This window comes from Pelatocladus sp. (genome assembly GCF_059505505.1).
Genome location: NZ_JCACKS010000226.1, coordinates 1 through 41,946 on the forward strand (window position 1 = coordinate 1; position 41,946 = coordinate 41,946).

General features: G+C 41.5%; 33 protein-coding genes. 15 read left to right on the plus strand and 18 right to left on the minus strand.

Annotated elements, in window-relative coordinates; genetic code table 11:
- Positions 1-619, minus strand: a 619-nt coding sequence (locus AC5JMK_RS21260) for an RNA-guided endonuclease InsQ/TnpB family protein (protein ID WP_495910976.1), incomplete at its 3' end; no start/stop codon positions are given.
- A gap of 315 nt (positions 620-934) precedes the next feature.
- Here AC5JMK_RS21260 and AC5JMK_RS21265 point away from each other — a divergent pair.
- Positions 935-1,060: a hypothetical protein gene (locus AC5JMK_RS21265; RefSeq protein WP_495910977.1), complete on the plus strand. Its 126-nt coding sequence runs from the start codon at positions 935-937 to the stop codon at positions 1,058-1,060.
- Here the strand turns inward: AC5JMK_RS21265 and AC5JMK_RS21270 are convergent.
- On the minus strand, positions 1,057-4,335 hold the full coding sequence (locus tag AC5JMK_RS21270; protein WP_096674104.1) for an efflux RND transporter permease subunit: 3,279 nt from the start codon (positions 4,333-4,335) through the stop codon (positions 1,057-1,059). The two genes, AC5JMK_RS21265 and AC5JMK_RS21270, sit on opposite strands and share 4 nt — an antisense overlap.
- Before the next feature lie 71 nt (positions 4,336-4,406).
- Positions 4,407-5,777: an efflux RND transporter periplasmic adaptor subunit gene (locus tag AC5JMK_RS21275; protein ID WP_096674106.1), complete on the minus strand. Its 1,371-nt coding sequence runs from the start codon at positions 5,775-5,777 to the stop codon at positions 4,407-4,409.
- 773 nt (positions 5,778-6,550) lie between these two features.
- Here AC5JMK_RS21275 and AC5JMK_RS21280 point away from each other — a divergent pair.
- Both AC5JMK_RS21280 and AC5JMK_RS21285 read left to right on the plus strand, forming a co-directional pair.
- Positions 6,551-7,087, plus strand: a complete 537-nt coding sequence (locus AC5JMK_RS21280; protein WP_096674108.1) for a phycobiliprotein lyase — start codon at positions 6,551-6,553, stop codon at positions 7,085-7,087.
- A 210-nt stretch (positions 7,088-7,297) separates the two neighbouring features.
- On the plus strand, positions 7,298-8,350 hold the full coding sequence (locus tag AC5JMK_RS21285) for an RRXRR domain-containing protein (RefSeq protein WP_096674110.1): 1,053 nt from the start codon (positions 7,298-7,300) through the stop codon (positions 8,348-8,350).
- A gap of 269 nt (positions 8,351-8,619) precedes the next feature.
- On the opposite strand, the gene AC5JMK_RS21290 is transcribed toward AC5JMK_RS21285, so the two are convergent.
- From AC5JMK_RS21290 to iscB, 3 genes are all read right to left on the minus strand, one after another.
- Positions 8,620-10,329, minus strand: a complete 1,710-nt coding sequence (locus tag AC5JMK_RS21290; protein WP_096674111.1) for a diflavin flavoprotein — start codon at positions 10,327-10,329, stop codon at positions 8,620-8,622.
- 338 nt (positions 10,330-10,667) lie between these two features.
- Complete coding sequence (locus AC5JMK_RS21295; RefSeq protein WP_096678732.1) at positions 10,668-12,386, minus strand: diflavin flavoprotein; 1,719 nt, start codon at positions 12,384-12,386, stop codon at positions 10,668-10,670.
- Between the two features lie 234 nt (positions 12,387-12,620).
- Positions 12,621-13,892 (minus strand): RNA-guided endonuclease IscB, encoded by a 1,272-nt coding sequence (gene iscB / locus AC5JMK_RS21300; protein WP_495910978.1) that lies wholly within the window; start codon positions 13,890-13,892, stop codon positions 12,621-12,623.
- A gap of 466 nt (positions 13,893-14,358) precedes the next feature.
- Between iscB and AC5JMK_RS21305 the strand changes: the two genes are divergently transcribed.
- The gene (locus AC5JMK_RS21305; protein ID WP_495910979.1) at positions 14,359-15,156 is read left to right on the plus strand and encodes a pantothenate kinase; all 798 of its coding nucleotides are present in this window, start codon (positions 14,359-14,361) and stop codon (positions 15,154-15,156) included.
- A gap of 36 nt (positions 15,157-15,192) precedes the next feature.
- Here AC5JMK_RS21305 and AC5JMK_RS21310 read toward each other — a convergent pair whose 3' ends face one another.
- Positions 15,193-16,011, minus strand: a complete 819-nt coding sequence (locus AC5JMK_RS21310) for an alpha/beta fold hydrolase (RefSeq protein WP_096674115.1) — start codon at positions 16,009-16,011, stop codon at positions 15,193-15,195.
- A gap of 100 nt (positions 16,012-16,111) precedes the next feature.
- Positions 16,112-16,606: an NUDIX hydrolase gene (locus AC5JMK_RS21315; RefSeq protein WP_096674117.1), complete on the minus strand. Its 495-nt coding sequence runs from the start codon at positions 16,604-16,606 to the stop codon at positions 16,112-16,114.
- Positions 16,607-18,161: 1,555 nt separating this feature from the next.
- Between AC5JMK_RS21315 and AC5JMK_RS21320 the strand changes: the two genes are divergently transcribed.
- Positions 18,162-18,326 (plus strand): hypothetical protein, encoded by a 165-nt coding sequence (locus AC5JMK_RS21320; protein WP_495910980.1) that lies wholly within the window; start codon positions 18,162-18,164, stop codon positions 18,324-18,326.
- Between the two features lie 99 nt (positions 18,327-18,425).
- Here AC5JMK_RS21320 and argH read toward each other — a convergent pair whose 3' ends face one another.
- From argH to trmD, 6 genes are all read right to left on the minus strand, one after another.
- Positions 18,426-19,814 (minus strand): argininosuccinate lyase, encoded by a 1,389-nt coding sequence (gene argH / locus AC5JMK_RS21325; RefSeq protein ID WP_096674119.1) that lies wholly within the window; start codon positions 19,812-19,814, stop codon positions 18,426-18,428.
- 136 nt (positions 19,815-19,950) lie between these two features.
- A complete protein-coding gene (locus tag AC5JMK_RS21330; protein ID WP_017309086.1) occupies positions 19,951-20,136 on the minus strand; it encodes a hypothetical protein in 186 nt (61 codons plus the stop codon).
- Positions 20,137-20,325: 189 nt separating this feature from the next.
- Positions 20,326-21,114, minus strand: coding sequence for a nickel pincer cofactor biosynthesis protein LarB (gene larB / locus AC5JMK_RS21335; protein ID WP_495910981.1), 789 nt, complete (start codon positions 21,112-21,114; stop codon positions 20,326-20,328).
- Between the two features lie 101 nt (positions 21,115-21,215).
- Entirely contained in the window at positions 21,216-23,012 is a 1,797-nt protein-coding gene (locus AC5JMK_RS21340) for an ABC transporter substrate-binding protein (RefSeq protein ID WP_495910990.1), read from the minus strand.
- A gap of 160 nt (positions 23,013-23,172) precedes the next feature.
- Complete coding sequence (gene ispF, locus AC5JMK_RS21345) at positions 23,173-23,652, minus strand: 2-C-methyl-D-erythritol 2,4-cyclodiphosphate synthase (RefSeq protein ID WP_495910982.1); 480 nt, start codon at positions 23,650-23,652, stop codon at positions 23,173-23,175.
- A gap of 73 nt (positions 23,653-23,725) precedes the next feature.
- Complete coding sequence (gene trmD / locus AC5JMK_RS21350; RefSeq protein ID WP_096674131.1) at positions 23,726-24,451, minus strand: tRNA (guanosine(37)-N1)-methyltransferase TrmD; 726 nt, start codon at positions 24,449-24,451, stop codon at positions 23,726-23,728.
- A 416-nt stretch (positions 24,452-24,867) separates the two neighbouring features.
- Between trmD and AC5JMK_RS21355 the strand changes: the two genes are divergently transcribed.
- The 3 genes from AC5JMK_RS21355 (at position 24,868) to cphA (ending at position 29,100) form a co-directional block, all read left to right on the plus strand.
- Entirely contained in the window at positions 24,868-25,311 is a 444-nt protein-coding gene (locus tag AC5JMK_RS21355; RefSeq protein WP_495910983.1) for a hypothetical protein, read from the plus strand.
- 49 nt (positions 25,312-25,360) lie between these two features.
- On the plus strand, positions 25,361-26,224 hold the full coding sequence (locus AC5JMK_RS21360; protein WP_096674133.1) for a cyanophycinase: 864 nt from the start codon (positions 25,361-25,363) through the stop codon (positions 26,222-26,224).
- A gap of 173 nt (positions 26,225-26,397) precedes the next feature.
- Positions 26,398-29,100, plus strand: a complete 2,703-nt coding sequence (cphA, locus tag AC5JMK_RS21365) for a cyanophycin synthetase (protein ID WP_495910991.1) — start codon at positions 26,398-26,400, stop codon at positions 29,098-29,100.
- 55 nt (positions 29,101-29,155) lie between these two features.
- Here cphA and AC5JMK_RS21370 read toward each other — a convergent pair whose 3' ends face one another.
- Positions 29,156-29,335, minus strand: coding sequence for a Sec-independent protein translocase subunit TatA/TatB (locus AC5JMK_RS21370; protein ID WP_096674137.1), 180 nt, complete (start codon positions 29,333-29,335; stop codon positions 29,156-29,158).
- Between the two features lie 502 nt (positions 29,336-29,837).
- Between AC5JMK_RS21370 and AC5JMK_RS21375 the strand changes: the two genes are divergently transcribed.
- Positions 29,838-31,874 carry an alkaline phosphatase family protein gene (locus AC5JMK_RS21375; RefSeq protein ID WP_495910984.1) on the plus strand — a complete coding sequence of 679 codons (2,037 nt, stop codon included), beginning with the start codon at positions 29,838-29,840 and terminating at the stop codon, positions 31,872-31,874.
- A gap of 177 nt (positions 31,875-32,051) precedes the next feature.
- On the opposite strand, the gene AC5JMK_RS21380 is transcribed toward AC5JMK_RS21375, so the two are convergent.
- Complete coding sequence (locus tag AC5JMK_RS21380; protein WP_495910985.1) at positions 32,052-32,192, minus strand: hypothetical protein; 141 nt, start codon at positions 32,190-32,192, stop codon at positions 32,052-32,054.
- A 55-nt stretch (positions 32,193-32,247) separates the two neighbouring features.
- On the opposite strand from AC5JMK_RS21380, the gene AC5JMK_RS21385 reads away from it, so the two are divergent.
- The 5 genes from AC5JMK_RS21385 (at position 32,248) to AC5JMK_RS21405 (ending at position 39,314) form a co-directional block, all read left to right on the plus strand.
- Entirely contained in the window at positions 32,248-33,825 is a 1,578-nt protein-coding gene (locus tag AC5JMK_RS21385; protein ID WP_495910986.1) for a CPBP family intramembrane glutamic endopeptidase, read from the plus strand.
- Between the two features lie 1,170 nt (positions 33,826-34,995).
- A complete protein-coding gene (locus AC5JMK_RS21390) occupies positions 34,996-35,271 on the plus strand; it encodes a TM2 domain-containing protein (RefSeq protein ID WP_016860060.1) in 276 nt (91 codons plus the stop codon).
- Between the two features lie 86 nt (positions 35,272-35,357).
- A complete protein-coding gene (locus AC5JMK_RS21395; RefSeq protein WP_096674143.1) occupies positions 35,358-35,552 on the plus strand; it encodes a hypothetical protein in 195 nt (64 codons plus the stop codon).
- Positions 35,553-35,809: 257 nt separating this feature from the next.
- Positions 35,810-38,491: a heavy metal translocating P-type ATPase gene (locus tag AC5JMK_RS21400; RefSeq protein WP_495910987.1), complete on the plus strand. Its 2,682-nt coding sequence runs from the start codon at positions 35,810-35,812 to the stop codon at positions 38,489-38,491.
- A 319-nt stretch (positions 38,492-38,810) separates the two neighbouring features.
- Positions 38,811-39,314 carry an FHA domain-containing protein gene (locus tag AC5JMK_RS21405; RefSeq protein WP_096674147.1) on the plus strand — a complete coding sequence of 168 codons (504 nt, stop codon included), beginning with the start codon at positions 38,811-38,813 and terminating at the stop codon, positions 39,312-39,314.
- A 113-nt stretch (positions 39,315-39,427) separates the two neighbouring features.
- On the opposite strand, the gene AC5JMK_RS21410 is transcribed toward AC5JMK_RS21405, so the two are convergent.
- Positions 39,428-39,775 carry a hypothetical protein gene (locus AC5JMK_RS21410; protein WP_026719665.1) on the minus strand — a complete coding sequence of 116 codons (348 nt, stop codon included), beginning with the start codon at positions 39,773-39,775 and terminating at the stop codon, positions 39,428-39,430.
- Between the two features lie 398 nt (positions 39,776-40,173).
- On the opposite strand from AC5JMK_RS21410, the gene thyD reads away from it, so the two are divergent.
- Entirely contained in the window at positions 40,174-41,094 is a 921-nt protein-coding gene (gene thyD, locus AC5JMK_RS21415) for a thylakoid membrane protein ThyD (RefSeq protein WP_495910988.1), read from the plus strand.
- Positions 41,095-41,286: 192 nt separating this feature from the next.
- Here the strand turns inward: thyD and AC5JMK_RS21420 are convergent, their stop codons facing one another.
- On the minus strand, positions 41,287-41,889 hold the full coding sequence (locus AC5JMK_RS21420) for a pyridoxamine 5'-phosphate oxidase family protein (RefSeq protein WP_495910989.1): 603 nt from the start codon (positions 41,887-41,889) through the stop codon (positions 41,287-41,289).
- Positions 41,890-41,946 lie beyond the last annotated feature (57 nt).

Genomic DNA, 41,946 nt, shown 5'->3' on the forward strand with positions numbered 1-41,946 from the left:
TACATGATACAAAACCCTTAACTATACCATAAAATAATTTTGCAAGAGGTCTAATATCCCCAATTTTTGACAACGTGATTTTATTATTAACGCATTTGGCTAGGGAAAAAGAGGGAAGGCTTAAAGCCCCCTCATTTATTTGTGGGCCAGTCGAGATATTCAATAAAAGCCTTCCCTCTTTTTCTTTCCTTCGCCCCGTAACAAAATGATGTCTTTTAAATTGGGTATAGGTAAAAGTTTTGTATTGACCCCTTCCTTTGAATCTCGGTCTACCTGACTTTTTGCCGTTAATATCACCGTTTAACCATCTATCAAAAGCTAACTCAACTTTCTTGGGGACTTCCTGTAGTACTTGAGAATGAATCTCTTTGTACCAGGGTCTATCCACTTTAAGTTGAACCAAAGACGCTTTTTGGTTGTAGTATAATGGTTGCTCTTTTAGTTCTGGTATATGGCAAATTAACGGACACCTATCAATAGAACAACGATTCATTTCATACCAATCAAACCTTTGAGCAAGCAAATAGTTGTATTGACAACGCAACATCTCAAGTGTGTTATCAATTTTTTCTGCTTGCTCTTTAGTAGGTTTAATTTTGTACTGGTATGAAGTTTTCATTATTTTGTTTTTGCTATCGACCTATAAATAGAATAGCATAAACGTGTACCCACTGTGTAGCCAATATGAAAAACAAACAATTAAGATTGAGGATGTCTGAACGACGTTTTTATAAGCTACAATTATGTGCCGTCCAATCTGACAAAACAATGACTCAGATAATTGAAGAACTTATTGACTCGTTACCATCCCCGGAGATTGGCAATTCCTGTGAGGGTCTTCCACGTACCAAAATTGGGCAGGCTTCTGAGGAAGATAACTCATTGGGCCAATTGGATAGTAGTAATACAAGCCTGCCCAATTTTGGAGGGGACAATGCAACATCGACCAACATTGCTGATTGAACTGCGTTCAATTACGCCCGTCGGTCAATTCGTCATTGCCCAAAAATTCATCCCGACGCTCAACGAAGCGATATTAGCGGGGCTTCTTTTTGATTAAGCTAAACGCATGATCACAGACTTCATCCATTTCCAATTCAAAATTTCATGCAGCAAAGTATAAAAACAAGGAATGATAAACAGAGTTAACAATGTTGCTAAGGACAATCCTGCAAACACCACAATACCTAAAGGCTGTAAAAATTCTGAACCTTCGCCAATTCCCAATGCTAAAGGAAACATACCTAAAACTGTGGTAATTGTAGTCATTAACACTGGGCGTAGACGTTGGGGAGCAGCTTGTAAAATCGCTGTTTGACGGTTAACACCTTGCTGCTCGCGAATTTGATTGGCTAACTCCACCATGATAATGGCATTGTTAACAACAATACCCACTAACAAAACTGCACCAACAATCACTGTTGCGCCAATGGCAGTTTTGGTAATATAAAGACCGAAAATACCCCCAGCTAATGCCAATGGGATTGTAAACATAATTACCAAAGGATCGATCAGGGAATTGTATTGCACAGCCATAACTACGAAAACTAGAAAGGCGGCTAATCCTCCCAACAACCATAAAGAGTCTTGTAATTGTTGATTAGCTTCTGCTGTCGAACTAGGCAGGATACTCACACCTTGAGGTAATTTTAAGTTATTCAAGACCTCATTCACTTGTGCTTGGGCTTCACTGAGATTTGCGCCTTCGCTCAAATTACCAGCGATAATGAAAACCTGACGCTGGTTAATGCGTTGAATTTCTGAAGGGGCTTGAGCATCGACAATTTCTGCAACATCACTGAGACGGATTTGACGATTATTTTCTACAAATAAAGGTAATCTCTCTAATTGGGAAGGCGATCGCACAGATTCTTCATTTAATTGCACTCGCACATCTACAAGCCGATTACCACGTTGTAGCTGTGTTGGTACGCTACCTTCAATGGCGGTTGCAATTGTGTCACCGATCTCTCTAGCAGTTAATCCCACAGCTGCAACCCTTTCCCAATCTGGACGGATTTGCAGTTCGGGTTGACGTGCATCGCTATCAGGACGAAATCTGGCTAAGTTAACTTTTTCTTCTAGAGTTGCTAGTAATTGCTGTCCGGCTTGCTGTAAGGTGTCTGTGTCATTTCCTTGCATAACTATGTCAACCTCTGCACCCCTGACTGGAGAGTTAGTCAAAATTAAACCCCGTACTTGTCCAGGAGCAACACGCAAACGCACACCTGCTAAATTTAGTTTATTAAATTCTTGGGTAACTCGTTCCACATAAGCTTCCACATCAGAGCCAGGTTTAAGGGTTATGGTGCTAGAACTCCGTAGAGGATTTTCGCTCGTATTAGTGCCAAATAAACCACCGCCAACTGTGGAAAATACGTATTCAGTTTCCGGCTGCTTCTGGAGAATTTCATCAACCGCAGCCATAACTTTTTGGTTATTTTCTAAAGGTGTACCGGGAGGAAACTGAGCAAATAAACTTGCTTGTCCAGTGTTGATCCGGGGTAGAATTTCTTGGGGAATTTGCGGTGCTACCCAGAAACTACCACCACCTAATAAAGCGATCGCGATCGCCACTGTAATTAAGCGAAAACGCAAAACTTTACTCAAGAAAGCACCATAACTTCTGGTTGCAGCATCAAAGCGGCGATTAAACTCCCGAAGAAACCAAAAATTACTCAAACCACTGGAAATCCGCCATGATAGCATCCGAGAAGTCAACATCGGTACGACAGTGACAGCAATTAAAATAGAAGCAGCAACAGCAAAACTAATTGTCAGAATCAATTCATTGAATAGCAGCGAAATAAAACCGCCAATCAGCAAAAACGGCAAAACCGATACTAAGTTGGTGCTAGTAGAAGCTAGCAAAGCTGATTCTACTTCTTTACTACTTTGTTCTGCTTGTTGAATAAGTTGCCATGAACTGAGGCGAGTTCTGGTATCTTTACCAGGAGTCATACCCGCACCTTCAGCAATATTCTCCAGCATGACGATGGAGTTGTCCACCACGATACCAACCCCCAACGCCAAACCACCCAAACTGAAAATATTTAAAGATAGTCCAAACAATCCCATCAAAATAATGGCAGCTAAGGTTGCCAAGGGAATAGCAACTACAATAATTAAAGTTTGCCGCACCGAACCAAGAAATAATAGAACTGCGATCGCGGCTAGTGCTGCTCCAATTAGACCGGAAGTGGCAACATTAGAAATAGAATTACGGATAAACCGTGATTCATCCGAGGTAGGTGTGAGAATAGTTCCTTCTGGAATGACACCAGATTTTCTCAGTTCTTCGATTCGCTTTTTGACTCCATCCACAACGTCTATGGTATTAGCATCCGGTTGCTTTTGAATGCTGACTTTTACTGCTGGTTGTCTGTTGAGTAAAACCAAAAGGCGTTGGTTTTCTGTACCATCAATCACTTGAGCAAAGTCACGTAGGTAGACGCGACGGTTAGGAATAGAAGTGGAAGAATTAGAGGAACTAGAGGAATTAGAAGAATTAGAGGAACTAGAGGAATTAGAGGAATTAGAGGAACTAGAGGAATTAGAGGAAGAAGAAACTTCAAAAGAAAGATTGCTAATTTCATCCGCACTCTGAAAGCGTCCGACGGTGCGGGTGAGAGGTTCGGAATTTTGTCCAAAAATTCGACCACCAGAAATATCTTGGTTGCGGTTAGTGAGTTCGTCGAGTACATCGGTTAAACCAACACCAATGGCCTGCAAGCGATCCAAATCAATATTTACTCTAACTTCTTCTTGCACTCCTCCTGAGACATCGACTCCCGCAACTCCTGACACAACACTAAGTTCGCGGGCTAATTCTTCTTCAGCAAATACACGTAAATCAACACCTTCTAATGAGGGTGAAGTTAAAGCCAATTCGTAAATCGGTGATTGAGAGGGGTCAAATTTGAAGAGTCGGGGTTCTTCAATAGTATCTGGTAAGCCACTTCTGGCTCTGTTAAATGAGGCTGTAGCATCGTTAAGGGCTTGGTCAATATTACCCCCTGGTTGAAAAAACAAATCTAAATTTATCTGTCCTTCACGGGTTTGAGAAAAAATTTGTACCATACCCTCGGTAGCTGCAAAAGCTTCTTCCAGTGGTCTGGTGATTTCATCAATTGCTACTTCCGGCGAAATTCCAGGGGCTTGTACCCGAACACCAATACGGGGATAGGTAATTGATGGCAGCAAATCTACTGATAGGGTAGTGACAAAAAAAATACCCATTACCATGACTGCCAGAGTAAGCATCAGTGTACCGATGTGTTGGCGAATCGAGAGGGCGCTGATACTCAGTCCCCCACTTTTTTTTGTTGCCTGCATTTTTGTATATTCAGAGTAGATAAAAGTATTTTTTGTTGTGGTTGTTAAAGACGCACAGCAATGCGCCCCTACTAACGATCCTTTGAATCCAATTTTTCAGAAAGTATTGAAAGACGTACAGCATCGCCTTCTTTGAGAGGCTTACCACTGCGTACTACGTACTCCTCATTCGGTTGTAAACCAGAAATAATTTCTACTTTACCGTCATTAGTTTCACCCAATTTTACGGATCTACTTGCAACCGTTGTTTTGCCTTGTTCTCGCTTCACCACAAACACCTTACCCTGATCAGTTTTTGGTTTCGAGTTTGAATTTCGGTTTTGCTTATTTCCTCCTCCCGTTTGGATTGCAGTTAAAGGTACTACTACTCGTTCTTGTCCCTTTTCAATAAAACTCACTCTTGCTAAAAGTCCACTACCGATTTTTGTCCCGTTATTGGGAATCACTACTTCTACTGGTACTAAACGAGCTGTATTGTCAGCAGCTGGGGAGATACGTGTCACAGTACCAATGTATGTATGATCACCAAAAGCGTCTAAGCGTACTTTTGCTGACTGTCCCACCTGAATATTTGCCAGTTCTAATTCGGAAACTTGGACTTTAACTTTGACACGGCTGAAATCCCCGATTTTTAAAACTTCATTACCTGGTTGCAAAAGATTTCCGGGTTCTGTAACTTGTTCTAAGACTGCACCAGCAATCGGAGATACTAGCTTGGCATAGGAGCGGCGTTCTTTGGCTTCTGCGACTAAGGCTTGTTGAGCTGTTAATCTTCCCTTTGCAGCAGCAACAGCTTCTTGTTCTGTACGTACTTGTTCCTGTGCAGCGCGGAAGGCTTGTGTGGCTGTTCGGGCGTTGGTGCGTGCTTGTTCGGCTGCTTGTTGAGCGATCGCTCCTTCTTTGAGGAGTTTATCTTGTCTTTCGGCATCGGCAACAGCTTGTGCTACTTCTAATCGCGTCCGTTCTACCTCAACACGCGCATTACTCACTTGAGCATTCGCCCTTGCTACTTCCGACTTGAGGGCTGCGAGTTCGGCTTCGGCTTGATTTAAGGCTGTTCGTAGTAAAGCATCATCTATCTGTCCGACTATTTGATTTTTTGTTAGAACATCGCCTACATCTACGTTTAAAGCCAAAAGTTGTCCTTGAATTTGCGATCGCAAAGATACGGTGCGGAATGGTTCAGTACTGGCTGTCAGTTCTAATGGTTGTTGTAGATCATCTTTACGAGCGATCGCCACATCTACAGGTGTTGCACTATCTGTTTGTCCAGATACAGCACGACGATCTTGTTGAGCCTCCGCAGATTCTTTGGGAAGTGATCCACAACCCCCCATCAACAATCCTATACTCAGCCAGGAAACCACTAAGAATACAGATGAATCCGGCAATAAAGGTGGATTTTTAACCAATATACACAGCTTATTTCCGTCGCAAAACATTATTTCTGGCTCCTACTGAGGCGGTTTTCGCTCAATCACAACCGCCGATAACTAGTCCTAATATATAGATGTTGTGAATTTTACTCAGAGTACATGAATAAAGGAAAATCCTTTGAATTAAAGATAAAACTGTAACTTTTCTTCTATCATTTTTACTAGGCTTTATGTATTTTAAATTACTTAATCTCGAAGAATATCTTCCTATTACAAACTCAGTAAAATTTCATCTATCTGATATAATTATTAATACAGTATAAATATTTATGGTTTAACTTGTCTCTACTTAAAGGCATAAGACTAAAAACTAACGAATTTAAGTCTTTGTATAGTTCTTTTTTAGCCCATAGATTACGTGTTAAGTAAAATATCCTTTCTTAGGCTATTACACACATTTCTCTAGCAATTAGAGATTCTTTAGGAGAGTAAAAATAATATTACTCTAAGTATTTTTTGTAGTTTATTTTCTCTATCATAGAAACCATACTTAGTAAGTACATGAGAAGAAAGTCATGTATACACCCATGACCTAAGTCATGTTTATACTCTGAAAAATTTATATATATATAAATCCTATATTCTTTTTACTTTTACCTTGTTTGGTAATTATCTTTTGGAAAATAGATATTTTTTCTAGAGTTGTAGCAACTTTATCAACAACTCTTCGTACTTTTAGTTTATATTAAAAAAAGTAAATTTTTTGGAAAACAGGATACACAATATGTATGTCCTTGTATAACCAATTCTGAATTAACTGGGCGCGAGGAAGGCTAACCGTGACATCACCACTACAAATTTTACAAAGAACCGACGAATCTTTGCTTGCGGAATTTTTTCAAGCATCTGTAGGTAAATGGAACTCAGAACGCCGCTATTACACTCTTCCAGAGGGAGAAACCAAAGAAATGGTAAGTGTAATTACAATAAAATTTCTGGAGCAAGGATGCGAGGAATTACGTAAGCTAGCTGAAATGCACAGCTTGTCTGATACAGTAAGCTTAACCTGTGGTGCTGAAGTCATATGGGAAAGCACTAATTCGATTTCAGGAAGAAAAGAATCAAAGGGAACAACTTTATTTGGGGCTTTAGGCAACACACTGTATCGCGATCGCGGTTTCGCTACAAGCAAGCCAGTTACAGCCGAGTATTACTTCCCCAACCCCACAACCCTATGTTTGCGAACTGAGTACAATAATTCTGTATTTGAGGAAGAATTAAAGCTAGTCGGTAGCAAGTACCGCACACGCCAATCTATAATTTCCCGTGCAGGTGAGCAGTTAATGATTGGTCAATATTTAGAAAAACGGATTTAACTCTTTGTCACTAACCCAGGGCTAAAGCCACTGGGCTTGCAAGAGGGGAAATAACCACTTCCCTGAATCAGGTTAAAACTTGTGTCTAGCTAATTAAACTGAACTGTCTGAGTGTGGTAGCTCAAAATACGTTAAGAATGCTTCCCTAGTTTTTAACCTCTGTGACAGTCAGTAGCGAAGGGATATATACACCTAGAAATAGGATTTATCGTGAAATTTGTACCAGTAGTTGACCAAAGCAACCGTCCTCTAATGCCAACAACGCCAAGTAGGGCAAAGCGTTGGATTAAATCAGGCAAAGCTACACCGTTTTTTAAAAAGGGAGTGTTTTGTGTTCGATTAAATCAAGAACCATCTAATAGAAATACTCAGCCAATAGCTGTTGGGGTTGACCCAGGGAGTAAACGAGAAAGCTACACCGTGAAATCTCAATCTCACACCTATTTGAATATCCAAACTCATGCTGTTGATTGGGTTAAAGACCATGTAGAAGTTCGTCGAAATATGCGACGCGCTAGACGATTTCGCAATACCCCGTGTCGCCAAAATCGTAAAAACAGACTTGTAAATAAACAAAAGTTGCCGCCGTCAACTAAAGCTAGATGGCAATGGAAATTACGTATTTGCAAGTGGTTAACGTTAATGTTCCCCATTTCAACTTTCGTGATTGAAGACATCAAAGCCAAAACGCTTATTGGTGCAAAAAAATGGAACGTAATGTTTAGTCCGCTAGAAGTTGGTAAAAAATGGTTCTACTCAGAACTAGAAAGACTTGCCAATTTGGAAACCCGAACAGGCAATGACACTTACGAAATGCGTCAAGCTTTAGGGTTGAAAAAATCTAAAAACAAGTTATCCAACAAATTTGATGCTCACTGTGTTGATTCTTGGGTATTAGCTAATTGGTTTGTAGGTGGACACCAAAAGCCAGAAAACACTCAATTAATTGAGATTGTTCCATTAGAATTTCACCGTCGTCAACTTCACCGATTACAGCACTCTGTTGGACATATTAGGTCTAGATATGGTGGAACAATTAGCGCAGGATTTAAGCGCGGTTCAGTAGTAAGACATCTCAAGTTTGGATTTTGTTATGTGGGTGGTTGGCAAGAATCACCAACTAAAAAAGAACCAAACAGAAAAACAATTAGCTTGCATAGTTTTGAAACTGGTAAGCGATTAACGCAAAATGCGACCCCCAAAGATTGCATTTTCAAAACTTACGGATCATGGAGAATATCCACTGCAACTAAAGTTGCTTGAGTCGTGTTTCCTCTCAGGTCGCGCATACTCTGAGTTTCCACACATCCCACGAGGTTTTATGAAGACGCATATCAAAGAACCCCACCCTCTCCTTACCAAGGGGATGAAAGGAGGTTAGGAGGGGTCAAAATAATGTGCAGCTTCACAGAAAATTGGTATTAAAAAAAAGGCTTATTCATTCAGTCTACTAAAAGTAGACTTGTACTATTAGCCCGCAGTTTATTTGCGGGCTTGCGGGCGGTCTGCGAGTCTATTAACACTAAATTTATTTAATAGTGATTCCCCGACTTGCGATAATGCACAGCAGTAACACCATCGTCTAGAACCTGACCATTATCTACAGTCGCATACACTAGCCAGTGGTCGCCTGCTTCCATCCGAGTTTCTACGGTACATTCGAGGTAAGCTAACGCATCTGTAAGGATGGGATTACCATTCTCGGCTTCTGTAGTAGCAACACCCTCAAAACGATCTTGCGCTGGACCAAAGGGTTTGAGAAAGTGTTTCATTAACCCTATGTGTTTCCCTTCTTTAAGGATATTAAGGATAAATTTATTACCAGAATGTGTCAATGGTTCAACTGCTCGATCTTTGGCAACAGCAACCGTGAAACCAGGAGGATTAAAGCTAGCTTGAGATACCCAAGAGGCTAACATAGCGCTAGATATATCCTCTCGTTTAGCTGTAATTACGCACAAAGAACCAATGACTCGCCCAACAGCTTGTTCTACATTGGTAGCAGGTTGGCTGGGAGTACGTACTTTTTTGGCTTTTTTCAATGCTTGGGCAAAGTCTGTTCCAGCTTCTTCACAAGTTTGCAAAGTAACATCGTTGGGTTTGAATTTAACTCGAATAGGTTCAAAGCCAAACTGATAACCAGCGTCTTTAAGTTTACCTTCAATCAGATCAATAGCTTCGCCACTCCAACCGTAGGAACCAAACACGCCTGCGAGTTTGCTTTTAGCAGCAGTGGAAAGCACAATACCTAAAGCAGTCTGCACTGGTGTAGGTGCGTGTCCGCCAAGTGTAGGAGAACCAATGATAAAGCCTGCTGCTTTCTCAACAGCAGCTTGAATCTCACTAGGTTCAGCAACTTCACAGTTAATAGATTCAACCCTGACACTTGCTTTCGTGATTCCGTGGGCGATCGCTTGGGCTAATGTTGCGGTATTTCCGTAAGCAGAAGCATAAATTAATACCACTTTAGTATCTAAAGAAGTCTGTTGCTGGCTCCATTCTCGATAGGCTTTAGTTAAATCAATTAAGCCATAACGCACCAAAGGCCCGTGATTTGGCGCGTACATTCTCACCTGCAAATCGGTAAGTTTGTCCAATGTAGTTTCGATTTGACGGGCATGGGGAGCCATGAGACATTCAAAATAATAGCGTCTGTCTTCGAGAAAAACTTGCCAACCTTCATCAAATACCTGATCGCCGCAGATATGCGCTCCAAATAGCTTATCTGTGTATAAAATTTCTGTCTGTGGATCATAAGTACAAAGTTGATCCGGGTAGCGGGGGTTAGGTGTAGGAATAAATTGCAAATGATGACCTTTGCCTAAATCTAGGGTTTCTTCCCCACGTTTAACTAAAATCGGCAAATCAGGGTTTTCCAACGCGCCACGCAAATTAATCGCCCCTGGATTAGAACAAACGAAAGTTATCTGCGGTGCATGTTCTAGCAAAACTTTGAGAGTAGCTGCGCGATTCGGGTTGACATGACCGAGAATCACATAATCAATCTGTTTTAAATCAAACCGTTTTTGGAGTGCATCTAAATAAATTTCTGTAAAAGTTTCACCTGGTGGGTCAATCAGGGCAATTTTATCCCCTTGAATCAAATAAGAATTCGCAGTTGTACCCTTAGCGAGAGCGTATTCAATTTCAAATCTCAGACGAGTCCAACTGCGCGATCGCAATATTGTTGTACCTGTTGCAATGGGGAGAATTTGAACGTCACGAGGTTTTGTGGATGTCATAGTTTTTTGGGATAAGGGATAAGGGATCGGGTATAAGGGATTGGGGATTGGATAACAGAGAACAGGGATCGGAGATTGGGGATTCTCCAGAGGAGACGCACTCGCGTTCGGGGATCGGGGATGAGGAATAAAGTATTAGGAAATAACTTAACCTCAGTTCGGGTTAAGGACTCAATTTTGATCGCTTGAACGAGAAAATAAGGGTTTCAGGCTCTCAAAACCAACGACATAATCAAGGTTTCAGCTTATTCCGAACTCAGGTTAACTTAGTCTCCACTCCCAGTTTCCAGTTCCCTGTTCTCTGCTCCCGATCCCCGATCCCAGTTCCCCGATCCCTCCTAATAGTGATTTCCAACTTTGCGATGATGTATAGCCGTTAAAGCTTCTGGCTTACTCACTCGTCCCGCATCAACTGTACTGTAGACTATCCAGTGATCGCCGCAGTCCATCCGACTAGTAACTTCACACTCCATGTATGCTAAAGCGTCGGTGAGGATAGGTGTACCATTTTGGGCTGGCTGAGTTCTAACTCCTTCAAAACGATCTGCACCGGGAGCGAAGCGTTTGAGGAAGTGTTTCATTAAACTTTGGTAATTACCTTCTTCCAGCACATTCAATACAAATTGATCACCCACTTGCATCAGTGATTCGATCGCCCGATCTTTCGCCACTGCAATTGATATTCCCAAGGGTTTGAAGCTAGCTTGACTAACCCAAGATGCTAGCATCGCACTTTTAACATCGCCTTTTTGGGCAGTAATTATATACAATCCACCGCTAATTCTACCCAAGGCTTTATCTAAGTCTGCGCCCAGGGATTTCATGGCTTTAATGCTTTTATCGCGTGTTACCCATTGACCTAAATCTGTCCCTGATTCTTCCAACAACTTGTAGGTGTTTTCTGTGGGTGTTTCTTTCATGCGAATCGCTGGGAAAGCAGATTTTAAACCCAAATCCCGGAATTTAATCAACAGTGGATCTATTGGTTCGTCATCACCACCACCTGTTTCAAAAATCCCCACAACTTGTTTTTCTTTTACAGCACCTAAAACAGCACTAAGGGCTGTTTGTGCTGCTGGGTTAGATACTGGTGGTGTCCCCACTACAATTCCTGCACATCGACTGATGAGTTCTTGGAGTTCTTGCAAATCTGCGGTTTTCAGGTCTACCAATTCCACTGCTACACCTGTTTTGCTGATACCGTTAGCAACAGCTTGTGCTAGGCGATCGCCCCAACCATAACCAGAAACGTAAAATACACCAACTGTAGTTTCTGCTTTGGTTTGAGATTGACTCCAACTGCGATAGCGTCCGGTTAGTTCTTCAACGTTGTGGGAAAGTAGCGGCCCGTGACCTGTGGCAATCATACCAATTTTTTCCAGTTCACCCATGCGCTTGAGAGCGGACAGCACCGACCGGGCATTCGGAGCCATTAAGCATTCATAGTAAAATTCAAAATCTGGAGATATGGCTTCTAAATCTTCGTCAAATGTCGCATCTGAACAATAATGCAACCCAAAAGCATCGCATGTGAAAAGAGTTTCGGTTTTGTGGTCGTAGCTAAAGATAGTGTCAGGCCAGTGTAAGTTTGGTGCAATCACAAATTCTAATTCGTGACCCTTACCTAAATCTAAGCGATCGCCATTTTTCACAATCCGCCGTTTGAAAGGTTGGTGTACCAAGTCTTCCAAAAACTGAATTGCTACCTTGGAACCAACAACAGTGATATCTGGGGCTAGTTGCAGAACATCTTTAACTAAACCACTGTGATCTGGCTCGGTATGACTGATAATCAAATAGTTAATGTCTGCTGGGTTTATTTGATTTTTGAGGGTATCTAAATATAGCTGGCGAAACTTTTCGTGAGAGGTATCGACTAAAGCTATCTGCTCACCGCGTATGATAAACGAATTATAGGTAGTACCATTTTGCAGACCGAATTCAATATCGAAGCGATCGCGATCCCAGTCCAGAGAACGAATAGCTGTTGTGTCCAACGCAATATCTGTTACCTGGATAGTCAGTCTTTTTTTCGGGTTTTCGGCGAGTGCTACCATAACTGCCTCCATAGCAAATGAGTATTTTTTCCTCTATGTTATATTCTGACACGAGGTTATTGTAAATATTTATTAAATAATTTATAGATTAGTTAAAAAAGCTATAAGTATAAATTTGTACTAAAAACAGGAGTGATCAGGAATTTACAACTGGTTAAAAATTTAAATTTTGGGCGAGAAACTGTAACTTGATTTCTATGCATATCTATACAAATCTGGTCATTTTGCATAGGTCTAGGCATAGTCGTATCCATCTTTCCGGTGAACAGGTGTTAAGTACTCCAATTTGATTGATCTCCGTTTTTTGTCAATAACAAACTCGCCGTATCCGTGAGACATTGGGCAAACACGTGCGGTAAATGTTCCGGCATACTTACCTTTTGGAACATCAGCACGAACAATGTCACCTGTGCAAAATCCAAATATTGGACGTAGTGGACGATGTTTTTGTGGGTAGCCAAACTTATCTGTCTGGTATCGTTGCCTACTACCAAAACCAGTTGCTTTCACGAGAAGAATCTTGGTCGTGACAAGTTTTATGGTTTCGACTGCTCCGACACACGCAGCATCAATCCAGTGAGCTTTTGGCAGTTCAAGCCGAATCCGATTGAATTTGGTTTGACCACCTGTACCTGTGCTGACGCTCACGCCGAAAGACTTCAAAATATTGAACAAAGCCCATCTAGTGGAATTAACCGATGCTGCATCTTTGAGCGGTGTTTTAGCTTGTTTCAGAACACGATTCAATATGTCAGACTTACCTTTGAGGAAGTCCTTAATATCTTTGTTTCCTTTGCGTTGATTGCACTTGTGGCAAGCTAAGCAGAGATTAGATATCCGGTCAGACCCACCTTTTGATTTAGGTTGGATGTGTTCAATTTCTAGAGGAACATCCTTCACTCCACAATAAGCACATTGACGATTCCACTTCTCCAGCAAGTACTCACGGCACTCATAACCATGTAGTGTTCCTTGTTGGTACTCAGTGCTGGATATCTCAGGATTCTGAATAGCTTGAGTATCGAACTTCACTAACTCTTGAGTAATCAAACCGATTGGTGCAAATTTATGAAGTCGCTTGACCCAAGTCTCAGTTGTGAGAACGCGGTGTCGCAATGATGGAGCTAACCAACCTTCTGGACGTTTACGATTAAGAAACCGCGCTTTTCTGTAGCGGGTGTTTCGGTTCCGTCGTCCTCTACGCACCGCTAAACGATGCTCTAGAGCGTCTTTGATTTGTTGACCACGGTGTTTTAACTCCATTCCCCAGATGACATTACCTTGGTTAGTTACTAGAGCTATTCCAGTAAATTTTGAACCTGGATCAATTTTGAGCGCAAGTGGATATACGTTAGGATTCTCTATCACTCGCTTTAAAATTAAAGTACATGGATAGCGCCGAAACAAAGCAGCTTTACCTGAATCTAATAACTTTCTAGCCTGTGCCGGATGTATAGGATTCAGTGGTGTTTTGTTTTGGTCAATCAAAAAGACATAGTTTGACATATTCTGTCATCCTTATTACTAAGTAAAGTTTGCCTCGACAATGATTTAAGAGCTTTTTAAGGAAGTGGCACTACGGCTATAAACCTGTTTACCGATTACTTAACCACTTCCGACAGGGCTACTGGCTGGCGTTTACCTGTAGGTGTCATGACTCAAAAATCGTAGACCGTGCTATCGCGCCGCTGCGCTAACAAAAGTCTTAGTCTGCACGCCCCGACTTTGTACAGATATGCCTAGCCTTGACTAGTTCTGCATAGGTTTTTCGGAGCGGTGTTGTCTACTGAAGATGGTTAGAATCTCGTTTTAACTCTTGATCACTTCATTAAGTAACCTTAGATAGAAGAAATGTATAACTGTAGTCTTCTAGTATGGTTTTAACAACATTAAAAGTGCCATTTACAAAGATTGTATTGCGATCGCTTTCTTTCTGGCATTACTAAGAAATCTCATGAAAATTCTTACGTAGATGTACTCAGAAATTTGGTTAGCTTTAATAATTGGTAACTCTCGCTTGCACTGGGGTTGGTTTGAGGGTAAAACACTTTACCATACCTGGAATACAGAACGCCTTCCTAAGTCGTTTGTGTATCAATTATCTCAATGCCGAACCCTAAACGAAATACTTAACAGTCTTTCTTTGACTCCCCACACTCTCCACACCTCCCACACCTCCGAAGTCCCCATCTCTATCTTCCTCGCTTCGGTAGTTCCTAGTCAAACGGCATTATGGTTAACTTACCCAAATGTAAGTGTAATTACTTTAGATGAAATACCCCTCAAAAGTGTGTATCCCACTTTAGGAATAGATCGGGCTTTAGCGTTATGGGGTGCAGGGGTAACTTGGGGTTTTCCCATGTTAGTAATAGATGCGGGTACAGCACTAACTTTCACTGGTGCTGATGCAAATCAAAATCTTGTTGGAGGTGCGATTTTGCCAGGATTGGGTTTACAAATAGCGACTCTTACCCAAAAAACCGGACAATTACCAAATGTAGAATTACCTCAAGATTTACCGCAAAGGTTTGCTGTGAATACTCCAGAGGCGATCCAAAGCGGGGTGATTTATAGCTTGTTAGCTGGAATTAAAGATTTTGTTGAGGCATGGTGGCAGTCATTTCCCCAAAGTAAGATTACTATTACTGGGGGCGATCGCACTTTTTTAATGAACTATCTACAATCTCACATACCACAAATAGCAGCAAACATAATTGTAGAACCAAATTTAGTCTTCTGGGGAATGCAAGAAATTGTGACTAGTTATTAATTCTTGGATGCTTGTCTAAACCACAATCATCAACAATCAAACATTTTCTTTTAATATGAAATCTCGAATATCTCCAGCGACAATTGCAGCACACTTTTCTGGCAAATTATGTCCTACATGATCGATAATTTTCAGATTGGCTTGTGGAATTTTTTTTGCATAATTATTACTCTTAGCAAAGGCATCTGGAGTGTCTTTGCCACCTTGTAAAATTAAAACAGGAACTGTGATAAAATCTAATTTATCTTGCACCAATTCGCCACTGATTTCTGGTAATTGACGTAAGAACAATAACTCACTACCTGTAGGATTTTGCAGCATTAATTGTTGTTGTTGCCAATCCTGTTCTATTTGCGTATCTAAACCCAGGATTTTAGTTAAAGGACGGAGTATTCTTAATACTTTAAATATCCACAGGGGACGTTTGACCAAACCCTGTAATTTTTTACAATTTTTGTCTAATGCTTCAGTTTTTACACCTTCTGGTGCTAATAGTACTAAACCATATACTTGTTCTGGATATTTTAAAGCATAACTGGCAGCAATCCAACCACCAAGAGAATGCCCTACTAAATATACTCTTTCTAATTTCAAAGCATTTAAAAACTCAGCTAGACATTCTACTTGCAAATCTATCGAGTAGTGAATATTAGGATAATCTGATTCACCGAAGCCGAATAAATCTGGTGCGAAACAATGAAAATTTAATGAAAGTATTTCCATCACTGCTACCCATTCACCACTATCATTCCAAGCACCATGCAAGAAAACTACAGGTATTCCATCCCCAACTTCACGCCAGAATAATAACCCTTGAGACAGCTTTCTCCGAGAGTTACGAAATAAATTATTCATTTTTCATTTAGTCATTAAATTTGTAAATTGTTAGTAGGCAGCAGATATTAGATAGTAGCTAGTGAAAAATAATTAACCACTAACCACTAACTACTAAAAATTATGCCAGTGTTGTCAGACCTTTTAAGTAGTCTTCTAATTGGCGATTATGGTCATGAGACATATACTCTGGAGGTAAAGAATCGAGAGGAAAAGCTTGGATTTCCATTACTTCTAATGTGTCTTGAATCTCCATTTTTCCTTGTACGTCTGCTTCCACTACAATACAAATTGAATGGATTCTTGGATCACGGTCTGGAGCAGAGTAAACTCCTACTAAACGCCTAATCCTAACTAATTCTAATCCGGTTTCTTCCATGAGTTCTCGACGGACTGAATTCGATATATCTTCTCCCCAGTCCACCATCCCTCCAGGTAAAGCCCAACGGCCATTATCTCGCCTTCGAATTAGCACTATTTGACCATCGGGTAAAATAGGAATAATACTTGTACCAGGGATCGGATGACGGAAAATAATCCCCAGTACAGTTTGTCCAAATCGCCATAAGCCACGTGTGGATTGGATTGCCACAGTAAAAAAAGCCAGAACGTTCAATCTTCAAATCTTGGTAAATTATGTGTGTTGTATTTTGAAGTTACCCACTAATCATATTTGCTCAACTCACTTGTCAAGTATGTTCTTATACAATAAGAGGTTGATTCTAATGGTTAGGTTATAACATACAAATTTTAACATCTACTTGCAGTAATTATAGTAAATGTGAGTATACATAATTTAGTTTTGCTAAACAAGCTATAGGTCGGATAAAAACAAAGAGGTATAGTTTTTTATATAAACTTAATTTAGTTTTTTTTATGAAAATGATGACTTGATTCGATGATAATTTCAGTCTTCTTCAAAAACATAATTTTATTTTAGACATATAACAAACATATTGAGTTTTTGAAAGTAGGAATAAATAAAATCACGACTTTTCAAAAAACAGATATATTGTTTTGCAGTAATGATTTAAAACTTGGAACTTCCATGTTAATTGTATACAATAATTACAATGAGATTTTTTAGTTAAATAGCAATAGCATTACATAGTGATTTGTATTATATAGCTACAGATTACACATGAGTTATAATTATGATGTAGGCAAAATGGTAATTTATTAATTTTTGTTTGTTGATAATTTATAACTCATATTAATTCGCGTTTAATTGTATCACTTACTCTCATGAATACTTCCAACTAGGGATAGAACTAACAACACAGGAATTTGAATTTAAGTTGACAAAATCAATAAAAATGCGTTATATTGTATTGCTGTTTAACAGTACAAGACGTAAAAACTTACCGGATCACAAACCCCACGCCTAAAGGCAGGGGCTTGAAAAGCCCTAATCTGAGCAGACTAAGTACATTTCGGCAAGCTCAATGCCTGCCTTGCGTACTACGTTAGAGGCAAGAGTCTAAAGCTAGGGGCTTCCTATGAAGATATGACATTTTGTACTTGTACCCTTCGGGATCTTGCTACAACTGTGTGGTGGGGCATCCCGTGCAGTTTAAACAAAGCTCAGTTAATGTCCGTGCCTAAACTGGGAGTCGCTGAGAAGCCCAGACCAATACCTTGCGGTAGTGCGGAAAGATGTCACCAGGTTTATCCTGTCTATTAAAAAACGTGGGAGGGTGAGAACCCCCAGCCTTTAGGTAGGGGATGAAACCTGAATCAACAAGTTTTAACTTGTTGTTTGTGTTTCGTTGTTTGTGTTTCAGTGTTTGACATAATTAAATGTACTAACACAGGATGAAAAACTCCAAACAACAAATGTGTTAGTAAACCAAAGTAGCCGTACAGCCTAAAAATAGGTCGAGGCGGGTAGGACTGTTTGAGCCAGTCAAAGCCTAATAAGGCAGAACAACGTTGCCTTGGCGTTAGCCTTCCCGAAGGGTAGTGCGGATTTATCCCACATAGCAACAACAGTTCATTATCCTGATTTTTCAAATCCAGGAGAGTTCAATAAATAATCCTGCTGCCTTCAGCCGCAGGAATATTCAAAGCTTCACTAGGCTCAAACTACAATTAAAGTAAAGATAATCCTAGTTGAAATTGTTTAGATATTGCCTAAGTAAGGCTTTTTGTTGTTTATTCATGAGGTGAACATGGCTAAGCGCCGCAATCCGAAAAAAGAAAAGGCGCTACGGAACCAGGCATATGCCCGGAAGTTTCGTAAACGGACTACTACAGGAAGAATGCAGAGAAGGTTCCAACAAAGACCGCCGAAGAGTGAAGAGGATGAGGGAGCAGCAGCAGTTGACCCTGAATAATTTCCCTACTCAAAAAATTGCTCTTTTTTTGTTTTAGTTGTTAGGGCGTATATACCTACGCCTTTTTAATAGCATGTAGAGACCGTAAATTTACGGTCTCTACAATTGTGCAATTTGAGTGCGCGCATTCATGATTGCTGTTCTTACCTGATCAAAACCTGTACCACCATAGCTGTTACGCGCAGCAACTACTTTCCGAGGGGATATTGCTTCGTAAATGTCTTCTGCAAATGCGGGATGAAGTTGTTTCCACTCTTGCAACGTTAAATCCTTGAGGAGTTTGCCAGCAACAATACTGGTTTTTACGACCTTTCCTACAAGATTGTATGCTTCTCGGAATGGTACACCTCTCGCTGCTAGGTAATCTGCGACATCAGTAGCATTGGAGAAGTCTTCACATACTGCTTGTGCTAAACGCTGGGTGCGAAATTCCAAACCTTCTCGTAGCAAAATTGTCATTGCTTCCAGACATGCTTTGATAGTGTTAACGCTATCAAATAGACCTTCTTTGTCCTCTTGTAAATCTTTGTTGTATGCCAAGGGTAGTCCCTTCATGATTACCAACAACCCTTGGAGATGACCAAAGACACGCCCAGTTTTACCCCGCACTAATTCTGGTACATCGGGGTTTTTCTTTTGGGGCATGATGCTCGAACCTGTTGCACAGCTATCTTTCAGGGTAACAAAACCAAACTCTTCAGATGCCCAAAGAATTATTTCTTCGCTAAGACGGCTCAGGTGAACCATGATTAAGCTAGCAGCACATAAGAATTCGATCGCAAAATCGCGATCGCTCACTCCATCCAAGCTATTAGCATAAGCGCTATCAAAATGCAATAGTTGGGCTGTATAATGGCGATCAATTGGGAAAGTAGTTCCAGCTAACGCACCACAACCTAAAGGAGAGATGTTCACTCGCTTCTGGACATCTCCCAACCGTTCCCAATCCCGTTGTGTCATTTGAAAGTATGCCAACAAGTGGTGAGCTAAACTTAGAGGCTGGGCGCGTTGTAAGTGAGTGTAACCAGGGATTAAAGTTTCAACGTGATTCTCAGCAATATCTAAAAGGACACTTTGGAATTCTCGTAGTCGCTGGCAAATTTGTTGAATTTGGTCGCGTAAGTACAATCTAGTATCTGTTCCTACTTGGTCATTACGAGAGCGTCCAGTGTGTAACTTCTTACCTATATCACCAATGATTTCCACAAGGCGATGCTCAACAGCAAAGTGTACATCCTCTGCTTCAATTCCAGGGTTAAACTTGCCTTGGCGATATTCTTGGCGAATCTGTTCTAAACCAGCAACTAATTGTTCTCCTTCTTCAGGAGGAATGATACCGCATTTAGTTAGCATCTGAGCATGAGCAACAGAGCCAGTCAAATCATATTCGATTAATTCAATGTCAAAACTAATACTTGCATTAAAGCGGGCGATCGCAGGATGTAAAGCTGATTCAAATCGCTGACTCCAAGTTTGCTGTTCAGTCATGTTTGGGGACTGGGGGTCGGGGAAAGGGGATCAGGGAAAGGGGATTGGGGATAAGGGATACATATTCAGTGATCAGTGATCAGTTGTCAAATTAAACTGTTAACTGGTAACTGAATCATTGATTCATGCCCAACAACTAACCAAAACTTGTCAGATTCCGAATCATATAACCAATTGCCAATCCAATCAATAGCGCCCAAGCTTGACCTGATTGTACAAAATGCGTAAAGGCTTTTTGCATTTGACCAATAAGGTTTGGATCAGTAACATTTTGAGCTAGGATAGTCAAATTTTCCGGTAAATGCCAAATTAACTGAGACATCAAATTAAGTACCTAAATAAAATTAATTAGACATTGTTGATTCTTCTGTTCCCCGTTCCCCGTTCCCTTCTTACGTCGATATACTGATGGTTAGCCAAAAGCTCAAGGCAAAGGCAGCTAACGTGAGCAAAAATTTCATAATTTAATTATATTTTCTACTATTTATATAAGTAATATCACTGTAATAACTCAAGAATCAGGCGATGCCATCCGTAATTTCTCGGCTGTTCGCAAAATTTGCCCTGCTAGAACTGCTGCACCAAAACCATTATCAATATTCACTACACCGATTCCCGCAGCACAAGAGTTGAGCATTGTCAATAGAGGGGCTAAACCTCCAAAACTTGCACCATAACCGATACTAGTAGGAACAGCAATCACAGGACAGTCTGCTAAACCTGCTACTACACTGGGTAAAGCGCCCTCCATACCTGCTACAACAATTAACACTGATGCTTGCGAGATCACGTGGCGGTTACTCAGCAAGCGATGAATCCCGGCGACTCCCACATCCCAGAGACGTTGGACGCAAAAACCAGAAAGTTCTGCGGTGACAGCAGCTTCTTCAGCTACGGCTAAATCGGCTGTACCAGCAGAAAGAATGCCAATTGTGCCAGAAAAACTTGGTTCGATAGTGGGGGGAGCGATCGCACAAATTCGTGCTGATTCGTAATATCGTAAATCTCTTACTTTGGGTTGTAGTGCTGCGTAAATCTCTGGAGTAATGCGAGTCGCCATCACAACAGGGTTACGTAGACGCATCACCTCCATAATTTGAGCGATTTGATCGGGAGTTTTACCAGGACCCCAAATCACTTCCGGAAAGCCAGTTCTTAAAGCGCGATGATTATCAACTTTGGCAAACTCACCCACGGGTTCATAAGCTAAATGTTTGAGTTCATCTAGTGCAACATCTAGAGAAACATTACCATTAGCGACTGCTTGGAGGAGCGATCGCAAATTTCTATCATTTGTCATTGGTTATTGGTCATTGGTCATTTGTCATCGAAAAGAGACTTGTTAAATAATTCTTCCTTGTCCTCCTTGTCCTCCTTGTCTCCCAATCTCCCCACCTTAATTCAATTCTCCTCAGCAATTTTTAGCTCATACAAATTCCAGAATGGTCCGCCGAGAGCAGTATATTTTATTCCTTGGAAGCGATCGCGTACTGCTTGTAAATCTAATCTTTCTACCAAGTGAATAAATGGCAATTGTTCTGAGGCTATGCGCTGATATTGATAATAAATTTCTTTGCGTTTGTTTTCATCTATTTCTTGAGCTCCCTTAATGTAAAGTTGGTCAATTTCCTTTTCCCAGTCAGAAACTTCCCACCCCGTCATCGGTGGATCGCCTGGTTGGGGACCAAGATTAAATGCATGGGATGCACCCTTAATTCTCCAAATATTGCTAGCACTATGAGGTTCAACACCGCCTCCTGCAAAACCACCAAGATAACAATCCCAATCTTGGCTAACTTTGAGTTTTTCCAGATATGCGTTAAAACTAAGAATTTGTAGATCAACTTCAATGCCAATCTTTGCTAAATCTTGTCTAATTTGTGCTGCCATATCTCCCCTGACTTTCCTTTCGGCATTTGTCAGCAAGGTGAATCTAACTGGATTACCATCCTGATCAACTAATTGATTTTGAGCATTGTATTTAAAGCCTGCTTGTCGAAGTAATTTTTTTGATTTTTCTGGATCGTGATTGTAGACTTTTAAGCCTTTTTCTGGAGGTAGATAGTAAGGACTCTTAACATAAACAAAAGAGTTTTGTAACTCGCCTATTCCGCGAAAGGCGTTTGTTTTCATTGTTTCACGATCAAGGGCATAAGCTATTGCTTGCCTAAACTCTTTTTTATTAAACCAACGAGACTTAGTTGGGTTTACAAAAGGTTGACCTTGAGAATTTTTAGCTTTACTAAGATTGAAAGCAATAAAAGTAGTGCTAGTATCCGGGCCACCATTATAAATTTTAAACTTTGTCCGTTTTTCTTCTCGTTTTAATAAACTAAAACCTTCGGGAGGAACTTCGAGATCATCCAACTGTCCAGAACGGAAACTGATGAGTTGGTTATCAGTGGATTCAATAATTTGATATATTAACCGTTCTATATAAGGTTGAGGATTTCCTTGAGCATCTTTACGCCAGTAGTATGGATTGCGTCGGAATATAACTCGTTGACTGGGTATATAAGTTTCCATTACGTAAGGCCCATTACCAATAATTTTTTTGGGATCAGTGCCTGTTGTCCACATTGTCAAAAAGTTGGGATTACCACTTTGATCGGTGGTGTGGACAGATTCCTTGAGAGCATGAGCAGGCAAAATTGTAATTCCACCTACCCATCTTAAAAAAGGAGCAAATGGTTCTGGGACAGTGAATTCTACTTTCAGATCATCTATTTTTCGGACTTTGGGAGTATCACCGCGCGCATTAATTCTCAAAGAATCTTTTGTTGGTGTGGGTATTTTGGGGTTGAGGTAAATGTCGTTGTAGCTAAAAATAATATCATCCGCAGTCATCGGTTTCCCATCTGACCACTTGAGTCCTTTTTTAAGGGTAATGACAACTCGTTGTCCATTGTCAGAAAGTTCCCAAGATTCAGCTAAACCAGGTTCTAGCTGAGTGGTGAGGGGGTTTTCGTTAATTAATGAGTCATAAAGTGGACCAAAAACGCTATAGAACGACTCATTTAGCGCAGGATTAAAAGTTGAAGGCTCACCCAGAACAGCAGTTATCATTTGCGGTACTTGAGCAGCTTTTGTTTGATAATTATTTGGGTTGCAAGCAACGGTTACAAAGATGCTGATCAAAGCCAGAATTAGTAATAAGCGAAAATGCTTAATAGGACGAAGGATATTAGTAAAGCTCATCATTAATTAATATTCTTAATATTTTCATTTGCCCTCAACTGAAGTTGGGGCTAATAGCTAAAGTCAGCTTTTAGCTGACTAGAATTATTTTTATTCAAATCCCCTAATTTTAATTATGGGGTTTCCTGTTCCCTGTTTCCTTATAAAACCAATTCATATTTTACTCCTGTGATAGTAAAACAACTGCATAGGCGCAAATACCTTGTTCTTCCCCAACAGGGCCTAGTTTCTCGTTGGTAGTGGCTTTAATTCCGACTTGATTTGGTTGTAATTGCAAAACTCCTGCGATTTTTTCCTTCATTTTTTCAATATGAGGTTTTAATTTTGGACGTTCTGCTACTACCACCGAATCTATATTTCCTATTTGCCAACCTTGTTTATGAATCAGTTGGTCTACTTTACTCAATAACACTAAACTATCTGCTCCTGCCCATTGGGGATCGCTAGGGGGAAAATAATGTCCGATATCTCCCAAGGATAAAGCTCCGAGCATCGCATCCATAATCGCGTGCGTCAGGACATCAGCATCACTATGTCCCAGCAAACCCAGAGAGTGAGGAATATTGATTCCGCCAAGAATCAAGGGGCGATCGCTCACCAGTCGATGCATGTCATAACCATTGCCAATCCGAATGTTCATTTGTTAGTTGTTGCTCAAGTGTCAATTGTCATTAGTTATTGGTCTAGAGTCAAAAGTCAAGTGTCAATTGTCATTAGTTATTCATTTCCTCTTGTCTCCCCTCTTTTTCCTGCTTTTCCTCTAGCCAAGCTTTGAGCAAATCTGGACGGCGATCGCCTGTTCTTTGAATTTGTTGTTTTAATCGCCACTTAGCGATTTCAGTATGATTGCCAGACAGCAGTACATCTGGTACTTTCAAACCACGGAAATTTGCTGGACGGGTGTACTGAGGATAATCTAATAACCCTTCTTCAAAACTTTCTGATTGGAGGGACTCGGCTTTACCAACAGTTCCTGGTAAAAGGCGCATCACACCATTAATCAAAGCCATTGCTGGAATTTCCCCGCCTGTGAGAATAAAATCACCCAAGGATACTTCACGGGTCACTAAATGTAGTACTCGCTCATCTACACCTTCATAGTGACCACAAATCACTACCAATTGCTCGTAATTGGTCGCTAATTCCCGTAATAGAGGTTGATTCATCGTTTGTCCTTGAGGACTCATCATAATCACCTCTCTTTTGGGTAAAACAGGTAGAGACTCAATCGCAGCAAAAATTGGTTCTGGCTTCATTAGCATTCCGACACCGCCACCGTAGGGTTCGTCATCAACTTTGCGATGCTTGTCGGTAGTAAAGTTGCGAGGATTGATCAAATTCACCTGAGCAATCTGTTTGGTCAAGGCTTTACCAATTAGCCCTGAACTAAGAATAGAGGTAAAACAATCAGGAAATAGCGTAACTATATCAAAGCGCACAGTATTTCGTATTGGAGAACACTAATCTTAAAATTGGAATGTCTAGCACAGTACGGCAGCAATAGTTAGATAGTTAATAAATAAAGCCAAAAAAGTAGATGCTATGCTGATTAAATTTTTCTGCCGGGGTTTCCAAAAATTGCTGCCACAGGCGAGGACTTTTGGTATTCCCCTTATTGTCTACCTAACAAATACATTGTCTAAACGAGCGTCTACAGCATAGCTGCTTTTTAGCACTGACAACTAGCCAATGTTGTACAAAATATACAAGAGCTTGGTTGTGTGTATCTATAGGAGTACTAGAAACAGTTGGATTCTATGGGTCAACAAAAGTTTTTCTAATTACTTAATTTATGTTTAAATATTGTCACATCTAAATTTAAATTAATCTTCTGACTAGGTTAACAACTTCCAGGATGCATCGAACCAGCCTCAAAGAAAAAGTGTGTCAATATCTGTTTCTGTTTCCCAAAGTTAAAGGAGACACTCAAACAGACAGTTATTACTCAAGGAATACGCTATTAGGCGTGTACAGAACAATGGCATTGCGACGGCAGTCATCACAACAAGATTTTATTGACTATAACCATAAATCTGTCGCCAGGAGGATCGGGAATCGGAGATCGGGGATTGGAGATTCTCCAGAGGAGATGCTACGCGTAGACGCGCAAGCGAATTCTCACAGAGTACGGGGTTCGGGGATTCTCCAAAGGAGACGCTATGCGGACAGGTATTGGGCAGAAAAAAATCACCAATTACCCATTACCAATTACCCATTACTAATTACCCATTACCCATTACCCATTACCAATTGCCTAAAGCACTGTCCTTGGCAAGAGGCGAGGCGCGGAAATTATTAGGCTGCTGCTGTTGTAATTTTCACCTGAAGTTGTTGACAGGAGAAACACAATGCCGGAATTACAAGCTAAATTGCTGGAAATGAGGACACCCCAAGCAACCAAAACTGCCGTTCTGGTGATCGGAGGCGCAGAAGACAAAGTCCATGGTCGCGAGATTCTGCGGACTTTTTTTGCCCGTGCTGGTGCTAATGACGCCCATATTGCAATTATTCCTTCTGCCTCTCGCGAACCTTCGATCATTGGTGGTCGGTATATTCGCATTTTTGAAGATATGGGTGCCAAGAAGATTGAGCTTCTGGACATACGGGAAAGAGAACAGTGTGAATACCGTGATTACCGACAGTCCCTGGAAGCTTGTACCGGGGTTTTTTTGACAGGAGGTGATCAATTGCGGCTGTGTGGGGTTTTATCAGACACACCAGCAATGGATATTATCCGGCAGCGAGTTAGGTCTGGAGAACTAACTCTGGCAGGTACTAGCGCCGGCGCAGCAGTCATGGGACATCACATGATTGCAGGGGGTGGTAGTGGTGAGTCACCCAATCGTTCTTTAGTGGACATGGCCACAGGCTTGGGATTTATACCTGAAGTAATTGTAGACCAACATTTTAACAATCGTAATCGTATGGGGCGCTTGATGAGCGCGATCGCTTCTCATCCAGATCGCTTGGGTATCGGCATTGATGAAGATACTTGTGCGTTATTTGAGCGTGATGGTTGGCTACAAGTGTTGGGTAAAGGTTCAGTTACAATAGTAGATCCGACTGAAGTGACTCATACCAACGAACCTCATGTGGGAGCAACTGAACCTTTGAATCTTCACAATTTGCGTCTACATATTCTTAGCCATGGCGATCGCTTCCATCTTTACCAACGTACCGTCTTACCTGCTGTTTACCGCATCTCCAGCTGACGGACTTAAGTATCTGAAGCTACACTGAATTGACCGCAAAATTTATAACGTTGCAGCAAAAAAGTGAGAGTAATACGATGTAAGAAGAAATAACTGTTTACCATGAACAGTTTGGCGGTCAATTTCAGTAAGAAACTAGAATTTTGGTTCCGAATCTCCATCTACCTATTCCCATGAGAATCCTCAAAATCCAGACCTTACGCGGCCCCAACTACTGGAGCATTCGACGCCACAAGTTAATCGTCATGCGCCTTGATCTAGAAAATCTTGCCGAGACGCCCTCAAATGAGATCCCCGGCTTTTATGAAGGATTAGTTGAGGCTCTGCCTAGTCTGGAGGGTCACTACTGCTCGCCTGGCTGTCGTGGTGGTTTTTTGATGCGAGTGCGTGAAGGCACCATGATGGGCCACATCGTGGAGCATGTAGCTTTAGAACTACAGGAATTAGCGCTAATGCATGTCGGTTTCGGTCGTACTCGTGAAACGTCTACATCCGGTGTTTACCAAGTCGTCTTTGAGTATTTAAATGAGGAAGCTGGACGTTATGCAGGTAGAGCCGCAGTCCGTTTGTGCCAAAGCATTGTTGACCGAGGCCGTTATCCAAAGGCAGAGTTAGAACAAGATTTACAAGACCTCAAAGACCTATGGCGTGATTCAGCTTTGGGACCCTCTACAGAGTCAATCATCAAAGAAGCTGAAAAAAGAGGTATTCCCTGGATGCAACTGGGGGCGCGCTTCTTAATTCAACTAGGCTATGGTGTCAACCAGAAGCGGATGCAGGCAACCATGACCGATAACACCGGAATCTTGGGTGTAGAGTTGGCTTGTGACAAAGAAGCCACCAAACGGATTCTTTCTAGTACAGGTGTACCAGTACCACGGGGTACGGTGATTAACTTTTTGGACGATTTGCAAGAAGCAGTAGAATACGTCGGTGGTTATCCGATTGTGATCAAACCCTTAGACGGTAATCACGGGCGCGGGATCACCATCGACATCCAAAATAGGGAAGAAGCAGAAGCAGCTTACGACGCAGCCAGACAAGTTTCTCGCTCGATTATTGTGGAGCGGTATTACAACGGGCGTGATCATCGGGTCTTGGTTGTAAATGGTAAAGTGGTGGCGGTTGCAGAACGTGTACCTGCTCATGTGGTTGGTGATGGTAGATCTACAATTGCGGAACTGATAGAGGAAACCAATAAAGACCCAAATCGTGGTGACGGACATGATAAGATTCTCACCAAAATAGAACTTGACCGCACCAGTTATCAGTTACTAGAAAGGCAAGGTTACACCCTCGACAGTATCTTAGCGAAAGACGAAATTTGCTATTTGCGAGCAACGGCAAACTTAAGTACAGGTGGTATTGCTGTAGATAGGACAGATGAAATTCACCCGGAAAACGTTTGGTTAGCCCAGCGCATCGTCAAGATTATCGGTTTGGATATCGCGGGCATAGATATTGTGACATCGGATATTAGCCGCCCCTTACGAGAGGTTGATGGTGTGATTGTAGAAGTCAATGCTGCTCCCGGTTTCCGGATGCACGTTGCCCCTAGCCAAGGCATTCCCCGCAATGTCGCTGGTGCAGTCATTGATATGCTGTTCCCCAACGAACAAGCTAGCCGTATTCCTGTATTAACTGTGACAGGTACAAACGGTAAAACTACTACTACCCGCCTGTTAGCTCACATCTACAAACAGACAAATAAAGTAGTAGGCTATACTACAACAGATGGGACTTATATAGGAGATTACTTAGTAGAAGTAGGCGACAACACAGGTCCCCAAAGCGCCCAGTTAATCTTGCAAGACCCGACAGTAGAAGTAGCAGTCCTGGAAACAGCTCGCGGTGGGATTCTCCGCTCTGGATTAGCTTTTGAAGCCGCCAATGTTGGTGTAGTATTAAATGTTGCTGCTGATCATTTGGGTATTGGTGACATTGACACAATTGACCAATTGGCACACCTTAAAAGTGTAGTTGCTGAAGCTGTTTATCCAGATGGCTACGCTGTTCTCAATGCCGATGATTCCCGTGTGGCGGCGATCGCTGAACGAACAAAAGCTAATATTGCTTACTTCACCATGAACCCAGAATCGGAATTGGTGCGAAACCACATCCAAAAGGGCGGAGTAGCAGCAGTGTATGAAAATGGCTTTTTGTCAATACTAAAAGGCGATTGGACACACCGGATTGAACGAGCAGAAAATATTCCTCTGACGATGGGTGGACGAGCGCCATTTATGATTGCTAACGCCTTGGCGGCTTCTTTAGCAGCGTTTGTGCAAAATGTGTCAATTGAGCAAATTCGGGCTGGTTTAAATACATTCCGGGCTTCGGTGAGTCAAACACCAGGACGGATGAACTTGTTTAACTTGGGTAACTTCCACGCTTTGGTAGATTATGCCCACAACCCCCATAGTTACGAAGCTTTGGGTTCGTTTGTGCGTAACTGGGCAAATGGCGATCGCATTGGCGTCATTGGTGGCCCTGGCGATCGGCGTGATCAAGACTTTGTGGCTTTGGGTAAACTGTCAGCCGAAATATTTGACTATGTAATTATCAAAGAAGACGATGACACCAGAGGAAGGGCGCGGGGTTCGGCTGCGGAATTAATTATTCAAGGTATTAAACAAATCAATCCTGATTACGAATATGAAGCAATTCTGGATGAAACCCAAGCAATTAATAAAGCTTTGGATATCGCTCCTGAGAACAGTTTGGTGGTGATTTTACCAGAAAGTGTCAATCGTGCCATCAAATTGATTAAGGCGCGTGGTGTCGTTAAGGAAGAATTTCCTCAACAAAACACCACCCCCCCAACTGTAGATTCTCAAATGGGTGTGACTTCATCTGTGGTCAATTCAATTATTTAGTCTTTTGTCATTTGTCATTTGTCATTCGTCAACACAAAGGACAAATGACAAATGACTATTTTTCTTCTTCCTCTGGCGTGGAATCCTCATCGCTGGTAGGTTTATTCATTTCTTCTTTAAAACCCCGCAAGGTTTTACCTAGTGCGCTTCCCAGTTCAGGGATTTTTTTTGGCCCAAAAACTAGTAAGGCGACGATCGCTATTACACCTACTTCTGTCCATCCTAGTCCAAACATATGTATCTCCTGTGAAAAAACCTTACTTAAAATATAGTAGGGTCGGGAGAATGTCTACGTGGAACATCGGGATATGGGGAACACGAGAGACAAGAGGGACAAGGGAGAAAATTTTATTTATAAGAATTTGTTTTAAAGAGCGATCGCAATACCTAGTAGTCCGCGACATTGCAATTAAAATTAATCTCTATTAGGGATTAAACTACAATCCTTAAGATTCCTATAGCTTTTACTTAACATACCGTTAGTAAATTGAGAGTGAGTGATCTCAGCAAAGATACGGTGGTGTGCTTAAGGAGGAACAGTGGGGAGATATTTAAATTTCTATTCAATCAAAGAGTTTATCCAAACGAGATTTGATAAACTTTTTGGGTGGCTACACCATTATTGGAGGCAAAAATTATTCATGCGCCTCTCGATTATTATACTTGTAACCTTTTTCTTAAGTTTAACAGCAAATTCTATAGTAGCTAAGTCAATATCAAGCACGCTACAACCTAAAGTGATCTTGATTTCACTTGATGGCGCAACTCCGGATTTTGTTGATCAGTATCTTGCTCAAGGTATCCTGAGTCCAAAGCAGGGATTGGGACTGATCAAGAAGAAGGGAGTTTATGCAGAGCGAAATATAACCTGTAGTGCGTCTCTGACGGCTGCTTGTCATGTAGCGATCGCCACAGGTTCCACAGCCGCCCGCAATGACATCAACGCCAATACATTCCATCTGGTTGCTAGTCCCTTCACTTCTAACATCAGTGGTTTTGGCGCTCCCATAGGAGGCTATTCGACCCAAGAACCAAGTGAAAGTATACAGCCTACTGCTGATCCCCTGTGGATTGGACTCCTGCAAAATGGCAAAAAGGTTGTGAGTGCGACTTTTCCAGGAGCAGATGGAGTAGATGTGAAAGTACCGGGTTTAAGTAATAGCCCGATTATTCAATCTGCTAACAAGAGAACTGTATCTTACACAGTTCCCTTTGGAGCTTTTGCAGGAGTAAGTGCTAAAGGTTTTAGTCTGACGACAGCTAACTTTAGCCCTGCTCCCAACCAAACGATTAGTCAACTCAGTGTGGCGAAAAAAATTTCCTACAGCCCAATCCTGCAAGCTTCTTTAGGCGATCAGTTCACTGTTGGTGGTGTTAACTATGACATTCAAGTTGCGGCGCTTGACACAACAAGCGATCGCCAAACTAACTATGACACGCTAGTCTTTTTTGATGCAACAATTGGCATTCAACCTGGGCCTTTCAGCTTACCTTCCACTGGTCCTGCCTATGTAAAAGCACAGTATAAAAAATCCAGTCTATTTTACCTACAAGGTAGTTCCAACAAAGCCGGAACTGCTTTTTACGTCAGCAATCTTGCTCCTGATCTCAGCACGCTTCGGATTGCTCGCTATTCTGCTAACGCTATTCCCAGTACTCCAGCAGTTCAAAGTAGTGTTGATGACATCCTTACTCATGTTGGTTTTTGGGCGCCCCAGGCTGACTTCCGCATTCCAGAAAAACTCAGCCCTGGATTTACCAATTTTCCTGATAGTGAACTCGAAGCTATTTATGAAGATCAAGTTCAACTTTTTGTAGACTATCAGACTCGAGTGGCGTTAAGAGCAATCAACCAAAATCCCAACGCCGATCTGGTAATGGTTTATATCGAGCAACCCGATGGCTCTGAGCATCAGTTTCTTTTGAGTGACTCCCGTCAACCAACTGATCCTACTAATCCCAATACAATTGGTGCAGGGCAAAATCAAGCAAAGGTAGCTCGCTATAAATCTTATGTCCAAGCTGCCTATCAGACTGCTGATAATGCTGTGCAACGCATCATCAATGCAGTTGGTAGAGATAAAAAAGGCAGACCGAAGAGTAACATTATTGTTGTATCAGACCACGGCTTTTCCAGCTTCCACACAGCAGTTAATCTCAATAATTTCCTCAAGAGTAAAGGTTTTGACTCTAATAAAGTCCGAGCGGTGACATCTGGTCCTGCTGCCAATATCTACATTAATCTTCAAGGACGTGAACCTAATGGTATTGTCAGTCCGGCAGAATATATCACTTTGCAACAGCAAATTGTCACAAGTCTGAAGGAATTAGTAGATAAAAATCCCAACTATACACAGGGAGAACCGCAAGCTATTTTCGATAAGATTTATGCTCGTCCGTTACCAGGTGATCTAAACGACCCAACATTTGGCTTGGGTACTAGTGAATTTGTTGGTCAGGATACTGGTGATGTGTTCGCGATTATGAGTGACGGTTATAACTTTGACGGTACCCAAAATCCTGTTGTTACTCGTTTGGGAGACACTGACTATTCTGTATTTTCAGTGCCTAATTTCTATGGAGCGCATGGCTATGATCCGAGCATACCTAAGCTGAGTGCCATTTTCTATGCTGCTGGACCTGATATCAATCGTCGTGGTAGTATCGGCACTATCCGCAATATTGATGTTGCTCCAACTATTAATAATTTATTAGGTGTTCCCTCAGCGCAAACGGTTCAGGGTGAGGTAATCAACCTTAAATACGGTAGGTAGATTCTCTGATAAAATTAGAAGCTACGCAAAACTATACGCTGTAGCAATACCTTTAGGTTAAGGGTGAAGAGAAAAAATCTTTAACCCTTAACCTTTAACTTTTTGCTCAAGCCAGATTTTGAGTTAAAAATGCAAAACCCAGAACTGACCTTACGGTACATTGTAGGTAGTTCACAATCAAATAGAAAAATTAGTTGTTGAGAGCGATCGCAAATTTTCACGTATTCGCAACCACTCCAAAATGGTGATAAAAAAAGTAGTATTTAGTCGTGGAGACTGATAGGCTGATGGGTCTTCCCTTCCTCCCCAGCTCTCCATATGTTTAATTAGCCATGATTTAATTGCAACTCAGTATGAGTCAAGGGGAGAATAGATGACACCTAAGCGGTTAGGTTTATTTTTATTAACATTGTTAGCTGTCTTTGTTGCTGGTTCGTCTTTACTAAATAGTTGGCAAGAACCACAGTTCCAAAATAGTCTGGATCTTTATCAAACAAATATTGTCCTAGAAGCTTCTCAGTGGCAAGCCTCAGATAGCAAAGATGAGAATTTGCAAGCGGCGAAGGAAGCAATTATCGGTGAAAAACCTCTGGAAACCGCAACTAAGCAGTATCAAGAAACACGGAAATCGACTCAAACCAATCTGGAAAAAGCTAAAAAACAGTTGGTAGACCTTAATTCCGAACCTGTAACGACTCCCGCAACTCCTAAACCTCAACCGGAAATTCCTCCTGCGACTAATACTTCTCGTTCATTACAGCAAAAAGAATTACAAAAAACTATTGACCAACTACAAAAATCAATTGCTGAGATCGATTTGCGCTTAGGAATTTTACAAGCACAGCAAAAACAAACAGATGCAGCTCTCAAAAGTTGGAAGCAATTGCAGCAAAATTCCCAAATTCCACCTGAATTACGCGAAACAGCGACAGCTTTGAGTGGAATGTGGAGTAATCCGCCTCGTTTGCTTCCCAATGCTCAACAAGTAATTCAAGATAATCTAGATAGTTGGTTTCGCTTTACTGCTTTGACTCAACTCTACCAACTCCAGCAACGTCAAGAAGCTGTCGCAAACCTGAAAATAGCAGAACAAAAAGCTGCTGAACAAGCTTTTGTGAAATTAGCGATTATTGGTACTATTCCAGCCCTGGGAGCTTTTATTGGTATAGGGCTACTGATTTTTCTGATTGGTCAACGTGTTGTCAAGGGGAAAGCTAGTTTATTGGGACAAAATGCTAATGCGAGTTGGTCAGTACCTTGGGATGGGGAAACAATTTTGCAAGTATTTGTCGTGGGCTTTTTCTTCATGGGACAAATATTGATTCCCATTGTGTTACAGCTACTTCCTATCCCTCGTTCTACTGCAAATCTACGACTACAAGCATTCTATGTATTCTTAAGTTACATATTAGTGGCATTGGGCGCGATATCGGTATTGTATTTATCTATTAAACGTTTTTTCCCGCTAGAGTCTAGCTGGTTTCGCTTCAACTTACGGGGTAATTGGTTCTTATGGGGGTTCGGTGGTTATTGTGCGGCGTTACCAGTAGTCGTAGTGGTATCCCTGATCAATCAACAAATATGGCAAGGCCAAGGTGGTAGTAATCCTCTGTTGCAGTTAGCATTGGAAAGCCAAGATTCTGTAGCATTGAGTATATTTTTTGTAACTGCTGCGATCGCTGCTCCGTTATTTGAAGAATTCCTCTTTCGCGGTTTTCTGTTACCCTCGCTGACTCGCTACGTGTCTGTGTGGTGGGCAATTATCATCAGTGCCTTTTTGTTTGCGATCGCTCACCTGAGTTTATCGGAAGTTTTACCACTGTTCGCATTAGGAGTTGTTTTAGGAGTAGTTTACACGCGATCGCGCAACCTCCTTGCTCCCATGCTCCTCCACAGCCTGTGGAACAGTGGCACCCTACTTAGCTTATTTGTCCTCGGTAGTAGTAATTAGGGAATCAGGGAGCAGGGAATCGGGGATCGAGGAATCGGGGATTGGGGATTCTCCAGAGGAGACGCACTCGCGTTCGGGGATCGGGGAAGGTAGGGGTCCCCTTTGGGGATAAGGGGCAGGTGGGGCCCCTGGAGGAGATAAGCACGGTGGTTTCATACAAGCAGAGAAAAATTAAAATCTTCTTTTAAAGCCTCTCCCCTTAATAAGGGGAGAGGTTTGGAGAGGGGTAAAAATCTATGCTTCAAAACGAGAAATACAGACTTCCATATTTTTCTTTTTTCGTATGAAACCACCCTGCTCTGGAGATAAGGGGGAACGGGGATTGGGCATGAATCAGTTATACAGTGATCAGTTTAATTTGATAACTGATCACTGATCACTGATTAGTTGTCCCCCTTGTCTCCCATGTCCCTGATCCCCAATCCCCGATCCCCGTATATGTCACAAAAATCTACCAACGGTATGTTGATATTAACTATAAAAAAATGCTAGCTTGAGAGAAAATACATATCTAATAAAAAACTCAAGCAACAAAGTAAAAAAAATAAGAAATTAGTCTTTAGTGGCTTAGTATTGCTTATTTACAGTTTAAGTTTGGGAATACTAGCTTCTGAGTTCCGCGTTCACTTAAGTGATTACGGAAAATTTACACAAATTAGTTTGTAACTATTTGCTTGACTAGACTTAGAAAACCATGTGCAAAGAGCCGCTTAAATAAGGGTTCTACATTACTTTTAGTCAGTATCCTTAAATTATTGCCGCAAAAATAAAAAAGTCCGGAAATGATACTGTCTGATGTGTAAAAAGTAGTACGACGCAGTTGTTTGATGATGATAGCTGTTAATTCTGTAAAACAGAGTTTTATAGCTTAGGATTCAAAACAGTTGTGTAGCGGTTTTTTGTTGTTATTCAAAATAGTTTTGTGGAGATACCTAGTTTCAGGCTATGTCTGAACACTTATCTCCTTAGAAAGCGTACTTGCGATTTGAAGTTACGCTAATTCTGTATATCTATTTTCGACAGTGTTGATACAGTATTGATACTGAATAAAAAGTAAAAATTGTTTATTTTCCCGAAACATAGTGGAAATAAGATAGTCAGTAGATTTACTTTTTGCTAAAAATATAGAATTTCTATTTTATACATAGCTTATCAAGGAGCAGCACTCATATGGCAAATCTCAATCCCAGTCATGCCACCAAACAACTATTAGCTGGCTACAGTGGCATTATGTTAGGAGGTCTTGGTATTCATAAGTTTGTTTTGGGTTATACCGCAGAGGGCTTTATTATGCTCGTCATTTCTTTGGTGGGAGGTTATTTTACCTACGGCTTAACCTTATTCATCATGCAGCTTGTGGGTTTGCTAGAAGGAATGATCTACCTCAACAAGTCCTACAACCAATTTGTTGATACTTACTTTGTTAACAAACAAGGTTGGTTTTAGTTAGTAGTTAGTGGTTAATAATTCTCCCTTCCCTTCCTTCGCCCCTTATCCCCTCCAGGGGTCCCCAATCCTCTCTGCCTACCAATATGTTAATTATCAAACGTAAGTATATATCTTTAGTATTTTTTGCTTTATTAGGATTGGTATATTTTATTACCATATCTAATTTAGATATAAATCCTTTTTTCAGAAGTCAAATTGCTTTAATGCCAACACAGTTTGCTGTCATCATCTATTTGACATATCTGCGCTGGAGTCGCAAGGAATCGGCTGAATCATAAACTTAATAAAACTTCATATTTTTGACATCAAGTCGTTGTTGCGAATTTCGCCTACTCTCGAAGTAGAGGTGCGGTTTAGCTGTACTTTTAAACTTCTTGCACAAGAGCTATAGGTACTCTTATTGGAAAAGGTAAAAGGTAAAAGGTAAAGACTTCTTAATTCTTATAACTCTTACCCTTGACAACTAAACTTTTTCCTGGATTTTGCAAGAAGTTTGTAAAGCGTTGACGTTTCGTAACAAATTCAAATTTATTTCATGCAACTTGTCCCAAAAACTAACCTTTCCCCTGAACCAACTTCAACAACTGAGAAAATCATCTTAGATGTTGGGGGTATGAAGTGTGGTGGCTGTGTAAAGGCTGTTGAACGACAGCTAGTTCAATCTCCTGGAGTGAAGAGTGCTAGTGTCAATCTGGCAACAGAAATTGCTGTTGTAGAGCTAGAAACTGGTACGGTGGATGCAGATGCACTGGCACAGCAATTGACGTCAGCTGGATTTCCGTCTCAACTTAGGCAACCAAGTGGGAAATTCACCGATGAAAACCAAGACAAAATAGATCCAGCAGAACGACAGCGCCAAGAGATTCAATCTGCACGTAGACAGTTGATAATTGCTGCATTACTGCTAGTACTGTCAACTATTGGACACTTGGGCAATATTGGTGGTATTGTGCTACCTGTTTTGCATAACATCTGGTTTCACTGTGGATTAGCAACGGTAGCGCTACTCATTCCTGGGCGCTCGATTTTGATAGATGGCTGGGTGAGTTGGCGACGAAATACACCCAATATGAATACTCTCGTTGGCTTGGGGACGCTAATTGCCTACACAGCTAGTTTGGTTGCTTTGTTGTTTCCTCAGCTTGGTTGGGAATGCTTCTTTGATGAGCCTGTGATGATGTTGGGGTTTATTTTATTGGGAAGAACATTAGAAAAACAAGCAAGAGGTCAAGTTACTGCTGCGTTTAAAAACTTGCTTGATCTCCAACCCCAGGTAGCAAGATTGATTTCCAAAGGGGTTGTAGAAAAGCGCGATGACGCGTCTGTACAAACTTCTATGAGTGAGATTATAGAAATTCCTGCGGAACAAGTGCGTGTCAGCGAGTGGTTGCAAGTTCTGCCAGGAGACAAAATTCCAGTTGATGGCATAGTGATAGATGGTCAAACTACTGTTGATGAATCAATGCTGACTGGAGAAGCTGTACCAGTGCTTAAGCAAAAAGAAGATACAGTGACAGCTGGAACACTCAATCAGTCGGGAGCGATCGCAATTGAAGCAACTCGCACAGGCAGCGATACCACTTTGGCACAAATTGTTGCCCTAGTGGAAGCAGCACAAACTCGAAAAGCACCCGTACAGAAATTAGCAGATACAGTAGCTGGATACTTTACCTACGGTGTACTAGCGACGGCTGTATTGACATTTTTGTTTTGGTACTTTATTGGCACTCATGTTTGGCAAGATGTCACTATGTCCCCTGGCATGGATATGGTGGATATGGCTCATCACTCTAGTGGTGTAGCTGTTCCCATTTATCACTCTCCGCTATTAGTAAGCTTAAAGTTAGCAATTGCGGTGATGGTTGTATCTTGTCCTTGTGCTTTGGGACTAGCCACACCCACAGCTCTTTTGATCGGAACTGCGATCGCTGCCGAACAAGGTCTATTAATCAAAGGCGGTGATGTTTTAGAAAAAGTACACCAGATGGATACCATTGTTTTCGATAAAACAGGTACGCTGACAACTGGTAATCCAACGGTAACGGATTGTGTTGTGTTAGAAGAACGACTTGGAGGACAAGGAGGACAAGGGGGACAAGATGGACAAGGGAGACAAGGGGGACAAGGAGAATTATTTAACAAGTCTCTTGTTGATCCCCAATCCCCATTACCCCTTATCCCCTCCAGGGGCCCCACCTGCCCCTTATCCCCAAAGGGGACCCCTACCTTCCCCGATCCCCGTACTCTACGAGAAGCCGCTTACGCGTCTACGCGTAGCGTCTCCTCTGGAGAATCCCCAATCCCCGATCCCCATCAATACCTCTTACAACTGGCAGCTGCAGTCGAAAGTGGTACTTGTCATCCTCTGGCGACAGCAATTCGCAACCAAGCACAGCAGCAACAGTTAGCGATTCCACCAGCTACTGACTTTCACACAGAACCGGGACTTGGTGTTTCTGCTGTGGTCGAAGGCAATTTAGTACTGTTGGGAAATTGGGATTGGTTGAGTTGGCATGGAATTGCCGTTGATGAAAATGTACACAAGCAGGCAGAGACGTTAGCAGAAAATGGTAAAACTGTTGTGGCAGTGACAATTGCCGGAACAATCACCGGACTCATTGCTATTCAAGATACCCTCAGACCAGATGCAAAAGCAGCTGTTGACAAATTGCGGCAAATGGGGTTGCGAGTTATGCTCCTTAGTGGTGATACACCAGCAGCTGCGATCGCTATTGCCAACCAATTAGGATTAGAGACTGCTGATGTCATGGCGGGTGTACCTCCAGCCAAGAAAGCAAATGTCATACAATCTCTTCAAAACGGGGAGATAAAAACAACAACCAATCCCAAATCCGTAGTCGCAATGGTAGGAGATGGTATCAACGATGCTCCGGCTTTGTCTCAAGCAGATATTGGAATTGCCTTACACACTGGTACAGATGTGGCGATCGAAACGGCTGATATTGTCTTGATGCGAAATTGTTTAACCGATGTAGTAGAATCTATCCAACTGAGTCGGGTGACTTTCAACAAAATTCGCCAAAATTTGTTTTGGGCTTTTGCATATAACACATTGGGAATTCCCTTGGCGGCTGGTGTCCTATTACCCAGTTTGCATTTTGTCCTTAGTCCTGCTAGCGCTGCGGCTTTAATGGCTTTTAGTTCGGTGAGTGTCGTTACCAATTCCCTACTACTACGCCGATTTGCTCATCGCTAATACAAAAATATCAAAACCTCTCCGCACCGAGGAGAGGTTTCCCAAAATGGTTAAAGTTAAGTGGCTTTCATGCATCCCATCGAATTTTTTGTCAGATATTTAGCCTTAATATTTTAAAAGAGTAAATATCCGTTCTGCCTGTCTCAGGTTAAACTAAATCGATAGTCACTATTTACAAAATCTCACAAAATCCTTGACTCTGTTTCCAGAGCGCCAGTAAAGGTCACTGTAGATACTAAAGATACTAAGGAGTAAAACATTACATTGTTGTTTGATTCTTAGTTATTACTATGAAGTAGCACAGACTCTGGTTGAGAGAATGGCAGAAAACAATTCTAAACGATTCCTAATTAATAAGACTTCAACCGATTATAGTAACGATTTGTCAATGGCAGCAGAAAACCATGAAAGCCATATACTGATTGTGGAAGACGATCAAGGACGTAAGGAATTCACTCTAGAGCGTTCCATTTATTCCATTGGTCGAGATCGAGAATGTGACATCCGTTTAGTTTCACAATTCGTCTCGCGCCGTCATGCCACATTAGTAAGATTACCCAGAAGCGATCGCAGCAACAGTCATTATTATCGAATTATTGATGGCGACGCTAGAGGCAAGCATAGCTCAAATGGTCTGATGATTAATGGGCGCAAGCTCTCAAACTATGACCTTAAAAATGAAGACGAAGTTGTTTTTGGGCCTCAAGTACGTGCCATCTATTATCTGTTAAAACGTGATACAGTACTACCTGGTCAGACTGATGCCAGCGAGTATGACATTACACTTATCAATCCCGGCATGACAGAAGATCTAGAAGATTAAAAAGTTTGTTGTTCTGTTATTGCCTTAGTATATTATGTCACATTTTGCTATGAGCTAGCTTGGCACAAAGCTAGCTGTAGCAGATGCCCTTCCCTTGGTTAAAAGCATTGTAATTATCCTGCTAGGCTTTGAATTAGATGCCAATTACGGTTGTCTTCAATTGCCTGCTTAATATACTCAAACACCTGCCGACAGTGATTATCTAGCTGGAGTGGTAGTTCCTGGTTTTTAATCACAATACTCATTCTGGTTTCAGTTTCGGTAGCTGTGCTTTTATCAATAAGTACTTCTACAGTCACCATTTTGGAGTAAGAAACAGTACCGACTATCTCACGTGCCATGATGTAATCCAATGTATAGTACTGTACATCCAGGTTGCAGTCTTGCAGCAGTTCTATAAGTAACGGCTGGAGATGGTTAATAGGAATAGAAAGAATAAACGAACAGGTATAGCGAGCCATAATAGCCCCAAGCCTTGTAACACTCTGTCCATCCTATAATATCGAACCATCTTAAACGCAAGTCATTCCATTTTGGATTTTGGGTTTTATATTTTGGATTGGGAATTAGGTTGTCTATCTGGACTAGTGTCAAACATTTTTAAATTGGATTAAGTAGTTGCTGGTTGTTTTCAATCCACCAGATCCTGTTTTCAGGTCGCATTTCTTTGATAGGGAATATCCCATCTTTAGTGCTAGTTCCAGTTTATCAGCACTGCTACCATAAAAGATGGTTGTTGACCCACCCACACGGCTGTGTTGCCATCGATAACAGTAGCGATACGACGCTTACCACGGTAAAAGCGCGTGAGAAAAGGGGAAAGATTCCGGTCACAATAGAGATTGATAGAGGTTAAATCATGAAAGTAGCAGTGAGTGGTGCAACAGGATTTGTCGGAAGTCGCTTGGTAGAACAGCTCCACAAAGATGGTAACAGGGTATTGGTTTTAACTCGTAATATCGCTCACGCCCAAAAAGTTTTTCCCAGCCAAGCTTTTCCTAATGTAGAAATTATTGCTTATACGCCGACAGTCTCTGGTAGTTGGCAAGAGGCGATCGCCACATGTGATGGTGTAGTTAATTTGACGGGTGAACCCATAGGTGAGGGACGATGGACACCACAACGAAAACAAGAAATTCTCAATAGCCGTAAACTGACTACTCAAAAAATCGTGGAAGCAATAACCAAGGCTAACCCTAAACCTAGTATTTTAGTTAACGCTTCTGCTATTGGATATTACGGTACTAGCGAAACCGCGACTTTCGATGAAACAAGCCCATCTGGTAAAGATTTTCTCGCCCAAGTTTGTCAAGCTTGGGAAGCAGAAGCAACAAAAGTTACAGAAGCTGATGTAAGACTCGTAATTCTACGATTCGGGATTGTTTTGGGTCTGGGTGGAGCTTTGGGTAAAATGATTACACCCTTCAAACTTTTTGCCGGTGGGCCTATTGGTAGCGGCAAACAATGGTTTTCGTGGATTCATATAGATGATTTAGTCAAGTTGATTATCCAAGCTTTAACTAAGCCAGAAATGTCAGGCGTATATAATGCTACTGCTCCTCACCCCATTCGTATGTCAGAGTTATCTACAACTATGGGCAAAGTTATGCATCGTCCTTCCTGGTTGCCTGTTCCTAATTTTGCTATAGAAGCACTTTTGGGAGACGGAGCGATAGTAGTTTTAGAAGGGCAAAAAGTCCTTCCTAAACGCACCCTAGAAAGTAGCTTTGAATTTCAATATCCTAATTTGCAACCTGCTTTAGAAACAATTCTTCATTAGTTGCTTATCAAGCAAGCTTCAATATCTGCGTCTACAACCCAACTTTTATATCAGGTTCGCTTGATTACTTATAATTCCCTTTGAATCCCGCCCCGGTTTTGTCTAACGCCAAAAAAAAACTCCCCTCCCCGCACGCGGGGAGGGGATTAAGGGGTGGGGTGCGTATTGGACACAACCGAGAACTGCTATAGATCAAGGAACCAGTAGCTCATGATGCCAATGAGCATCAATGTACGTATAGCAATGTCTTTCGTGAATACGAAGATCATCAATGTAGAGAGATTCAATCCAGTCTGCTTTGCAGTAAAAACCCCGCAAGTGCTGTGGAGGTGGAATTTGTTGATCACTTGGGTATTTGATTTTGAGAGTATCTAGAGAAGAGAGTAGCAATTGCTGGTTTTGTAGCTTGGAACCTAATGGCTGATACTCCTCATAAAAACGATCAAGAAGCTTAAAGGAATAGGGAGCGCGTAACCAACTTTGTTCAACAAGAGATTGAGGTATAATCTCTAACTCCCCACGAATTCTATACTGTCGTGCCACACAGGGCCACCAGAGTAAAAGCTCATAAGCAGGACTATGCTTGAGTTCTTGCCATTTTCCACTTTGTTCGCTGCAATGCAGTTCAAAGAAACGTCCAGAAATGGTATTTAAGTTCATGATGCGTACTCTGGGAGTTCTATCTATTGCTACAGTTGCAAAAGAACATACATTGGCACAAACATCATTGAGATCAAAGGCTTTTTGGCGTGAGCTAATTATCTCTGAAATGGGGTCAAGGCAATTGTTGGTCATACACTATCGAAACATAGCGGGAGCGTGAGAACCCCTGCCTTTCAAGGAGGGGATGAA

What these genes read in the sequence shown, in the direction of transcription:
- AC5JMK_RS21310 (WP_096674115.1), bottom strand. Translation starts at nt 16,011, where the DNA reads ATGAATAATTTATTTCGTAACTCTCGGAGAAAGCTGTCTCAAGGGTTA.
- AC5JMK_RS21355 (WP_495910983.1), top strand. Translation starts at nt 24,868, where the DNA reads ATGCATCGAACCAGCCTCAAAGAAAAAGTGTGTCAATATCTGTTTCTG.
- AC5JMK_RS21275 (WP_096674106.1), bottom strand. Translation starts at nt 5,777, where the DNA reads ATGTTTTGCGACGGAAATAAGCTGTGTATATTGGTTAAAAATCCACCT.
- AC5JMK_RS21270 (WP_096674104.1), bottom strand. Translation starts at nt 4,335, where the DNA reads ATGCAGGCAACAAAAAAAAGTGGGGGACTGAGTATCAGCGCCCTCTCG.
- AC5JMK_RS21405 (WP_096674147.1), top strand. Translation starts at nt 38,811, where the DNA reads ATGGCAGAAAACAATTCTAAACGATTCCTAATTAATAAGACTTCAACC.
- argH (WP_096674119.1), bottom strand. Translation starts at nt 19,814, where the DNA reads ATGACTGAACAGCAAACTTGGAGTCAGCGATTTGAATCAGCTTTACAT.
- AC5JMK_RS21305 (WP_495910979.1), top strand. Translation starts at nt 14,359, where the DNA reads ATGTACTCAGAAATTTGGTTAGCTTTAATAATTGGTAACTCTCGCTTG.
- AC5JMK_RS21265 (WP_495910977.1), top strand. Translation starts at nt 935, where the DNA reads ATGCAACATCGACCAACATTGCTGATTGAACTGCGTTCAATTACGCCC.
- iscB (WP_495910978.1), bottom strand. Translation starts at nt 13,892, where the DNA reads ATGTCAAACTATGTCTTTTTGATTGACCAAAACAAAACACCACTGAAT.
- AC5JMK_RS21340 (WP_495910990.1), bottom strand. Translation starts at nt 23,012, where the DNA reads ATGAGCTTTACTAATATCCTTCGTCCTATTAAGCATTTTCGCTTATTA.
- larB (WP_495910981.1), bottom strand. Translation starts at nt 21,114, where the DNA reads ATGACAAATGATAGAAATTTGCGATCGCTCCTCCAAGCAGTCGCTAAT.
- AC5JMK_RS21410 (WP_026719665.1), bottom strand. Translation starts at nt 39,775, where the DNA reads ATGGCTCGCTATACCTGTTCGTTTATTCTTTCTATTCCTATTAACCAT.
- thyD (WP_495910988.1), top strand. Translation starts at nt 40,174, where the DNA reads ATGAAAGTAGCAGTGAGTGGTGCAACAGGATTTGTCGGAAGTCGCTTG.
- AC5JMK_RS21385 (WP_495910986.1), top strand. Translation starts at nt 32,248, where the DNA reads ATGACACCTAAGCGGTTAGGTTTATTTTTATTAACATTGTTAGCTGTC.
- cphA (WP_495910991.1), top strand. Translation starts at nt 26,398, where the DNA reads ATGAGAATCCTCAAAATCCAGACCTTACGCGGCCCCAACTACTGGAGC.
- AC5JMK_RS21380 (WP_495910985.1), bottom strand. Translation starts at nt 32,192, where the DNA reads ATGGAGAGCTGGGGAGGAAGGGAAGACCCATCAGCCTATCAGTCTCCA.
- AC5JMK_RS21290 (WP_096674111.1), bottom strand. Translation starts at nt 10,329, where the DNA reads ATGACATCCACAAAACCTCGTGACGTTCAAATTCTCCCCATTGCAACA.
- ispF (WP_495910982.1), bottom strand. Translation starts at nt 23,652, where the DNA reads ATGAACATTCGGATTGGCAATGGTTATGACATGCATCGACTGGTGAGC.
- AC5JMK_RS21395 (WP_096674143.1), top strand. Translation starts at nt 35,358, where the DNA reads ATGTTAATTATCAAACGTAAGTATATATCTTTAGTATTTTTTGCTTTA.
- AC5JMK_RS21295 (WP_096678732.1), bottom strand. Translation starts at nt 12,386, where the DNA reads ATGGTAGCACTCGCCGAAAACCCGAAAAAAAGACTGACTATCCAGGTA.
- AC5JMK_RS21390 (WP_016860060.1), top strand. Translation starts at nt 34,996, where the DNA reads ATGGCAAATCTCAATCCCAGTCATGCCACCAAACAACTATTAGCTGGC.
- AC5JMK_RS21420 (WP_495910989.1), bottom strand. Translation starts at nt 41,889, where the DNA reads ATGACCAACAATTGCCTTGACCCCATTTCAGAGATAATTAGCTCACGC.
- AC5JMK_RS21320 (WP_495910980.1), top strand. Translation starts at nt 18,162, where the DNA reads ATGGCTAAGCGCCGCAATCCGAAAAAAGAAAAGGCGCTACGGAACCAG.
- AC5JMK_RS21360 (WP_096674133.1), top strand. Translation starts at nt 25,361, where the DNA reads ATGCCGGAATTACAAGCTAAATTGCTGGAAATGAGGACACCCCAAGCA.
- AC5JMK_RS21330 (WP_017309086.1), bottom strand. Translation starts at nt 20,136, where the DNA reads ATGTCTCAGTTAATTTGGCATTTACCGGAAAATTTGACTATCCTAGCT.
- AC5JMK_RS21370 (WP_096674137.1), bottom strand. Translation starts at nt 29,335, where the DNA reads ATGTTTGGACTAGGATGGACAGAAGTAGGTGTAATAGCGATCGTCGCC.
- AC5JMK_RS21400 (WP_495910987.1), top strand. Translation starts at nt 35,810, where the DNA reads ATGCAACTTGTCCCAAAAACTAACCTTTCCCCTGAACCAACTTCAACA.